Origin of the sequence: Dyadobacter sp. 3J3 (genome assembly GCF_009801115.1) — a bacterium.
Classification (GTDB): domain Bacteria; phylum Bacteroidota; class Bacteroidia; order Cytophagales; family Spirosomataceae; genus Dyadobacter.
This window is the reverse complement of sequence record NZ_VTOL01000015.1, coordinates 1-57,671: the sequence shown is the minus strand read 5'-3', so window position 1 is coordinate 57,671 and position 57,671 is coordinate 1. Positions and strand designations below refer to the sequence as shown.

Below are 57,671 nucleotides of genomic sequence, written 5' to 3'. Positions count from 1 at the left end.
GCATCCGGAACCGCTTATTCAGCCGCCTTACTGATTCTGGATGAATATTTACAAAAAAAAGAAGGCGTTAAATTTATTAAACCCAAAAGCATTGAAGACTACACCAGCCGGGTGCGAAAATACGATAAGAAGCTTTTGAGACTGCTGGTTAACGTTTACGATGAGCTGCATATAATTGGGTATTATCACGGAACCAAATCGGTTGATACCATTCAGGCAGGTCTAAGTAATGTAACTAAAATGCTTGCCTATATCTGAATTTAAATTTAAACGCAGAGGTACAGGAGTTGACCGCAGAGTTAAATGAGTTTAACTTTGACTATGCGTAACACTGCGTTTGTTTACCTAATTTTACCATTCCCCTAACGACATGGGAAATGTGAAATTAATTTTCTTCTCTATGAAATACCCTTTTGCTGCCTTGGTCGGACAGGAAAAATTAAAACGTGCATTGTTACTATGTGCTATTAACCCGTCGATTGGAGGTTTATTGATCAGAGGAGAAAAAGGCACGGCAAAGAGTACTGCCGCCAGAGGATTGGCTGAAATCATGCCTTTAATTCCTAAAAACGAAATATTTCAACTAACTATTCAAGAGAACGAGTCGCAGGATATTTGTGGAGAATGTCCTGTTGATATAGAAGAAATTCCGGTCCCTTTTGTTAACCTTCCCCTCGGTGCTACCGAAGATCGTGTTTTAGGAAGTCTTGATCTGGAAGGAATTTTGTCAGAAAAAAAGAAAAGGTTACAGCCGGGTTTACTAGCAAATGCGCACCGCGGGATTTTATATATTGATGAAGCAAATCTACTTCCGGATCATCTGGTGGATGTTTTATTGGATGTAGCAGCGATGGGAGTCAATACAATCCAGCGCGATGGACTTTCTGAAAGTCATCCGGCGAAGTTTACGTTGATCGGAACCATGAACCCGGAAGAAGGAAATCTTCGTCCGCAATTTTTGGATAGGTTCGGTTTGATGGTTGATGTCGAAGCGCCACGTGATGTAGCAGAACGCACAGAGGTAGTAAGAAGACGAATTCATTTTGAAAATAATCCGGAAGCTTTTGCTACGCAATGGGCTTCTGGTCAGAAAGAATTGCAGGATAAAGTCAGAGCTGCCCAGCAATTATTACCAACTGTTATTTTGCCTGATGGCTTGCTGACTTTGATCAGCCAGCTTTGCACGGAATTAAATGTAACCAGTTTGCGGGCTGATATTGTGATGTACAAAACAGCGATCACTTTGGCGGCTTTAGATAAACGAACTATGGTTACCGCCGACGACGTGCGTCAGGCCGCGGAATTAGCGCTTATGCACAGACAGCGAAAAAAACCTTTCGAAGGAAATAGCAAAGGTGATAACCGATTGGATGAATTGATGCAACAGGAAAAACCTGAGCAAAAAGATCAGCCACAACAACAAGATCAACCTCAATCAGAAGTGGAGGAAAAGCAAGAAATCGAGAGTGCATTACCTGAGGAAAAAAATTCAAATAATCAGGGATTACCTTCCCCAAAACAAGAACAAATATTTGGTATAACACCTCAAAAAGAAGCGTCTAACTTTAAAGTTGACTTAAATCCTGTTTCCCATCAAATGCCGGAAGGCCGGAGAAGTCATGCCATTCATACCAATCGCGGGTCGGAACTGAGAGCAATTCCTGATCAGTCTCCAACCGATATTTCGATGATGGCAACGGTGCAATCTGCCTTGATTCGCGATCAGGATGATTTTCAGATAACACGGAATGATCTGCATCAAAAAGTCAGAAAAGGGAAAACCGGAAATTTAATTCTGTTTGTTGTAGACGCGTCGGGATCTATGGCAGCCAGCAGTCGGATGGAAGCGGTGAAAGGAAGTGTTCTGAGTTTGCTTACTGATGCGTATCAAAGAAGAGATATGGTGGGTGTAATTTCCTTCCGTGGTGTGGAAGCTCAACTGCTTTTGGAGCCAACTTACAGCGTTGAGCAGGCTGAACAAGCTATGCAAAATTTGCCAACCGGCGGAAGAACACCATTGCCTCACGCACTGCAACTGGCCATGCAGGTGATCAATAAATTAAATCCGGATAAAGATTTAAAACCGCTTTTGGTCATTCTCAGCGATGGGAAAGCCAATGTGCCGCTTCCGGGCGGGGGCGATGCATGGCAACAAACCTTGCAATTATCAGGTCAATTGTTTCAATCCAATATTCCTGCTTTGGTGCTCGATACTGAAAACGATTATCTTCGTTTTGGAAGAGCAGCAGAAATGGCAAAAGCGATGGGCGCTGAATGTTTATCGCTTGAAGAGCTTTCTTCGGAGAATATTACGGTTACTATTTCCGGGCGAATTTCTTAATCCTTTCACGCAAAGCAAAAAAGATAAAACGCAAAGTGCGCTAAGATTCTTTGCGATCTTTGCCCTTTTCTTATTTGTTTTGCGTGAAAGAAATCTACTTAAATGTCAAATCCCCGCATCCTCACAAAACCTATCATGTTCGTCGGCACGGCCTCGGATGTTGGCAAAAGCGTTATTTGTGCCGGTTTTTGCAGGATTTTTAAGCAGGATGGTTATCATCCGGCGCCGTTCAAAGCACAGAATATGTCTTTAAACAGTTACGTCACACCGGAAGGTTTGGAGCTCGGAAGAGCGCAGGCTGTGCAGGCCGAAGCAGCAGGAATTCCTTGTCATACCGATATGAATCCGGTTTTGTTAAAACCTACAAATGACCAATCTTCACAGGTAATTTTAAATGGAAAACCGGTTGGAAATCAATCGGCTTTTGAATATTTCAAAACAAACGACAGAGCCGAATTATTTTTATCGGTTACACAGGCATACGACAGATTATCTGACCGATATTCGCCAATTGTCATGGAAGGTGCGGGTAGTATTTCTGAGCTAAATTTAAAAAAACGGGATATTACAAATCTGCGGATGGCCCTTCATGCCGGAGCAGCCACTTATCTAATCGGAGATATCGATCGGGGAGGTATTTTTGGAAGTGTTTACGGAACCATCGCTTTGCTGACACCAGAAGAAAAACAGTGTATCAAAGGCATAATCGTGAACAAATTCCGCGGTGATGCGAGACTTTTTGAAGACGGCAAAAAGATGCTGGAAGATTTAACCGGCGTTCCGGTCGTTGGTGTTTTGCCATTTTTCAAAGATATCCACATCGAAGAAGAAGATTCGGTTTCACTTAAAAATAAATTCAATACGACAACCGAAGGAAAGATAAATATTGCGGTCATTTTACTGAAACGACTATCGAATTTCACCGATTTTGACCGTTTGGAAAAAGATCCGTGCGTACATTTATTCTATACCTCGCAACCGCAAGAAATTGCAAAAGCCGATATCATTATCATTCCCGGAAGCAAAAATACCCTTGATGATTTATTGACGATCAAGAATAACGGTGCCGCCGCGGCGATTGTGAAAGCACATAAAAATGGCAAAAAAGTCATTGGGATATGCGGCGGTTATCAAATGATGGGCGAGCTGATTGAAGATCCTGATCATGTGGAAGGTTCTCTGGAATCTATGCCTGGCCTTGGTCTGCTTCCTGTGAAAACAATTTTAAAGCCTGTAAAAACAACATTACAGCAACAGTTTAGCTACCGAAAAAATCCGGAAGTTTGTCTCGGCTATGAAATTCATATGGGCGAAACAAACGCTGATTTCGATTCGCCGGTTACCATTTTATCAAACGGAAAACCAGATGGTTATTTTTTAAATGAAATGTGTTGGGGAAGTTATCTGCATGGAATTTTGGATAATGCGGTAGTGATCGAAGATTTATTAGCTGACTTTTCAACAGAAAAATCAGCCGAAACTTTCAACTATCAGCAATTTAAAGAATTACAATACGACCGGCTGGCAGATCATATCCGTACGCATGTGGATATGGAAATGATTTATAAAAGTCTGGAATAAATAGAAAATCTATGTTACAAGGCCACGGTGACGATTCGTACCGTTATGTCCAAAAAATTATCGCAGATTTCAGTACCAACGTTTGGTTTGGCGGAGAGCCTGCGGGTTTGAAAGACTATATTTTTGAGCAATGGTCAGCGATTAACCGTTATCCGGAGGTAATGGCTGAAAGTTTGAGTGAACTGGCGGCATCTCATCATCACTTAAATCCTGATCAGGTTTTGATAAACAGCGGTACAACCGAAAGTATTTACCTGATCGCACAGGCTTTCTCAGGAAAAAAAACGACAATCGTAACGCCTGCTTTTTCTGAATATGAAGACGCATGTAAACTATATCATCACGATCTAACCTTTTTGCCATGGTCTAAAATCCAGGAATTCCCTACATTATCAACAGATCAGGTTTTCATCTGCAATCCCAATAATCCTACCGGAGCAGTATTTCCTCAACTTGAAAATTGGGTTCAGCAAAATCCTGAAACACTTTTTATTGTTGATGAAGCTTTTATTGATTTCACAGTCCAAGACAGTTCTTCCATTCCTCTAATTAACCAGTATCGAAACCTTTTGGTCATGCATTCGCTAACCAAAGCTTATGCAATTCCGGGATTAAGACTTGGTTATGTGGTCGCTTCGGAAGATTTAATTTTGAAATTGAAAAGTATCAAACAACCGTGGACAGTGAATACAATGGCGCTGCAAGCCGGGAAATTCATTTTTGAAAATTATCATCAAATTCAAATTCCTTTACAGGATTTGTTATCAGAAAAGGAAAGATTTAGCCAAAGACTTGGTCAGAATTCATCATTGAAAATTAATCGAAGTGCCACGCATTTTTTCCTAGCAGAAACACTGAAAGACGATGCCTCAAAACTGAAACAATTTTTGATTAAAAAACACGGACTTCTGATTCGTGATGCCAGCAATTTCAGAGATTTAACAAAACAACATTTCCGTATAGCAACGCTATCGCCCGAAAAAAATAATCTATTAATTGAAGCCCTCGACGAATGGAGAAATTATTAATAATCGCTCCGTTGATTTTCGGCTATATCCTCGATTTAATTGTCGGTGATCCTGATAACTGGCCACATCCCATTCGTGTTTTTGGAAATGCCATTGCAACTGGCGACAAACTTTTAAACAAAAATTCATCGCGATTTTTGAAAGGAATGTTGCTTGCAATCGGTCTATGCCTAATAACGTTTTTCTTTTTTTATTTTTCAAATCAAATACTTTTAAATATTAATTCGTGGCTTTTCATCGCAATAAACAGCATTTGGGTCTGGTATGGATTAGCAAACAACGCGTTGATCACGGAAGGCCGGAATGTGTTTCTGGTTTTAGAAAAAGAAGGTTTGGAAGCTGGCAGAAAACAATTATCACGCATCGTCAGCCGGGATACCTCACGATTAAGCGCACAGCAAATCCGGATAGCAGTTTTTGAAACCATGTCGGAAAACCTCAGCGACGGTGTGATTGCGCCACTATTCTTCTACGCGCTCGGCGGCGTTCCGGCGATGATGGTTTATAAAATGATCAATACACTGGATTCTATGATTGGTTACCGGAGTGATAAATATGAACAGTTTGGAAAATTTTCCGCACGATTGGATGACGTTGCGAACTTCATCCCTGCACGTATTACCGCTTTGCTGATGGTCATTGTAACAGGAAACTATCGGAGTTTACAATTTGTCTTTAAATACGGAAACCAGCATAAAAGTCCAAATTCGGGTTACCCGGAATCCGCTTTGGCAGGCATTATGGATTGTCGTTTTGGCGGTCCGAATGTGTATCATGGAAAGTTGGTAAATAAACCCTTTATTGGAGAAAACGACCGGATAATTGAGCCGGAAGAGATTAGGAAAATAGTATGGATTAACCATAAAACTTGTTTTGTAATGATTTTGATGATCGTTGTTTTTTATTCTCTGACTGCTTAGTTATTCTTTCATTTGTAAATGCCAGGTTAGAATTATTTCAAAAATCAAAAACCCGACGCAAATCTTAGTAGTTTTGCACGCATCAGGGTAGTAATCCGGTTTTGCAAAAAATCCGGATACTTTAAAAGGGAATACCGGTGAAAGTCCGGAACAGTCTCCGCTGCTGTAAGTTCACAAAAACATTCATGACAAAAAGCCACTGGGGGCAATGATTGAATTTTGAATGATAGACTGAGTGAATAATGAACACTTGCAAAACATTCTCTCATTCCAACATTCTTTCATTCAAAATTAACTCCGGGAAGGCGTCATAGAAATGGAACGAGTCAGAAGACCTGCCTTTTCACTTAACACGCAAAGCTTTCGGAAGAAAGGCTTGCAGCACAAATGACACAAAAACAGAAAACCTCCGTTCAGGAAGTTCGCTATCACTATGCGTGGCTTTCCAATTTTAGTAAAACTGCTGGTTTCGCAGCTTTATTTTTCACAGCAGTACTTTTTTTTACAGGCTGCGGCACCTCCTCAAACCTAACTGAAAGCGCAGAAACGGCTTCTTCCGGGAAAGATTATTTTTCCGAAAAAATCCAGATTCATCATGCCAAAGGCTTCACGATTGAATACCATGAAAACTATAAGGTAATCAATGTATTAAGTCCATTCGAAAAAAGCACGGATACGGCCAAATATGTACTACTTCAACGAGGCACTAAAAAACCTAAAGGATATCCAAACAGTCAGTTTATTGAAATTCCAATCCGGAGTCTGGTCGCGATGTCGTCCATGCATGTCGGTTTAGTCGGGCTTTTAGGTGAAGAAAAAATTGTAACCGGACTTGGCAATCTGAAATACGTTTCCAATCCCGGGATTATCAAACAAATCGAGGCAGGCAAAATCGCCGAAGTAGGAAAAGATCAGGGATTGAATGAAGAAAAACTGATTACGATGCATCCTGATCTGATCATGACAACGGGCAGTCCGGTTTCTAAAATGGAACGTTATACCACTTTGAACGCGGCAGGAATTCCTGTTTTGATTAATTCTGAATGGGTGGAAACAACACCTCTGGGTCGTGCGGAATGGGTTAAACTTTTAGCCGCCCTGCTAAACCGTGAAGATTTTGTCAATAAGAAATTTGCCAAAATGGAGGAGGAATACAAACGTCTTGCGGTTTTATCTCAAAAAGTAAAATCCAAACCGAGTATCATCACCGGTATGAATTCCAAAGACTCCTGGTTTGTTCCAAATGGGAATAGTTATATGGCTCAGTTTTTCCGCGATTCTGGCGCCGATTATCATTGGAATAATACCAAAGCAACGGGTAGTTTAGCTTTGAATTTTGAAGCCGTTTACCCGATTGCGCTGACTGCTGATTATTGGTTGAATGTCGGGATCAGTAATTACGACAACAAAAAAGAAATTCTGGCGAAGGATCCGCGTTATACCGATTTCAAAGCCTATAAATCAGGACAGATTTACAGTTACAACAAACGTGTCAATAGTCGCGGCTCGAATGATTATTGGGAATCGGGCGCTGTAAATCCGCAAATTGTTTTGGCAGATCTGATCAAGATCCTGCATCCGGAATTGTTGCCGGAGCATGAGTTGGTTTATTATAAGCAGGTGAATTAGGCTGTCGGTTTTCGGCTATCAGCTTTCGGCTAAGCTCACTCCAACTTTTTGTGTGCTTCAAATACTTCTTTATGCAACTATCTTCTCAATCTTCTGGAAATTCACGGCGACTGATTATTATTGGTTTGTCGGTTTTGGCTGTGCTTTTCTTTTTGCTTGATATTATGCTCGGGTCAGTCAGCATTCCATTTTCAGAAGTTGGGAAAATCGTCCTTTTTGGTGAATCCGATACCACCGCATGGCTATTTATTATCGAAAAAATACGACTACCAAAAGCAATAACCGCTATCCTTGTAGGTTGCGGATTATCTGTCAGCGGACTGCAAATGCAGACATTATTTCGTAATCCATTGGCCGGCCCATCAGAATTGGGCATAACTGCCGGAGCTGGTTTGGGCGTTGCAGCCGTGATGTTAACAAGTGGCAGTACGGCCAGTATTTATGCAATCCGGCAGCTGGGTGTTTCCGGTAGCTGGCTGATTGTGGTCATGGCTTCACTAGGTGCCGCACTGGTTTTGTCTATGGTTTTGCTCATTGCCGGACGGATTAAGGATAATGTCATTTTATTGATCGTCGGAGTCATGGTCGGGACAATCACTGTTTCCATAATCAGTATCTGGCAATATTTCAGTCAACCGGAACAGTTGCAGGAATATATTCTCTGGACCTTTGGCTCGCTGGGCGGGATTGTTCAATATCATTTATACGTACTTTCCGGTGTTGTCATTCTCGGTTTGCTCATCGCTTTTGCTTCCTCCAAAGCATTAAACGCCATGTTATTGGGAGAAAATTATGCGCGAAGTATGGGTCTGACCGTTGGAAAAACACGTTTCATTATCATGGCCAGTACCAGTTTACTCACAGGAAGTATTACTGCTTTTTGCGGCCCGATTGGGTTTGTTGGTATTGCCATTCCACATATCACCCGTGCACTTTTGGGAACCTCCGATCACCGGATTTTAATTCCGTGCTGCTGTCTGGTTGGAACAGTCCTGATGCTTGTTTGCGATATTATTTCTCAGATGCCGGGAACACAGACCGTTTTGCCTATCAATGTTGTAACCTCGTTATTGGGTGCGCCAGTGGTGATTTGGGTTATCGTTAGTCGAAATAATTTACGTTCTTCTTTCTCATGAGCGAAAAGCCAATTTTAACAGCCAGAAATTTGTCCATCGGCTACAAAGCTGGAAAAAAGCTCCCCCGAATCGTTTCAGAATCGCTGAATCTGGATTTGTTTCCAGGACAACTTGTATGTTTATTAGGTCCGAATGGCGCTGGAAAATCCACGCTTATGCGGACACTTTCGGGTTTACAGCCCATGCTTTCGGGAGAAATTCTGATTGATCATGAATCATTAACAAATCTAAAACCCGCTGATCTTGCGCAAAAATTAAGTCTTGTTCTAACAGAACGTATTGATACAGGAAACCTGACTGTAAGCGAACTTGTCGCATTGGGACGAACGCCTTACACAGGTTGGCTGGGATCGTTATCTGATTTGGATCAAGAAAAAATAGACTGGTCGATGGATGCAACTGATACAAAACAATATGCCAATCGCCGTATGAATGAGCTGAGCGATGGTGAGCGGCAAAAAGTGATGCTCGCAAGGGCATTGTCGCAGGATACCAGATTAATTTTATTGGACGAGCCAACTGCACATCTAGACTTACCAAACCGTGTTGAAATGATGCGATTACTGCACAATCTCGCCCGGCAAACCAATAAGGCAATTTTACTTTCTACGCACGAACTGGATCTCGCGCTGCAAGCGGCGGATAAACTTTGGCTTATGCATCCGGATGGAGAACTCGTTTCCGGTGTACCGGAAGATCTGGTTTTGAACGGAAGTTTTGAAGCGGCTTTTATCAAAAATGGCTTCCATTTTGACCGGAATACCGGCACGTTCACCATTCACAAAGAAGCTTCATCAACCCCTATTTATTTAGCAGGAAAAACCAATCTCGTTTTCTGGACAAAACGTGCGTTGCAACGCGAAGATTTTGTGGTAAGTAACGATCCCGATTTACAGCATAAAATCGAAATAACAGAAAATGAAGTAAATCCTGTCTGGGAATTTCACGACGGATTAACCATAAAAAAACATAACAGTATCAGCGAATTACTTACTGATTTACAAAAGATTAAAAATAATTTTCCAAATCGAATTTAAATGAAAATATATACCAAAAAGGGCGATAAAGGCACGACAGGATTATTTGGTGGAAGTCGCGTTTCAAAAGATGACGTTCGGATTGAATGTATCGGAACATTGGATGAAGCAAACTCTACGATCGGATTGCTTCGTGTTAAACTGGGAAATGATCACGAATGGCAGCCCAATCTTCATAAGATTCAGAAAGATTTAATGGATATGATGTCCCATCTGGCACGTCCTTCGGATGCTAAAAAAGAAAACAAAAATCCGATGCCGGAAGACGGCGCTGAGTTTTGTGAAAACTGGATTGATACACTTGAATCAGAAATGACCTCACCGTCTGACTATTTTTTGCTTCCTGGCGGAAATGAAATATCAGCCTTATGCCACATGGCACGTACGCAAATGCGAAGGGGCGAACGACGCCTTGTTTCTTTAATAAAAACAGATATCGTTCACGAAGCGATTCCTGCTTATATCAACCGTTTATCTGACTTATTTTTCACTTTGGCAAGAGCTGAAATGGACAAAGCGGGAGTCGCTGAGGAGAAATGGCAGTTGTTTTTATACAAACGATTTAAAGCACCGGAAGAAAAATGATCATTTACATCACCGGAGGAGCACGCAGTGGAAAAAGCCGTTTTGCACAGGAAAAAGCTTTGCAGCTCAGCAAATCTCCGGTGTATGTAGCGACGGCACATATCTGGGACGACAATTTTGCTGAACGCGTTCAATTACACAAAAATGAACGCGGACCGGAATGGACAACCTACGAATCGGAGACGAATATTCATAAACTGCCTATCGAAAATCAGGTAGTTGTGATTGACTGCGTAACGCTTTGGTTAACCAATTTATTCGTCGCTTTTGATAATGATATCGACAAATCGCTGACTGCATTTAAAGAAGAAATTGATGCGATTGCAAAACTTTCCGGCACTTTCATTGTCATCTCAAACGAAATTGGAATGGGTGTTCATGCGGAAACAGAAATCGGGAGAAAGTTTACGGATTTGCAGGGTTGGGCAAATCAATATGTGGCTGGCAAGGCCGACGAAGCCATCTTCATGGTATCCGGCTTAGCACTAAATTTAAAAGGGTAGGTTACACAGAGGGCCACAGAGTTAAGGGGAGGAGCACAAAGGTTTTTGCTAACATATAATATTCTCTGTGCCCCTCTTTTTAACTCTGTGGTTCCGCGCGGCGCCCGCTCTGTGTAACCTAAAAATTCAGAACTATGACTTTACAAGAACAGATACAGCATAAGATAAATAATAAAACAAAACCTCTCGGATCACTTGGGAGACTTGAAGAAGCGGCTTTGCAAATTGCTTTGATTCAGGAAACTTTGACACCGGAATTGGTAAGGCCGCATATCGTTGTTTTTGCGGCGAGCCATGGAATTGCCAATGAGGGCGTGAGTGCCTATCCTTCCGAAGTAACTTTTCAGATGGTTTTGAATTTCCTGAATGGCGGTGCAGCAATTAACGTTTTCACCAAACAAAATAACATAGATCTCACCTTGGTTGATGCCGGTGTTGACCATGATTTTGAACCTGATGAAAAACTGATTGATGCCAAAATTAATCACGGCACTAAAAGTTTTTTGAATCAATCTGCTATGACAAAAGAAGAATGTCAACAGGCGATAGAAAAGGGAAAAGAAATTGTAAAAAACATTGCCGCAACAGGCTGCAACGTGATTGGTTTTGGAGAAATGGGTATTGGAAATACTTCCTCTGCGGCGGTGATCATGAGCAAATTACTTAATATCACGATTGAAGACTGCGTTGGAAAAGGGACGGGCGTAAATCCTGATCAATATCAAAACAAGATTAACATTCTTCAAAAAGCAATTTTAAATCATGCAGAAGTTTCATCGGATCCAATGCAGGTTTTACAAACATTTGGCGGTTTTGAAATTGCGATGATGTGTGGGGCTTTTCTTTCAGCGGCAGAAGAGAAAATGGTTTTGATGGTGGATGGCTTTATCGCTTCCGCAGCATTTTTGTGCGCTTTCAAACTAAATTCTGCTATCAAAGATTTCGCTATTTTCTGTCACCAGTCAGAAGAAAAAGGCCATCAACTTTTGCTTGAAAAATTGAATGTCAAACCTTTATTAAACCTGGATATGCGACTGGGTGAAGGAACGGGCTGCGCTGTGGCATTTCCTTTGTTAAAAAGTGCAGTAACATTTTTGAACGAAATGGCCAGCTTCGAAAGCGCAGGAGTGTCTGATAAATGAATTTTGTTGTAATTTCTGAGGTTACACAGAGAACCACGGAGTTCAAAAAGAGGTACACAGAGTTTTTTTGAGATTAAGATAAACTCTGTGTACCTCCCCTTACCTCTGTGGTTCTCCGTGTAACCTACCAAAAAATTATGAAGAAAGTTAAGTATATCATTGCAGCAGTTATCGCCCTTGTAATCGCCTATATCATTTACGACTCCACTTCTCAACCTACCGTCAATGATCTGAAAGGAAATTTTAAGGAAGTTGCACTATATCGTAATCCCAACAACACAGGCCCGATTTTGCGGATTTATGCGGTTACCGTTCAAGGTGAACCTTGGGAGGAAATGCAGAAATATGGCGATTTGATGCCGTATACCAAATATGGAGATACCAAAGTTTTCTTCTTTCAGGAAGGGAAGCCTGCACCAACCTCAATCAAATTGGAGGAACCAAATTTTGATCCTCATTTTCAACAAAACTGTATCGCCAAATATGAAAAAGACGCGAATGGACAAGTTTCTCTGAGCAAAAAACCTTTTAATCCATAAGACGAAACCTATCTTTGTGAAAACGTTTCTGACTAAAATCAATTTCTAAAATGGCTGCATTAGACATCGTAAAGCAATACTATAACGCATTCAACGAGAAAAACTTTGAGGGCATGCTTGCCCTTCTTCATCCGGAAGTTCGCCACGAACCGAATCAGGGTGAAGCCAGAGTTGGTATTGAAAAGTTTACGGAATTCATGAAAATGATGGATGATTCGTACGAAGAAACATTGACCGATATCGTATTTTTCTCAGAACCAACCGACAAAAGAGTTTCTGCCGAGTTTATCGTAAACGGAATTTATAAAAAGGCTGACGAAGGCTTCCCGGAAGCATACGGACAAAAATACGTTATACCTGCCGCTGCATTTCTGGAAGTAACTGATGAAAAAATCAGCAGGGTAACGACTTACTATAATCTGGAACATTGGATAAAACTGGTTTCTTAGGCCGTCAGCTTTCGGCAGTCGGCTGTCAGATTTTGGATAATAAATAGGTTTTATCCATACCATATCCTGTAAACCAAGAAACTCAAAACTGGCCAAAAACTGATTGCCGATAGCTGACAGCCGAAAGCCTAAAACATATGTCTCTCACTTTTATAACCAAACAAGGCTCTTCCATTGCATCTGTTTTTCATGATCTGGCGCAGTTACGGATAGCGGTTTTTCGGGATTTCCCTTATTTGTATGAGGGCACAGAGGAGTATGAAAAAGAGTATCTGAAAATTTATTCTAAATGCGATAGTTCGTTTCTCTTTGCCATCTACGACGAAGAAAAAATGGTTGGTGCCACGACCTGTATCCCTTTGCAGTACGAAACAGAGGATATTCGGGCTCCTTTTGTAGAGGCCGGTTATGATGTAGGAAGTATTTTTTATTTCGGTGAAAGTATCTTGCTAAGTCAGTACCGTGGTTTGGGACTTGGACATCGGTTTTTTGATGCGAGAGAAGAATATGCGGCAAGTTTTGGTACATTCAATACAACTTGTTTTTGTTCCGTTGAAAGAATAAATCATCCTGCCGAACCAGCTAATTTTCGTCCCAATGATGCTTTTTGGATTAAAAGAGGGTACAAAAAAGTACCGGATTTGAAAGCAACGATGGCATGGCCGGATATCGGCGAGAAAATTTCAACCCCAAAAACAATGATATTTTGGATGAGGGAAAGTCGCTTGTGATTGGCTTTTACAGTTAGCTATTAGCAAAAATGGCAAGGTGCAGCGCACTAAAACATTTGTAGAAAAGAGCACCAATTCAAAAGACAAGGTGCAGAGCACTGTAATATTTGTAGCAAAAGAAAATCCATCCACAAGCAAAAGGTGCAGCGCACCGCAATAATTCCCATATGATCATCGCTTCCGCCAATTACCCGATTACCGAACACGCGACGTTTGATGCCTGGCGCGTTCACATTGAACAATGGGTTTTGGATGCCGTCAATCAAAATGCCGGACTGCTGCTTTTCCCGGAATATGGCGCGATGGAATTGGTCAGTATTTTTTCGAGTGAAATCCGAAACGATATCCGCCGCCAGGTCATTGAGCTCGATTCTCTGAAAGATAAATTCTGCTATGTCTTTTCAGAACTGGCTAAAAAATATAACGTCATCATAGTTGCCCCGAGTATTCCGGTGATCGAGGATGAAAGAAATGTAAACCGTGTTTATGTTTTTTCTTCCAAAGGATTGGCCGGTTATCAGGACAAATTTTTCATGACCCGTTTTGAAAATGAAGAATGGGGAATTCAAAGCGGTGTCAAAAACCTGACACTTTTTGAAGCTTCCTGGGGTACTTTTGGTATTCAAATCTGCTATGATATTGAGTTTGCACTCGGTTCGCAATTGTTATGTTCAACCGGCGCTTCCCTTATTTTAGCACCGAGTTGTACAGAAACCATTCGCGGCGCTACGCGCGTACATATCGGAGCGCGGGCGCGGGCGATGGAAAATCAGGCCTATACTATTGTTTCACAAACAGTAGGAAACGCACTCTGGTCGCCGGCGGTGGACATAAATTATGGCTTTTCCGCTTTTTACTCCACACCTGATAACGATATGCCGGAAGATGGAATTATTTCAACTTTGGAACCTCAAAAAGAAGGCTGGCTAATTCAGGAGCTTGATTTTGCGAAATTAAAACCTGTTCGTGATAACGGCCAGGTTTTCAATTTTATGGATCATCAGCATTTGCACATTGGTTTTAAAAATGAAGAGATAAATATCATCCGTAAATCAATATAAATTCCCGGCACTGTATCCAAATGTATGAAGCAGGAACTACGGCTTTTTTTTACGGCACTCCAGTTTTACACCAGACTACCCGTTCCCGCCTGGGTTGGTTATAATCCGGATGATATGAATAAAGCGACGCGGTATCTTCCGCTTATTGGCTGGATTGTCGGATTAAGTTCTGGTATTTTTTTGCTGCTTGGATCTTATCTGACCGACATTTCTACCGGCATCATTCTTTCCATGATTTCGTCCATTTTATTAACCGGCTCTTTCCATGAAGATGGATTTGCCGACGCCTGTGATGGTTTTGGGGGTGGTTGGACCAAGGAAAAAATTCTTGAAATTATGAAAGACAGCCGCCTTGGAACCTACGCCGTTGTCGGGCTTATTCTGTTGCTGGGGTTAAAATTTTCTTTGATAAAAGCTATCATTCCATACATTCAAAATCAACCTTTTCTTGTTTTACTGACGCTGATAAGTGCTCATGCTTTAAGCCGGTTCATGGCTGTGACGATGATTTTCACGCATACATACGTCCGGTTTACCGAAGACAGCAAATCAAAACCTGTTGCAGAAGTTGGAAGCAAAAACACACTTTTCATCGCCGCTATTTTTGCATTAATTCCACTTCTTCTTTTGTGTTTTCTTTTAAATCAACCGGTATTTGTGTTGGTCATTCCTCTCCTATATCTGATCAAAATATTGCTGGCCCGTTACTTCACAAAATGGATCGGTGGGTATACCGGCGATTGTCTGGGTGCAACACAACAGGTTTGTGAAATCGGTTTTTACTTCATCACCGCAATTTTATGGAAATTTATTTAGTCAGGCATACCACACCTTCCCTTTCGCCCGGACTTATTTATGGTCGGCTGGATGTTGCTTTGGAAGATACTTTCTCCGCGGAATTTGAAACTATAAAGACAAAACTTCCCGAAAATCCGGATGCCATTTATTCCAGTCCTTCCACACGTTGTACTGTATTAGCACAAAAACTTAATCCCGTTTTTACAATAGATGACCGACTTACCGAGCTGAATTTTGGCGATTGGGAAGGCGCGACATGGGATACGGTTAATGAATCTGATCTTCAAATCTGGATGGATGATTTTGTAAATGTTGTCGTGCCCGGTGGCGAAAGTATGCGACAAATGTCTGTGAGGGTTTTGGCATTCTGGGCTGAATTGATACAAACTAGCCATAAGGAAACGATTATTGTGACGCATGGTGGCGTTATACGGTTAATTCTTGCACATCTTCGAAACATTGAACTGGCCAACGCTTTTGACATTAAAGTGGCTTATGGAGAAGTTGTTAAGATCAACATTCCTGAGATTTCAATTATTAATTAATTACTGATTTCCCAACATTTCCAACTCCGGGTATAACTTTTTAAGGCAAGTATCAAACTCAACATTTACCTTAAACAACGGATATGGATTCTACTATTGATATTTTAGGTGATCAGGAAGAAACGCTGGGAACGGCTGAGGATTTAAGAGAGGAAATTGCGGTAGAAGTTGTGCAGCATGAGGTAGTGGGCAGTCACGTAAAAATTGAATTTGAAACATCAAAAGGACTTTGTACCGGTTATTATTTCGTCAATGAATTGGGGCACGAAGAGCTAAATATGGAGCCGGATTCTGTTATTATTCTCACCAATTTATTTCCTGACTATTATGGTGCCTATATCAATCCACTTAATAGAGATTGGGTGGATATTGACCTTTCGGTAAAGTATGATGGCTGTCCTGAATATAAAATCTATAACCGGCATGTGGTTTTATAAAAAATTCAATATCCTTGCGTTATTCATATCACGTAAAACAATAGAAGCGGATGTTTTTAACCAACTTTGAAGCCATTCAGCAACTGGTTACAAACATCCAGCCCGCTGATTATGGCAGAACGCGTAACTTTCTTGACGGAGATGTGACGAGGCTATCGCCGTACATTTCACGCGGCGTTATTTCTACCAAATACGTTTTCAGAAGTTTATTAAATCGCGGATATAATCCTCTGGAAATTGAAAGATTAATTCAGGAACTGGCCTGGCGGGATTATTGGCAGCAGATCTGGATTGAAAAAGGAAATCTGATTGACGAAGATTTCAAATCTCCGCAAATGGATGTTGAAAATCGTCAAATTCCAAAAGCCATTATCGAAGGCAAAACAGGAATTGAGGTCGTTGATAAAGCAATTTCTGAATTTTATGAAACCGGATATCTGCACAATCATCTCCGACTATATATTGCCAGTATCACGTGTAATGTTGCGAAAAGTCATTGGAAACTTCCCGCTAAATGGCTGTATTATCATTTGCTAGATGGAGATTGGGCGAGTAATGCGTTAAGCTGGCAATGGGTAGCCGGAACGAACAGCAACAACAAGTATTTTGCGAACCAGGAGAATATCAACAAGTTTTTTTACTCTGACCAAAAAGGTACGTTTCTGGATATTGGGTATGATGCATTTCCGCTTTCACAAATTCCAGAAAGCTTACAGCAACTTGCCACTCCGGCTTTGTTGACTATTTTACCCAATAAACAATCCTTAAAAATAGATTTCCATAAGCCAACATTACTTTATAATTTCTACAATCTGGATCCGCTTTGGAAAAAAGATGTTGATGCCAACCGGATTTTACTACTCGAACCATCTCATTTTGCAAAATATCCGGTTTCCGGAAAAACAATTGATTTCATTTTAGCACTTGGAGAAAATATTGAAAACTTGCAGATTTACACTGGCAATTTTGACGATTTGGTAAAAGAATATCAGCTCAAAAATATCTTGTTCAAAGAACATCCTACAAACAGCCATTACCAGGGAACAGAAGAAAGCCGGGACTGGATGTTTGACGTTAGTGGCTATTATGAGTCATTTTTCAGGTTTTGGAAATTATGCAAAAAGGAAATTTCAACACTGCAAAATCTATAAATTCATGCACCTGACCAAAGAGGACATTCAAATACGGAACGTATCAAACGTTTAAATATCATCAATTCGATTAAATGAAAAAAGAGCATTTGCCCGTAAAAATATGCGTCGTTTGCGGCAGGCCTTTTACCTGGCGAAAAAAATGGGAAAAGGTTTGGGACGAAGTTAAATATTGCAGCGACAAGTGCCGGGGAAATAAAAACAAGCCTCATGCAAGCAATTAACGTTATATTTCCGCACCAGCTTTTTAGAGAAAGTCCGGTTGCTGAAAACGGTTATCCGGTTTATTTGCTGGAAGAATATCTTTTCTTCAAGGAATTTGCTTTTCACAAACAAAAAATCGCTTTTCACAGGGCCACGATGAAATCTTATGCGGCTTATCTCGAATCAAAAAATATTGAAGTTTTTTACATCGAAACTATCGATCCACTTTCCGATATAAGGGAGTTTGTGGCGAGTCTGAAATCAAGGAAAGTTGAAACAATTCATTACATAGATCCCACGGATAACTGGCTTCAGAAACGGCTTGTTTCGTGTGCTGCAAAAGCGGGAATCGAAATGGTATCCTACCCCAACCCATTGTTCCTGAATAGTAAAGAAGATTTGTCGGTATTTTTCAAATTTGAAAAAAAGAAGTTTTTTCAAACTGAATTTTATATTCAGGAGCGAAAAAAACACAAAATTCTGATTAACGAAAAAAATGCACCTTTCGGAGGTTCATGGAGTTATGACGTTGATAACCGAAAAAAATATCCGGCAAAGAAACAGCCGCCGTATATTAATTATCCGGAAACCAATGAATTTTACGAAGAAGCGAAAAACTACGTTACGCAACATTTTAACAACAATCCGGGACATCTGACAAAGTATTCCTTTTATCCCGGAGATCATAAATCCACAGAAAAGTGGTTTCACGAATTTCTTGAAAACCGATTTAAAGAATTCGGTCCCTATGAAGATGCGATTGTGAAAGAAGAAACAGTTTTACATCACAGCATACTTACGCCGATGTTAAATGTTGGACTTATCGCTCCCAGGGAAATTGTCGAAAAAGTCTTAAAATATTCTGAAAAAGAAAATATTCCGCTGAATACAACCGAAGGATTTATCCGGCAAATAATTGGCTGGCGTGAATTTATGCGTGGATATTATGAATGCAAGGGCTCTGTCGCCAGAACCAAAAACTTCTGGAATTTTACCAGAAAAATACCTCAATCTTTCTATGACGGAACAACCGGCATTGAACCTGTTGACCAAACGATCAAAAAAGTATTAGAGCGCGGTTATTGTCACCACATCGAACGTCTGATGGTACTGGGCAATTTTATGCTCTTATGCGAATTTGATCCTGACGAAGTTTATCGGTGGTTTATGGAAATGTTTGTGGATGCTTACGACTGGGTGATGGTGCCCAATGTATACGCCATGAGCCAGTTTGCAGATGGTGGCATGCTTTCTACAAAACCTTACATCAGTGCGAGCAATTACATCATGAAAATGAGCAATTACGAAAAAGGTCCCTGGCAGGAAATCTGGGATGCGCTTTTCTGGCGATTTATGCACATACATCGTGATTTCTTCGAGCGAAATCCGAGGATAGGGATGTTGGTTAAAAGTTATGATAAAATGGAAGCTGAAAAACAGAAAGCGTTATTGAAAACGGCGAATAAATTTTTGAAGTCGCTTGATAAAGCGACGTAGTCGTCACTTTTTGATCAGCTCAGGAATTGGCATCTGGTAACGTATGATTATTTGGAAACGAAGAATTTGGAAATAAATATTTCGTCACTAAAATAAAAAATGCGACAACATTAGCTGTTGTGGTCGTCAGTAAAGTGATGATTACGGTATCTGAAAGATGAAATGAAAACTCAAAAGACTTGGGGCCTTTCAAAAAACCTCCTTCAAACGGATTTAGCAAATAAAAACTACCGACTCCATGGAGCCATACGATGCATACAACTATAAAAAGAAAGGTGGCGACTAATTTGAATATACGGGCTGCATATTTCTTCCGCTCACTGATATCCTGAATTACTCCTTCCAGACGTGCGATCTGAATTTGCAGCGCGACATCTTTTTCCTTGTCCAGATGCCTTACTTCCTGAAGATTCCTAATTTCCTGAAGTAAGGTTTCGGTGGTTACAGAATTCGGTTCACTAAAAAATGTCTCATGTCCAGCGGCTCCCTGAACCATTTGAATTCCGTGTGCTACAATTTGCTCAGGACTCGGTACCGGCGGATTGTTTGATGAGATTTTGCTCAAAGTATTCCTTAATAATTGAGTTAGAAATTACTGTATTTTCTCCTTTTGCATAGGCCTGAGCCCAGGGTGAATTGGCTGCATGTGACCAGTTTGAGAGCGTTATTGCATCAAGATTCTTTGTAATTTCCCAGGTATAATCAATGGTCTCCCTTTCAGTAGAAGACAATAAGTCAGAATTATCAGAATAACCAATATCCTCAGAAACAGGTTTTTCAATAATAGGGCTACTTCCCCATTTTTTATAAAGCTGATATATTGAGGGAATGACCGGACCAAATTTCCATGCAAAAAACGGTTCATTACATAAGATTTCCTGATGCAGGGCTAAATGCAATCCCTGAGCAAAAAAGACCATTTTCTGCAACTTCATTTGTGTAACCGGATCGCCGGCGGAAATTCCCATGTTCACAAATTGTTTTGCTATAATCTCTGCTGATACCATAGTATTAAAAATTTAATACGGCCTTAAATATCAAAGTTCAACGTTTTTAACACGCAAAAAGTATTTCGCAAGCTAAATAGATTAATGAATATTTGAAAGGAAAAGTGCGGGAAAATTCGAGTCTAATGCAATCGTATTTTACTTAGGATTAATTAATTAGCTTTCGGAATGATACTCTTTAACATTGATTTTTATTGCGACGGCATTTGTTATACTTTTAGAATAAACTCATTTTGCAAGAAAAAGCACCTAACGATTTCTCATTAAGTGCTTCAAATAAATGCTTTTTAAATCAGATCAAACTAATAAGTTTGATCCTCTTATTATTACTCAACTATAAATGCTTCCGTGAAGTTAGCAAAAGAGTATTTCGTAACCTTATTTGCAGGATGCGTATCTGAAAGCTCTTTTACTTCTTGATTTATAATTAAATCTTCTGGTTTAAACTTTACGTTGAACAAATCAACCGCTGCATAACCCGCCAAATCCTCACCCTTGGAGCCTACTGATGAGATTTGCTTTTGCATTTCTTTAAGCCATCCCAACTCCTGGTATTTTTGCTTTACAAAAGTAGCCTCAGCTTCATCAATTACGATAGTCTTTTTTATTTCAGCGATCCAATAGCGCTTTTTTGTTGAACCATTGATGGTATATAACCAGATGGGATATGATTTATTTGCCTGACTTGCTTGACCTTTACGAATCGGTTCAAGAAATCCGTAATGATAGCCATCCACGACCTTACTCACGTCAAACAACCACTCTTCCAGTCCGAAGCCAAATTTACCTTCCAGCGTATCATTCGATGAGGCTTTCCCTTTAACACCGGAAGGTTTTGTCCATCCTTCGTCATTCCAGGCCAGCCTTGCAACTTTTTTATTAACGATCGAATCAGGAAATATCAGGGTAATATTTTCTGCGGTGGTAACCTTAAAAAGTACCTGATGCCAATTCTCATTTTTTGTTCCAAGCGGGATCAAGCCAGAGTATAAAGGCTGCTCTGCATCCCACTTTATTTCCAGTCTTCCGTTTTCTGCGTCATCGACATTAGTTACCGTACCAATTACTTTGACATCAACTTCCTGATATCTGTTACGCAAACTGCTAACGGAAAACCGATCATTTACCTTAATTGATTGTAGCGAAGCCAAAATATGTTTATTGTCCCGCTTTTTCAGGTTCAGGTCAGTGGCCCAGTAATTTTGTTGAATAAATTCTTTCAACATGTTTTGGGGACTACCGATGTGACCATGATTGGAAGATCCTACCCAGTATGCAATTGCCATATAATTTATCAGATTAGAAAACGTATTATTTCGAAACATTAAGGCCACAAGGCCGGTGTACACTCTCCAATAGAATCAAAACCATATTAAGATTTCTATTATTTCGAGCTGGTTCATTCAAATTTCAATTGACAAAATTAGTCAATAAGATGATGGAAAATTAAATCTTGACAGCAATACATCAAGATATCCTGCAAAAACATAAAGTTAACGTCATATACGAAAAAAGCACTTAACGATTACTCGTTAAGTGCTTCTGAACCAGGGCTCCCGAAGTTGGGCTCGAACCAACGACCCTCTGATTAACAGTCAGATGCTCTAACCGGCTGAGCTATTCAGGAATTTCAAATCCGATTGTTTATCTGAATTGTGGTGCAAATATAGTTATTCGATAAATATGGCGCAAGTCCCTGACAAAAATATTTTTCAACTTTGAACCTTCGCAAGTATTAACTCCTTGACTTTCTTAGCATCTGCCTTTGAAAAATTATTTATAATTATTTCCGGACGCATCCTTGGTATCACATGAATGGTTGAAAAAAACATACTATTTTCAATTTCAACTCCTGAAATATCGGAATAGAAAACAAAGTTGTCATTGCTTTTGAAAAGTTTTTTCACTGTAAAAGTCACTCCTTTTTCTCCAAATGTTACTTCATCAGGAAAAAATGGATTCATAAGCCCGCTGGCACTAAAACGCTCATTCATATTTTTATGGTTAGATAAGTTTACGCGATTATAAAATTCCTTACAAAGGTACGTATACGACCTTTTTTGTTTCAAAAAATTCTTCTTTAAAATAATCAGACAGCTCATAAGAGCGTGTTTTGATATTCAGTTCAGCCAACTCTTCCGTCAAATCGCCACCTTTCAGATATAAAATACCGTTCCTGAGCGAATGAAATGAGTTTCGGCTAATGTTATTACGAACCCAGCCTACAAACGGCGCCATACGTGTCACAGCCCGGCTCACTACAAACTCATAGGTATCTTCCAGTTTTTCCGCCCTGATCTGCTCGGCTTTTACATTTTTCAGATCCAGTGCGGCGGCTATTTCCTGCACCACTCTTATTTTCTTTCCGATACTATCCACCAGATGAAACTGTGTATCCGGAAACATAATTGCCAACGGAATACCAGGAAAGCCTCCGCCAGTTCCCACGTCCAACACCGACGTCCCGGATTTGAACTGAATCACTTTCGCAATGCCTAATGAATGCAGCACGTGCCGCTCATATAAGGTATCGATATCCTGACGGGAAATTACGTTCACTTTTGAATTCCAGTCCTGGTACAATGCTTCCAGCTGAGTGAATTTTTCACGCTGGATATCTGTAAGGTCAGGGAAATATTTTAATATTAATTCCATGTAGTCCGGGGTTTTCTTCTTGTCATCACAAACAATCCGAAGAAGATATAATAAATAAAAAATGCAAAATCCATCAATGGAAAGCTAAACCACTCAACCGTTTTGTCGAGTTTTCTATTGATGATAAAAAAAAGTATCCACTGGACAAACCAGCGAACACCTACTATAATGCCAAGCTCCTGAAGAAAAAGAATATCCTTATTCATTACCCCAATAGCAAGGGCAACGAAACCTATTATCCACGTGATCATATGTGAAAAAGAAAGAATCCCAAGCATCACTTTATTCCGCTTCCGGTAAAACTGGCTCACAGCCAAATGACGTCTTTTCTGCCTTAACCACGTTGACCAGCTTGTTTTTGGTTTTGAATAAACAAAAGATTCCGGTTCGATAGAAATAGCTGTATTACTGCTTGTTGCAACCTCGTTCAAGAATATGTCATCATCCCCGCCCATGATATGCCGGTGTCTGTAAAAACCTTTATTAGCAAAAAACACTTCGGTTTTATAAAGAATATTTCGCCCGACTCCCATATAGGTCAACCCTGTCAAAGAGAAAGAAAGATACTGAACGGCTGTGTAGAAAGTTTCGCAGCGGATAAACCAGTTCAACAAACCGGAATGTTTTTCATACGGCGAAAACCCAATAATAATATCTTTTTCATCACTGATCTGTGAAGTCATCGACGTAATCCAGTGCAGCGAATCTGGACGACAGTCAGCGTCTGTCATCAATGCCAATGGATATCTGGCCTGTTTCATACCAACCGTCAACGCATATTTTTTAGGTGTGACATGAGAAAACTCGTCGTTGATACGGATATAGCGAATGTGTTTCCAGCTATGAATATTTTCACGCATAAACTCCTCACTTCCATCATCAGAGCGGTCGTCAAGCAGAATCACTTCAAATTCAGGATATTCCTGGGCATCCAGAAGTGGCAGCAGTTCCATCAGGTTTTCTTTCTCATTCAAGGCACAAACCAGGACGGTAACCCCAGGCGGGCGACTTTCATAATTCCTACTCTTTCCGTAAAAGGCGAGTCGCGTGAAAATAAAAAGATAATAAAACAGCTGAATCAGAACAAATGCGCAAAGCACATAAAGTAGAGAATCCGTCACGATACAGGGGGTGTGTAAATTTTTTCCATAAGTAATTTTACAAATATACGGTCATTGTCAGGAATGTTAGATGCCTTCCACCTATTTTTGCAGCATCATCTTGTATATTACCATTAATGAAGTTTACCTTACAAACCCAGGACCAGCATTCAAAAGCACGTGCGGGACTAGTGGAAACAGACCACGGAACAATTCAAACGCCGATTTTCATGCCGGTGGGAACAGCCGGAACTGTGAAAGCAGTACATCAGCGGGAGTTGAAGGAAGATATAAAAGCGCAGATCATATTAGGTAATACCTACCATTTATATCTTCGTCCGGGATTGGACATTATTCACAAAGCTGGCGGACTTCACGGATTCAATGGATGGGACAAACCGATTCTGACCGATAGCGGTGGCTATCAGGTGTACTCACTTGCGGGCACGGGGAGAAAAATCAACGAGCAAGGTGTGGTATTTAAGTCACACATTGACGGCGGGATACACACTTTCACACCAGAAGGCGTGATGGATATACAACGTACAATCGGAGCAGATATTATAATGGCTTTTGATGAATGTACTCCATACCCATGTGATTTCACGTATGCACGCAATTCTATGGAAATGACGCACCGGTGGCTTGGCCGCTGCTGCACCCGTTTCGATGAAACACAACCTTTATACAGTCATAGCCAGACACTTTTTCCAATTGTGCAAGGAAGTGTATATAAAGACCTTAGAAAACAGTCAGCGGAAGTCATTGCTTCCTATGAGCGTGAAGGAAATGCGATAGGCGGACTTTCCGTGGGCGAGCCTGCTGAAATTATGTACGAACTTACAGAAGTTGTTTGCGATATTCTGCCGAAGGACAAACCACGTTACCTCATGGGTGTGGGTACACCGGCCAATATCCTTGAATGCATTGCACTGGGCGTAGATATGTTCGATTGCGTGATGCCTACACGTAATGCGCGCAATGGCATGATTTTTACTACCGAAGGTATAATCAATATCAAGAATGAAAAGTGGAAAGATGACTTGTCACCTCTCGACAAAAATCTTGGTGGTTATGTGAGTACATTCTATTCTAAAGCGTACCTTCGTCACTTGGTGAAATCAGAGGAAATGTTAGGGGCACAAATTGCCAGTGTCCAAAATCTGACCTTTTATTTATGGTTGGTAAACACAGCAAGAGAAAAAATAATAGAAGGAACATTTACCGCCTGGAAGGCTGGAATTGAAAAAAAATTGATGCAACGCCTTTGAAAAATTGGAAAAAGAACATTTCTTTCGAAAAGATTTTGCTTTAATTACAGTTAAATTCCGCTATTTCAGAAATAGGAGTTGATTAAATGACATTGTTAACCTAATTTTGTGCCCACTAGGCATTTTGATTAGTTATCTGGCCACGAAATAATATATTGTTTTTATTATAATTGATTATTAAAGATCAATCCTAGTTAATCTTAATAACGCTAACTTGAATAGTATGAAAAAAGTATCCCAGTTGATTTGTTCGCTTGCCTTGGGGTCTTTGATGGCTTTGCCTTCAATTGCGCAGCCCTTAGAGCAGCCGAATTCTCCGGATTACAATCCAAAAGCTACGTATGACGGCCCTTACAAACTTAACACATGGTCAATCGCGATTCATGGAGGTCCTTCGATGTTCTTCGGTGATTTGAGAGAATACGATTTCTGGCCTGTTAACAAAACTACCACCGACAGCCACAAAGAATCAGGAACTTTTCAAGGAGGCTTAACGATTAACAAACAACTTTCGTATTTGTTTGGAGCTCGTCTTGACGGATCCATCGGTAATTTGCGTGGTATGAAACGTCGTAATTATAACCGTTATTTTGAAGGAAAATATCAGGATGTTTCTCTTTCAGGAACTGTCAACCTTAAAGGTTTATTGATGGGACCAAATAAAATGAAGCGTTGGAAAGTTGATGCTTACGTTGGGTTCGGTCAGGTTTTCTATGATTCCAAAGCATACGATCTTACAGGTGGCGTTAAACTTCGCGAAACAGGTAAGAAAAATGACTGGATCATTCCAACAGGTCTTGCCGTTAACTACGAATTGACTTCACGTCTTGATCTTGGCCTTGATTTCCGTTTGAACTATACAAACTCTGATTATCTTGATGCAACTTGGGGTGGTGACTACGACAGAACACCAAACCTTAATTCTATCAAAGATGCTAAGACATCACACAAAGGAAACTCCGAACTTGATAGCTATGGTTACGGCTCGGTAGTATTGACTTACAAACTTGGCAAGAAACCTCTTAAAGTTAAGAAAGAGGATGGAAAATGGGCTTACAAGCCAGACGAAGGAGGATACTACCACCTACGTTACACAGATCCGAAAGTATTGTTGAGACCTGTTAAGATTCTTACACTTGAAGAAATGGACTCTGTTGCAAAAGCGAACCGTCCAAAAGATATCGATCCAAGATTACTTCTTGATACTGATGGTGATGGTGTTTCTGACTTCTTCGATAAAGAACCAAATTCTCCAGCCGGAAGCATTGTTGATGGTAGCGGTCGTGTTCTTGACTTTGACACTTACGTGAAAAACGCGCTTGCAACTGGTGCTGCATGTAGCGAAATCTTCGCAAATGTTCAGTTCGATACAGACAAAAACACGCTTAAACCTGAATCTCAGGATATGTTGAAAAACGTAGCGATGTTGATGAACAAAAACGGATGTCGTCTGCAATTGGCTGGTCACGCTGACCGTCGTGCAACGGATCGTTACAACATGGCACTTTCCCGCCGTCGTGTAGATGCAGTTAAAAACTACCTGATCAATGAAGCAGGATTGAAAGATGCCAGCAAAGTAATCGTTGATTACTTCGGTTCATTCAAACCAATCGCTGAAAGCTCAACTCGTGATGGTCTATTGAAAAACCGTCGTGTAGAATTGAAACTTCTTCCATAAGGAATAAAAATAATTCAGTAAATAAGAAAGGCTCCCGATGGGAGCCTTTCTTATTTCAAATCACTAGATTTGCATTGGTATAAGATTTTATACCAATGCAAAAACTACACAATCACTTCAAATAAAAACCACTCATATACATTACGCATGGCTCAATACGATTATCTTATAGTTGGTGCAGGACTCTGGGGTTCTGTTTTTGCACATGAAGCTACTAAAAGAGGAAAAAAATGTCTGGTTATAGACAGACGTCCGCACACTGGTGGAAACACTTATTGCGAAAATGTGGAAGGCATTAATGTACACAAATACGGAGCTCACATTTTCCATACAAACGATAAGGATATCTGGGATTACGTTAATTCTTTTGTAGAATTTAACCGCTACACAAATTCCCCTGTCGCGAACTATAATGGAGAACTTTACAATCTTCCATTTAATATGAATACCTTCTACCAGTTGTGGAAGGTGCGCACACCGGCAGAAGCAAAAGCGAAAATTCAGGAACAAGTAAAAGAAGCAGGCATTACAGATCCAAAAAATCTGGAAGAGCAGGCTATTTCTCTGGTTGGCGTTGATATTTATGAAAAACTGATCAAAGGATATACAGAGAAACAATGGGGAAGAAAGGCGACTGAACTTCCTGATTTTATTATCAAAAGATTACCAGTTCGCTTTACGTATGACAATAATTATTTCAACGATAAGTACCAGGGAATTCCAATTGGTGGCTACAACAAGTTGACTGAAGGATTACTGGAAGGCATTGAAGTAAGATTGGATACTGACTTTTTCCAAAATCGAGAGGAATTAAGTGCACTGGCGGAAACAGTAGTTTACACGGGACAGATTGATGAATATTTCGGTTTCAGCCACGGTTCACTTGAATACCGCAGCCTGCGTTTTGATAATCAATTACTGGATCAGGAAAATTATCAAGGAAATGCCGTAATCAACTATACAGACGCTGAAACGCCATTTACAAGAATTATCGAACACAAACATTTTGAATTCGGAACACAGCCTAAAACGGTAATAACGCACGAATATCCGTCAGAATGGACAACCGGCTCAGAACCTTATTATCCTGTAAATGATGATAAAAATACTGAGGTTTTCAGTAAGTATAAAGAATTAGCCAAGAATGAAGTAAAAGTCATTTTCGGCGGCAGACTGGCAGAATATCGTTATTACGATATGCACCAGGTTATTGGATCGGCTTTGAAAAAAGTGCAGGTTCATTTCGGCGAATAATACAAAAATAACACACACTATAATGCCTCCGGGCAACTTAAAAATATGTTTTCACGGATTATATCCTGTGTAGCTTTATGGCTATTGTTCATCGGCTGCACGGCACAAAAAAAGTCGCCTTCATTAATTTCAGAAAAACTTATAACAGCACCTGTACAAAAAAGTACAGGTGCTTATTTGCTTAGGCCTGGCAACAGATTATTGATCCATAATCTAAACTGGTCTTCCCGCTTATTTCCGGAGCCCGACAAAATACAAAATAGCCAGTCTATTTCTGAAAATGGTTATCCGGTTCAGGTAAATGAAGGCGGAGATATTATCATGCCTGAAATTGGAAAATTTCATGTCGCAGGTTTAACAAGATCCCAGCTCACTGATTCATTGGCTTCCCGATATAGTGACATTATCCGGGAACCCATATTTGAAGTAGAAATCACCAATTTACGGGTAAAAGTATTGGGTGCCTGCACCATTCAGGGCCTTGTAACGTTGGATAAAGAGACGCAAACATTAGGCGAAGTTTTGGCAAAAGCCGGCGGAATAAAATACAATGAAGCCGGCAATACGATTCAGATCATTCGTGGAGATGGAAAAGAGCAGAAAATAATCGAATATGATTTTCATCAGTTGGGAAATCCCGAAATAATGAATCTCCCGGTTTCCGACAACGATATCGTCTATATTCCGCCTTCGAAGGAAGGAATCAGATCTGTTAAATTGTCACGAAAACTCGTCATTCTTCAACCTGTCTTGATTGCACTAAATCTCGCGTTACTCATTGTAAATATTACCAGGTAATGATACCCACTATAATTGAAACCGCAAATTCAGGAATTTTAAGCTCGTTAGGCCTGGATCTTCACATGCACGTATTGCCAGGAATCGATGATGGAGCCCAAAATATGCAGGATAGTCTGGCACTTATTGATTCACATTATCAGGCAGGAATTCGAAAAATTATTGCTACACCTCATATCCGGATCGACTTTTTCAAAAACACGCAGGAATCAATTCATAACGCCTGGACAGAATTGACCAACGTTACAAAAGAGCAGTATCCGGATCTGGAAATTCAGTATGCTGCCGAATATTTCGCTGATGACTATTTTTTAACCCTGATCGAAAAAAAAGAAATCCTGCCTATTTCAGGAAATTATGTTTTGGTTGAAACGTCGCTGCGACATGATCAGCCCTATTTTCGTGATATTTTAAAGGAAATGATCTTGCAGGGTTATCAGCCCGTTGTAGCACATCCTGAAAGATATCAGGCCTGGCATAACAAACCCGAACGTTATGCTGAAATTCATGAATTGGGTGTGATTTTTCAAATAAATTTACTTTCGATTGGTGGCGCCTATGGGCCAACAGAACAAATAACAGCGGAAAGGCTTATTCAACAAGGCTGGATTGGAGCATTGGGAAGTGACCTGCACCGCGTAAGTCAGTATAAGTATATAAAAGAGGCAGTCGAAAATCCTTATTTCAAAACTTTAAAGGATACCCGGTTGCTGAATCATACTTTACAATCTGACTAACAGAATGGCGAAAGGGAATGAAAGTGCTTTTTTTGAAGAATTTCTTAATCACTCTGATTCCCTGGATTTTCAAAAGGTTTTCAAAGTGATTCTTAGCCGCTGGTATTGGGTGGCAGGATCACTTTTGTTTTTTGGTATTAGCGGCTTTCTGTTTTTAAAACTTGTCAAACCAAAATATGTTGCGTCGATCAACCTTAAATATCTTGACAAGCAAACGGAACTGGATGAGATCACCAATACAAAACCCACGTACCTGATCAATGACGGGAGCAGTGAATATTTGACAGAAAAATACAATATACAATCCCGTGAAGTTGTTGAAAATGCCTTGACCAAACTTCACCATCCCTTTACCTTTTACCGGTTAAAAGATTTCCGTCGCATTGATATTTACCCCTATAAACCACTGACAATTCGTGTACTTTCATTTGATGAATTGAAGTTTGAAAAAGGAAAATTCTCAATTCATTCATGGTCAGAACTTTCCTATCAAACCGAGGATTACGTTAAAAATTTCAAGCTTGCCAAGGGCACAACTTGTTCGTTACCAGGTTTATCATTCCAAATTGAACAAATAAATAGTACAGAAAACTTCGACATTGAATTTGTTTATAACAATCCGTCCATAATAGCACGCGATTTTATGAAACGGATTGAAGTAACAGAAATTGAGGACAAAATGCCCGTTCTAACCGTTTCGTTCAAACACCATAACAAACCATTCGCCAAAGATTTCCTGGAAAAGCTACTGGAATCTTACCAGCTATATGACCTTCGGCAAAAACAACAATCTTCCGATCTTACACTGCATTTTATTAACGATCAGCTAAAAGTTTACTCGGATGCTTTGAAAGAAGCTGCACATAAATTAGAGATTTTCAAACAAAAAAATGCCGTTTTCGATGTAAGTGCTTCTGCTATCGAAATTTCTGAAAAAACACGCGCTATCGAACTACGAAAAAATGAATCCGAGATCCAAAAAGCATACATACAAACGCTTGAAAAAAATCTTGGAAATACTTTTGAGCAGGTTAATTACCTGTCGGTAGGATTGGATGGAACTACGGATGCAGTATTGGTTGATTTGATTGATCAGTTTAATTTATTGATCTCAAAGAGAAAAGAGCTCTTAATAAAATACAGTATTAATTCGTCAGCCATAAAAAACCTGGATGAGGAACTTGGTAAAACCCGAGGTCAAATACTGGATAATATTTTACTTCAAAAACAGAAAAATGCAGGCACAATTGGAATTCTTGGCCGGAATCTTGCATCGTTACAAAAACAGTTCAGACAAATTCCGGCTCTTGAAAAAAACTTCCTGTACCTTCAAAGCAATTTTGAAGTCAATAAAAATATCTATTCTTTACTGCTGAACAAGGAAATTGAATCTTCCATCGTAAGGGCCGGGATGTTACCTTCATTCCGTATCATTACATTGATGGAAGTAGAGAAAATATTTCCAAAACCTGCTCAGATTATTTCCCTAACATTATTTCTTGGCTTATTAACAGGTATTTCTTCGATCTTTCTCGCACGTTATTTCAACCGGAAATTTGTAGATATTGATCTTGGGAAAGCTTCCGCAAGTATTCATTTATTAGGCTTAATTTACCATTTCCCGCAAAAGCAGGGTAAGGAAAACCGGATCAAGCTAAATACGTTATTATCCGATCAATCCATTTTTTCCGAATCCATCAGCGCGCTTAGAACGCGGTTAAGTTTTTTAAATACAAATCAGATATTACATCCGGAAAAAGGAAAACAAGTTTTGATCACCTCTCAGCAATCCGGCGAAGGCAAAACATTTGTTTCTGTTAATCTTGCCTTGTCTCTTACAAAAATTGGAAAAACGGTTATTGTTATTGGCTGCGATTTACGAAAATCCAGACTGCATCATTTTTTCGAAGATTCAAATGAAAACGGTTTGAGTAATTATTTACAAAAGAAAACACAGTTGAATGATGTTATAAAATCCTCAATCATATCAAATCTGGATTATATCCCGGCCGGTCCTCCCCCATTCAATCCCGCTGAACTTCTGCAAAAGGATTTGTTTAACGATTTACTGACCCATTGCAGAAAAGAATATGATTACATTTTTCTGGATTCCGCTCCCGTCGGACTGGTTTCTGATAATATTCCGCTGCTGCGTGAAAGTCATTTAATACTGTTTATTATAAGATGGCTGTACTCAGATCAAGATGCTTCCCGACTCGCAGAAACGCTGGCGGTGGATTACGAAATTGACAAAATCGAAGTGTTAATCAATGACTTTTATCCTGATAATCTATATAGTTCATTAACAGCATCGCAGGCTTATCCGTATCAATATGGTTACGATTATAAACGAAATACATATTTCAACGAAAAGGGTAAAGGTAAGATTTCCAGATTGACTCAAACATGACACACACTTTATATGAATTATCTGAATTATCAACCGCCCAAAATCGTCGCAGAGATTGGCTGTAATCACATGGGCAATCTTGATATTGCCAAAGAATTAATTGGTTTAGCAAAAGATTGCAAAGCAGATTATGCCAAATTTCAAAAACGAAATCCGAAGGAATTATTAACAAAAGAGCAGTTCATTAAGCCTCATCCCGTTCCATATCAATCCTATGGAGCCACTTATGGCGAACATCGCGAAGCTTTGGAGTTTAATATTGACCAGCATAAAGAACTTAAACAATTCTCCGAAAATCTTGGAATTGGGTATGCCTGTTCGGTTTGGGATTTAACTTCCGCACAAGAAATTGCAGCGCTCAATCCTGATTTCATCAAAGTGCCTGCTGCCAGCAATTGCAATTTCGAAATGCTGCTTTACCTCCGTGATTATTATGATGGAGACATTCATATTTCTGTCGGAATGACTACCTGGGAGGAAATTGAAACAATTGTTACCCTTTTTGAAGAAACAAATCAGGCTCAAAACCGATTAATTCTTTACAGCTGCACTTCGGGATATCCGGTTGATTTCCAGGATATCTGTCTGCTGGAATTACGAAAACTATACTTCCATTTCGAACATAGAATAAAAGAATTCGGCTTTTCAGGCCATCATTTGGGTATTGCAATAGACGTTGCTGCTTATACTTTGGGTGCCAAATGGATTGAACGGCACTTTACCAAAGACCGAACCTGGAAAGGAACGGATCACGCTGCATCTCTGGAAGTGCCAGGCCTGCAAAAACTGGTGAGAGATCTTCATCATACCTGCGTGGCTTTACATTTCAAGTCTGAGGACATACTCGATGTCGAAAAAATCCAGCGCACCAAATTAAAATCACACGCACATTGAAAGAGATTCTGTCTATCATTCCAGCAAGAGGTGGCAGTAAAGGCCTTCCCGGAAAAAATATAAAACTTATGGCCGGTCATCCCTTGATTGCTTACAGTATAAAAGCAGCGTTAGCATCACCGTCCATAACACGTGTGATTGTTTCGACCGATTCCGAAGAAATTGCGGAGGTTGCACGATCTTATGGAGCCGAAGTCCCCTTTATCCGTCCAGCCCACTTTGCTGGTGATTTAAGCAAGGATCTGGAAGTATTCACCCACGCACTGGAATGGCTTGATATCAATGAAAACTACAAGCCGAACTTAGTCGTACAATTTCGTCCGACGTCTCCTGTCCGTTTTATTCATGATATAGAAATTTGTATACACAAAATGCAAAGTTCAGAAGCTGATAGTTTAAGAATTGTTACTCCCGCTTTTCATACTCCATTCAAAATGTGGATTTTAGATGAAGCAAGTATAAAAATGAAACCATTGCTTCAACAAGATATAATCCATGAATCCTACAATCAACCACGCCAGAATTTACCCGAAATATATTGGCAAATCGGAACGCTGGATGTTATTCGGGCTGACGTGATTATTAAACAAAAATCAATGTCGGGTAAAAATATTCTCCCTTATATCATTGAACAGCAGTTCGCTATCGATATTGATGATCTGGCAAGTTTTCAACGTGCCGAGGAAATGATCTTGAAATATGATTGTGTAAAGTTTTAGTCATGATTAAAAAAGATGACCCAATTCTTATTTTTGGCGCTGGTTCTATCGGAGAAAGGCATATTCAAATTCTTCAAAAATCAGGTTATTCTAATATTTGGATTTACCGACAAAGGAATCTTCCTCTGAGGAATATTGATGAAAAAACAATTAATATTTTTACCGATTTAAGCCTAATCGATACACTAAAACCCAAATCTGCGATTATTTGCACACCTACTTTTCAACATACAGAGCAAGCTTTACTTTGTGTGAAAAGAGGAATTCATATCCTGATTGAAAAACCATTATCTCATAATTTGACTGATTACGAGAAACTTACAAACGCTATTACAAAAAATAACGCTTGTGTGCAGATTGCTTATATGCTCCGCTATCATGATTTTTTCCAAACTGTCAAATCGATGGTTCAGAATAAAAAAATGGGGAATCTGATCAATATGCAAACGTATTGGGGAGAATATCTGCCCGACTGGCATCCGTGGGAGGATTATCAACAATCTTACGCAGCAAGAAAAGAGTTTGGTGGAGGCGCCGCACTCACGCTCAGTCATGATATTGATTTGGTAAACTGGCTCGCAGGAAGTACAGTAAATACCTGGCATACTTTGAAAAATTACAATGCTTCACTTCAAATAAACGTGGAATCGGGAGCTGACATTTCAATTGGCTATCAAAATGGAATTACTGCACATTGTCATATGAATTTCCACGAAAGAAATCCCAGACGCTGGTACCGCTTCGTATTTGAAGATGGATCAATTGAAATAGATTATTACAAATCGATCATGACAACTTTTCATCAGGAGAAAACCACGATTCAAACGATTCCGGATTTTGATAGAAACAAGCTTTATGAATCGCAAATAATGAATTTTTTTCAAAAAATTCATGACGGAAATTTTCAAGAGAACTCTTTACGCTCACTCGAAGAATCAAAAGTAATTATCTGTATTTGTCAATAATGAACACATATCACACACACGTTTCTTTGTCCATTGCCGACAAAGTTATTCTTATAACGGGGGCTTATGGCCTAATCGGACAAACGATTGCTTCCGCATTTCTTGCACAAGGCGCCTTCGTAATTCTTGCTGATATTGACGAAAGCAAACAGAATAAGATTGAAAATGAAATTTCCAGAAATTTCCCGGCCAGCCAGTTTCTTTTTCAAAAGCTGGATATTACGGACAAAAAAAGTTGTGAGCAGACAATGACCGCCATTATTCAAAAATTTGGCAGACTGGATGTACTGATTAATAACGCCGGACTTGACGCCAAATTTGACAAGGAATCATCCAAAAAAGTTAATCAAAGCCGCTTTGAAAATTATCCTACCGATTTACTCCAAAAATCAGTTGATATTAATCTGACCGGCACAATACTGATTACCCAATATGCTTGTAAACAAATGATTAAGCAAAAATCAGGAAATATTATCAATGTGGCATCAACCTATTCTGTGGTTTCTCCTAATCAAAATCTGTATGACTTCGGAGATGGAAATCAGAATTACAAACCGATTGATTACGTGGCTTCTAAATCCTTTGTTCCAAATTTTACAAGATACCTGGCCTCATTTTATGCTCGAGAAGGAATTCGCTGCAATGCCGTTGTGCCGCATGGAATTTACAATGATCACGATGAAGCTTTTTTAAAAAACTTTGCTCAATTATCCCCTCTCGGAAGAATGTGTGATCGTGAAGAACTGATTGGGCCATTTACTTTCCTGGCTTCCAATGCTTCAACCTATATGACAGGTTCACTTTTAACGGTCGACGGCGGATGGACGGCGTGGTAAATCAAGTATTAACTGATAATCCAATGAGCGATTCAGAAGAAAAATGGGATTTGGAAATAATCCCTTATACCGGACTTTTCGATATTAACTGGCATGAGCTTTGGCAATATCGTGACCTCATTTTTTTGTTCGTGAGGCGTGATGTTGTGGCTACTTACAAACAGACGATTTTAGGTCCATTATGGTTTTTTATCCAACCCATGCTGACAACACTCATGTATGTTATCATTTTTGGCAATATGGCAAAAATTTCAACAGGCGGTTCTCCAAAAATTTTGTTTTATCTGGGCGGAATCACGATCTGGAATTATTTCCAGGAATGCCTTCTCAAAACGTCTGAAACCTTTATTGCCAACCAGAATCTATTCGGTAAGGTATATTTTCCAAGAATGGTAACGCCCATTTCTATCGTGATTTCCAGTCTGCTTAAATTTTTCATTCAATTCATTCTTTTTCTACTTGTCTGGATTTATTTCCTATTTCAAAAAACAGCCGGTATAAGCCCAAACATTACTATGTTACTTTTTCCTTTTTACATTATTTTGATGTCGGGATTGGGTTTCAGTTTTGGAATATTGATCTCATCCCTGACAACCCGATATAGAGATTTGCGGTTTTTAATCCAGTTTGGAATACAATTACTCATGTATGCAACACCCATTGTGTATCCCCTGGAAATTGCCTCTGAAAAATACAGATGGCTTTTATTGTTAAATCCGATCACCAGCATTGTTGAGGCTTTTCGCTACGCCTTCACCGGCCATGGAAACCTGTCGTATTTCAACCTGATTTACAGCTCTCTATTTATGATAACAAGCTTGTTTTTCAGTATCATAATTTTCAACAGAGTTGAGAAAACTTTTATGGATAAGATATAAATATGACAAAAACGGTCATTCATTTTGAAAATGTTTCGAAGCGCTATCAGCTTGGAGAAATCTCAACCGGAACTATCTCCCGCGATCTTTCCCGATGGTGGGCGCTTACCAGAGGTAAAGCTGATCCCGTCAGTAAAATTGGCGAAGTTTTGAAAAAAAATGTTATTACGGAATTTTGGGCCTTGTCCGATATATCTTTTGAAATAAAACAGGGTGACGTTTTAGGAATAATTGGAGGCAACGGAGCCGGAAAATCCACGCTTCTAAAAATTTTATCCCGGGTCACAAAACCTACAACGGGCAGAATCCGCATCCGAGGCAGAATAGCATCGTTACTTGAAGTTGGAACCGGATTTCATCCGGATCTTACCGGTCGTGAAAATATCTTTTTAAACGGCGCAATTCTTGGTATGCGGAAAAGTGAAATTCAGAATAAACTGGATGAAATTGTCGCCTTTGCCGGTGTTGAACTTTACCTTGATACGCCTGTAAAACGTTATTCATCCGGCATGTACGTCCGGCTTGCTTTTGCTGTCGCTGCACATTTGGAGCCCGAAATCTTGGTCATTGATGAAGTTTTAGCGGTTGGAGATGTAGAATTTCAACGAAAATGTCTTGACAAAATGAAAGATGTCAGCCAAAATGAAGGCAGGACGGTACTTTTTGTAAGTCACAATCTGACATCCGTGAAATCGCTTTGTCCTAAAAGTATTTTTCTGAAAAACGGAAAACTTGAATATCAGGGAGAAACTGATCTGGCCATTAAGCAATACCTTAACAATTTTGCATACAATCAAAGTGAATTTCATTTTGAAAAGATTGAAAACCAGGAAGCATATTTTACCCATTTGAAAATTACAGATAATGAAAATCAGTTAAGTAACCATTTTTCAGTTACCGATTTATGGCAGTTAAAAATTGGTTTTCAAACGCATTATTCAGTTTCAAATCTCGTGGTAGCGGTTGGTCTTTTGACATCCGATAATGTTCTGCTTAGAAATGTTTATTCAACACCTTTTCAAGCAGAAAAAGGAAATTACGAAGCGGTTTTTACAGAGAATAACATCATTTGCAGTCCGGGTACTTATCAGATATTGATCTCACTCTTCATTAACAATCACGTTATCCAAAATATTGGAGAAGGAATTTTTATAACTTTTGAAGATGCCAGACCTCAACATTCACTACTGAATTTGACAAATAAGAGTTTGATTTTAAATCAAATGAACGTAAGAATTTTACCCGTCTAACTGATTTTTATACTTTTAAATTATTCAAATTTCAATTAGTCGTAAAACGAATAAAGTACGTTTCCTGCTTTATGCCATGGAATTGAAGTTCTCTGAATTGATTTTAACCATGGATTAAATCCTGAATTACAAATGCCGGACAACAAAATATGTGACCAAAAATTCTTTTTGAAATCTAACATCTAAGAAACCCGATATCACTTCAAAACTCAACAAGCCAGAAAGTCCACTATTTCTGTAAATGAAAATCTTCTGACTATCAACGTTAATAAATTATTTTTTAACAAAGTCGGATTATCATTTTTCAAAAATTGCAATGAAAATAGGCGTTCTGGCAAATTATCTTGATACACGTAAAGACTTTCGTGATCTGCTTGACTTGCTAAGTCAGGATCACCATATTGTGGCTTTTGTACAGAAGTCTGACGTACAAAAGATGGGAAAACTGTTGCCCGCAGTAACTGTTATTCCAATTCAGGCTTTGACTGGAATTTCAAGAATAATTCAACTGCTCTGGCAGTATACTTATCTTGTTTTTGGTAAACTCCCGGCAAGCGGCTACAATTATTACCTGACCGAGCATATCAAATTATCGAATTCTTCTAACAAAAAATGGGCCCGTATTATACAATCTTCTTTGCTTTCTTTAAGTAAAATTACGCCCCAAATTATAAGTTATGACCAATTTCTTGATTTAGTTTCCGAGCTAAAAAAGTCATTCTTAATCGATACAGACATTGATATGTTTTTATGCTTTACCGAGATTTCCAATGACTTTATTTTTGCCAAAATAATTCAGGAAAATAAACCCGTCTGGACTTATGTATACAGTTGGGATCATGCCTGCAAAATGAAAACTTTTTCAAAACGGACAAATTATCTTGTCTGGAATGAAGGGATAAAAGAGGATCTGATCAAATTGCAGCATATTAAAGCAGAGAAAATCAAAATCTGGGGTGCCACACAATTTGCTCCCATTGAAAAATTTATCAGTCATGAAGCGAATCGCACTGAAAAACTTCCTTATAATTTTCAGTACATATATTTTGGATTTGCGACCGGCTATAATGCCTTGGCTCGTCAGGAGGTGAAATATTGTCATCAAATTGCTACTCATTTAAAAACAATATTGCCGGACTGGAAATTAGTTATCCGTCCATATCCGTTTCAAAAAAACAAAAATATTTATGCGTCACTCACGACTTTGCCCAATGTAATTTTTGAGGAAAGCACTTTGTCCGATGATAAATTCCTGAAAATTAAACACGCCAAAGCTTTCCTGCATTTTGGTACTACAATGGGTTATGAAGCCATTTATTTTGATACTCCGTCTTATTTGCTCGATATCGCTGATCAAAAGAAAGATCCTTTGTTACACGGATTTGTACATCAATATCAAAATGACAAATATCTCAATACTTCCGATTCTCTTGTTATTAAGAGTTATGACGAGCTGATTAATATTTTTGAAAACTTTGCCAGAGGACAGTTCAGACATTGTCCAAATCCAAAAATCCGATCAGATACACCGCTTCATTCTCTGCCTGTTCTTGCAGAAAATCTTATGTCGATAATAGCCATCAACAATACCAATTTATTAGCCCTATGAAACTCATTGCTTCTCCTCTACTACCTATGATTTCTGCGCCGACACTTTCCAGCCGGATATCTCTGCGTATCCTTAACGAAGTTCGTAATATTTTCAGAAAACAACTTCGACAGGAAATGCTAGGTCGGTTGCCTGTTTATGAAATTCAGGGAAATCAGTCTGAAATCCATATGCTCATTTGCAAACGTGATTTTGAAATGGCCATGGTTACAGCCGGACAGCTAAATCATCTTGCACAAACAGGCCATTCCTTCATCTTTCACGACGATGGAACCATGGATGATAAAATGGAAGAAACCATTAATCATCATTTTCCAGGGACATTGGTTGTACGTCGTAATATTGCTGATTTTATAGCAAGTCAGAAATTACTGGCCTATCCCAACATTTTGGAATATCGTAAGAAACATGTATTGGCCATGAAACTGATTGATACCGCAATTTGGGCACAAAATGACCGGATAGGATACCTTGATTCCGATGTACTCTTTTTCCAATATCCCAAAGAATATCTTCTGTCCTTAAAAACCATTTCTGACACTAATTATTTCAACCAGGATATTGCTGATGCTTATATTTCAAGTGCTGCCAACATCAAAAAGGAGCTTGGTTTTGCGCCTGTACCAAGGATTAATGCCGGTTTGTGGACGATGAACAAAAAGGATCTGAACCTACGCCAAATCGAGCTCTGGCTAAAACATCCTTTCTTAAAGAAACAACAAAGTGATTACAGACTGGAACAAACCTTAATGGCTTTGCTGGCACAAGTTTCCGAAACGGATACAGCTTATTTTTCAAAAGAATATGATGTGTCATTTGAAAAAATACCAAAGGAAAGTGTTTGCAAACATTATGTAGGCAGAATCCGGTATGGATATGAGCTTGAAGGAATTAAATATTTGCTTCATCATGAAACTTCCCGAACCGCTCATTGAAAAAAATGTCTTATCAAAAAATACTAATCCTGCCCGATGCCGGGCCTGAAAATCCATTTCAATATGAAATGATCGGGTTTCTAAGAAGTCATGGGTTTGAGATATTTATTGGTAAAAAGAGAAAACTGGGAAGTATTTATGAAGCCGTAAATCAATTCAAACCAGACATTATTTATTTCGATTGGGTTCACAGTTATATCATTGGGAGAACATTTTCGTGGAGTTTGACAAAATCCTTTTTTTTCATTCTTGAAATATTATATCTCCGTTTTCTAATAAAAATTCCTATCATTCATACCCTACATAACACTCAAAATCATTGCGGATTTTGGTTGCCCTGGGAGCGGATTATTTATGCTTTTTTTCTAAGAAAATGCACAAAAATCAGGGTCTATTCAGAAACCGTAAGAGAAGAAATCATTAATAAATTCAGGGTTTTGTCTAGTGTTATTTATGTCATTCAAGACATTCCTTATCATCATTATTACCCCAATGATGTATCAAAAAAAGAAAGCAGGGCCTATTTTAATATCAATGACCATGATTTTGTTTTTCTCTTTTTTGGGAAAATAAAAGAATACAAAGGTCTCGAAGAGCTGATCCGGGCTTTTAAGAAAGTGCAAAAATCCGGGAATTATCTTTTCATTGCGGGAGAATGTCTTGATTCAAAATATCTCTCTAAACTTTTGAAATTAACCAATAATGTTCCAGGAATAATTTGGTATAACCGGTTTATATCAAAAGAAGAAGTTCAATATTTTTTCAATGCAGCGAATGTTATTGTGTTACCTTTTACAAGAATAGATCACTCCGGGAGTATTGATCTGGCGATGTCATTCAAGAAACCGATTATTACCTTAAAAACTGGTGCGACGGAGGATTTATTAAATCATCAGGAATCATTACTATTTCAAAATTCCGGGGAATTAAAAACGTGTATGACTTTGGCTCGTGAAATTGATCTTAAAGAAATTGGGATAAACAATTTCAAAAAAGCAGATTCCGGAAATTATCGTGATTTATTGGAATTGTTTCAAAAGCATAATTCATGATCATGAAAATACTTTTTTGTACCAATACGTTCGAAAATGTTGTCAACGGACCTTCCAAATTTGCTAACTACTTACTCGAAATAAACCGGCTTTACAAACATGTTGAAATCCGTATCCTGACAGAAGATATTTCCATTGACTCTCTTGCCAAATACCAGAACAAAGTTTTTAGGTTAGACTTAAAACTGAATTTCTTTACCAAAATCTGGGGATTCATTTACAGAATGTTCCCGTATTATAACGCCTGTCAAAAACTCAGAGCTGAATATAATTTTGACATTATAGTTTTCAACAATGCGATTACCGGAATCTGGTCTGCTATAAAATTGAACAAACCGGTAATCGGCATGATTAATGACGATACCAGTGCGTCCATTTCCTGGCGCAATTTTGACGGAAGTCGAAAATATTTTCGCCATTCTGTTTTTAAATATCTTGAAAAAATTGCCTCCATTTTTGAAGCAGGAATTATTGTTAATTCTCAATTTTTACATGGATTTCTTTTGAAAATTTATAAACCTGATCCTGGCAATCTTCACATTTTACATAAAGGTGCCAAGATTAAAAATTCTCGTCCTGAGCTATTTCCAGTGCTAAATTCATGTATCAAAATCCTTTTTATTAAATCAGATTTCACCCGTGGAGGTTTGTTTGATTTAATCGATGCCCTGAATTTGTTGAAAGATTTTTCGCTGGAATTGCAAATCGTCGGGCCGAAAATAAATTACAAACAAGAGATTTTGGACAGAAATTTATCAGCAAATGTCACGATAAATCTCATTGGGCCGGTATCGGAAGAAAGTGTAAAAAAATTGATGGAGGAAAATGATTTTCTTATAATCCCGTCGCGTCAGGAAGCCTTTGGTGTTGCAAATTTGGAAGCCTTGGCAATCGGTTTAAGTGTAATCACAAGTAATGTCGGCGGTATCCCGGAAGTAATGAATTTTGGTAAAAACGGATGGATGGTAAGTCCGGGCAATCCCTTGGAATTGGCAAATGCTATTCGACACGCCATTGAAAATCCGGATGAGCGATTAGTGAAACAACAAAATGGATATGATTTTGTTTGTCATAATTTCTCACATGAGCAAGTATTGGATCGTTTTCTGGGAATTCTTGAAAAATACAAACCATGAGAATGATTTTCATTTCTAATAACTGGGCTGATGCGCATCAACAAACCCGTTTGGATGCCCTTGTAAAAATAAATTTGTCGATCCTTTGCCTTGCAGTTTTTAGAAAATATTATGGTGTTGATTCTAACTATACGCCCATTTTTATCGGAAACATGGAACACGCATCTTATAGAAAACGGATTGGTGTTTACATCGGGCTTTTCGGTCAACTTAGAAAAAATGTTATAAACAAAGATTTTCTGTATGTTTTTGGATTTGATTTAATGCTGATCTGTCTGATTTTCAGGCTTGTTTCCGGAAAGAAAATCAAAGTGATTTATGAAGTACCTGATATCAGAGAAATATTTTTCTCTCCGTCCATTTCCGGAAAATTAATACGGTGGATTGAAAAAATAGCGATCCCGAGAATCGATCTGTTAGTTGTTACTTCTCCCGATTTTCTCTCAAATTATTTCATTGGCCTTCGAAAAATATCAATCCAGGATTCATTAATTATTGAAAATAAAATTCACCCACCCAAAATTGAAAACTCTGGCGAATTCATTCCTGAAATCTATGATCAAAATAGAATTATAATAATCGGATATTTTGGTGTTTTAAGATGTCCGGCGTCGCTGGATTTCCTGATCAAACTTTCAAAAAACAAAGGGTTTAAAATTATTTTACGGGGAATATTTATGCCTTTGACGAAGCATTATGAAGAAGCAATTCTTGGCAAAAAACAGATTCGATATCTCGGCTCCTACCAATCTCCAAAGGATCTGAATTCCATTTATTCCTCGGTTGATATCATATGGGCAGTTTATCCTTTTTCCAGCAAAATAATGGGAAATCATATTCTGGCCAGAACAAACCGATTTTATGAAAGTTTGTATTTCAAAAAACCCTTTATAGTACAAAAAGGCACGGCGGATTCTAAAAAAGCAACCCTTTTAGGAAATATAGCTTTGGAAATAAATCTGGAAAATGAAGAAGAAACTATGGAATTCCTGGTTGACAATCTTACGCCAGATCACCTTTTGGAATTAAACAAAAAATTGTTCTCCGTTCCGGAAAGTCATTATCAAATCACCAATGAGTATAACGATCTGGAAATGTGGATACAGCGCAACAGATAGTATCGGGAAAAATTAATAGGAATATTATCCTTCCGGTCATTCTATTTTTCTTTCTAAACATTGGAAATTATTCCTTTCTTAGATATTCTTTGCACGGTACAGAAAATACGTCCGGTTTTTTGAATCTTCTCTCAGGTTGCAGAATAGCACTTCCACTCTGGATTATGCTTTATTCATTTAAGCTTCACTTAAAACTTACTACAAAAATTTTTATACAAAATGCCGATGTCTTTTTTCTGGGTATCAGCTGGCTGTTATCAGGACTTTTGAGCATGGAAATGTCCAGTTACCTGCTGTATGGTGTTTGGACTTTACTTTCAATTTGGGCAATTTTATTATTTATTTCCTATACCGCTGTCATTTCTCAAAGTCTTGCCACTTTTACTCTTAATATTCTTCGGGCAATCTGGTATGGCAACTTTGTCATTCTTATTCTGGACCTTGCCAGTTTGATATTTCTCAAACCTACTGGCGGAATGCTGAATATATTTTTCGCCTCAAATACTTTCTGGGCGTACCCAACGATGGTTATGGGTATTCTGGCATTGATTAAGCTAAGATTTACCCCGGCAGGTTTGGGTAAAAAGTTATATTACAGCGTCATTTTAATTATTTCCGTAGTTGCCATTTATTTTTCCGCTCGTCGAAGTCCCCTATTTTGCCTCATTCTTACAATTCCATTGCTTTATTTACCATTGAAACTGCCCCAGATCATTTTTATAATTTCTCTTTTTATTATTTCCTATTTCTTCATACATCCAACCGACGGCAAGGATTTCCTAGATTCTTTTCCCGATTCCTACATGAAATACCGGATTGAAAGAATGTTCGGGCTGGTGGAAGGACGGAAAGAAACATCTTATTCCGAAAGGCAAAAAATATGGGATATTTATCTTGATGCTTTTTATAAAAAACCGGTTATGGGAGAAGGCCTTGCTGCGGTGAACAGGATTGTAGAAAACAAACAAAATAATGCAGACAAGCTTTCTGCACACAACACCTTTATTGGATTATTAGCAGAAACTGGATTATCAGGCAGCTCATTATTATTGGTTGTTATATTCAGAAGTATAATATTGATGAGAATAATCAGAAATACGGTATGGACAAAAATTTATATTATTCTATTTATTCCAACCTTGTTGATAAACTGGGTGGAATATAATCTTATACCTGGTCAAATATTTTTCCTCTACACAATGATCGTTTGGCTCTTGCCACGCGGTTTGCTTTATCTAAGAATATAATTATTCAATATCCCTAAAAAAAACAAAGACATGAAAAAATTTTCATGCCCTGTTTCACACTATACACACACTATATTTTTATTATTATTATATCACGTCTGGAATGATCGAATAAAATTTACGAAGCACAAAATAACACATTTATGTTATCAGAAAAAAATTTCGTTTATGATTTTATTTATATTAGCCTTAAAACAATCTCCTTTTTTAATAAAAGTAAAACCTAAAACTAAAATACTTAATTATAGATAAAAATATATCTTAGTTTGTTAACTCTTGCACTGCTCAACTCGTGCTTGTTATGGTGAACATCGTTTTTACTACAATAGTTGCACGAAAGCCCTGACTCAAATCGCATCGTTAAAGATTATCTTTTTTCTTAAATCCATTTTAACAACGGTTGGTTTTGTGAAAGAAATGCGTATTGTGATACTTGCAATAACTGCTTCAACTTTTATTATGATTAGTTTTGCTCCCCAAATCGGCGATTATTGTAAATAATCGCCATCGATTAAAATTTTAGCGCTTCCTTTTTTGTTAATGATTGGAAAGCTGCTTATAGACGAGGCTGTTCACTACTAAATTCCAAAAGGGTATGCTTATTTCTCGATGGCATTTAAATTTATCGTTGAGTTCCTTAGTATGAAATTTGATAAAAAAGTAAAAAGTCCCGTGAAACTGCATGAACGTATTAAGTAAAGAACTACCGGCGATACAGTAAAATCATACAATTAAATTGATTAGAATTAAAAATGCGCATTAATCCCGAAACGGTTGACAGGATCAAGCAGTCCGCTGACATTGTGGAAGTGGTAGGGGATTTTGTGGCTTTGAAGAAAAAAGGAGCAAATTATTCGGCTTGCTGTCCTTTTCATAACGAAAAATCGCCATCGTTTAACGTTAATCCTGTCCGCCAAATATTCAAATGTTTTGGATGTGGAGCTGCGGGCGATGCGATCAAGTTTGTTATGGATATTGATGGTATTGGATATGGTGAAGCACTGCGCTATCTGGCCAACAAATATCAGATTGAAATACAGGAAGAGGAAGTTACCGATGAAGAAGCGCTACGCCAAAATGCGCGCGAAAGTCTTTACATTATTTTAAATTTTGCAAAAAACTTTTATATCCAGCAGCTTCACGATACGGATGAAGGACAATCCATCGGCCTCAGTTATTTTCGGGAGCGTGGATTTACAAACGATATCCAAAAGAAATTCGAGCTTGGATATAGTCCTGATACCTGGGATGCTTTTACAAAAGAAGCTTTAAATAAAGGATACACTGCCGATATTCTGGAAAAAGCAGGCTTACTTATTCATAAAGAAGGGAGTAAGACGGCCGGATATGATCGTTTTAGAGGTCGTGTTATTTTTCCGATTCATAACGTAGCCGGGAAAGTAATTGCTTTTGGAGCACGGATTTTAAAAACAGATAAATCAGGAAAAGGCGCTTCTCAACCAAAGTACCTCAATTCGCCGGAAACCGAAGTCTATCATAAAAGTGATATTCTTTACGGTATTTTTCAGGCTAAAAATGCAATCAGGCAACAGGAAGCCTGTTATTTGGTAGAAGGGTATACGGATGTTGTATCGCTGCATCAGGCTGGTATTGAAAATGTTGTAGCCTCTTCGGGAACTTCCCTTACCATTGAGCAAATTCGTTTAATTGGCAGGTTTACACCCAATATTACCATTTTATATGATGGTGACATAGCTGGTATCAAAGCTGCTTTGCGTGGGCTGGATCTGGTTTTGGAGGAAGGTTTAAATGTTAGCATTGTACTTTTTCCTGACGGTGAAGATCCTGATAGTTATGTGCGCCGCGTTGGAGCGGAAGCATTTAAGGAATATTTAAAAAAGGCTTCGAAGGATTTTATAACCTTTAAAACGGAAACATTACTACAAGATGCTGGAAATGACCCTTTCAGACTTGCGGCTGTTATTGGTGAGGTTGTCAACAGCATTATAAAAATTCCGGATGCAATCAAGCGTCAGGTATTTTTTCATCGCACATCAGAAATGATGAAGGTGGATGAGCAAATGCTGATTTCGGAAGGCAATAAATTACTTAGAAAGCTTCACACGCAGCCTAAACCGCAGGAACGAGGTAACCGACCGGCGACACCACAGGGACCTCAGGACATTCCTTTTTCAAGCGATGGGCCACCCGCTGATTTCTTTGAGTCAGAATCATCTGGTTCGGCTTCAACGGAAATAGAGGAATCAAACCAGCGGACAAAACTTTATTATCAGGAAGAAGCATTTATCAGGCTTTTGATTTTGTATGGAGCGCATGAGTTAGAACCAACTATTACTGTCTGTGCGTACGTTTTAGGAGAAATTCAAGGCATTGATTTTAAAGATCCTGTTTTCAGTCATCTCTTAACTTTGTTCCGTGAAAACCATAGTCGCGAAGTTGTTTTACAAACAGATTATTTCCAAAACCATCACGAATCTGAAATCCGCAATCTTACGATTGGCTGGTTAACAAATAAGTATGAACTGAGCACACTTTGGACAGAAAAATTTGAAATATATGTACCGTCCGAAGTAGACATGCTGGATAAAAGTAGTTTTATCAATATTCTTCGTCTTAAAAAGGCTTTTATTGAAGAAAAGATGAAAATTTGCATGGAAGAATTAAAAAAAGCCAAGACAGAAGATCAGGAAAATGAACTCATGAACGAATATATTTTCTACAAAGGAATCAGTATGGCAGCCGCAAAAGAATTAGGAAGTGTTATTGGTTGATGTTAATTTAAAACAGAGATTTCTTTAATACAAAAAAGGCCGGTTCAAATGAACCGGCCTATATATCCTTCTAACAATAAGTTAATTATACGTTGTGATTAACAACACTTCTAACTTTTTCGTTAACGTTATCTGCTACTGAGGTGGCTTTATCTTTTGCCACATTTACATTTTTAAAGAAGCCTTCTTTCAATTTATCAGCTAACACAGAAAGTTCTTCAAGGCTTTTTTCGTAGGTATCCTTAGCTGTTCCACCAAGGTCACCTGCTTTGCTTTTTACAGTATCGCCTAGATCATATGCTTTACTTTTAATCAGCTTACGCGTATCTTTCCCTTTCTTTGGAGCAACTAACAAACCGATTGCAACACCTGCTACCAAAGCACTTAGAGTACCTATCAGAAATTTTTGATTCTTGTTCATAACAAATTCTTATTTGTGTGATGTAAAATAAATAGCTAACCAAATTTATAAAAATACCGTGCCAAAAAAACTTCTTAATCTTCTTTTTAGTCGACCTATCGCATTTTTTCTGATATTTCTATCAGCTTCGTTTCTAACTTCTACAAGCGCATATTCCCAATGGGACATATTGAAAATAAAAACGGTAGTGAATATGCGTGGCGTTCATGCGGTCACACCAACTACTTGTTGGATCGGAGGATCGTCCGGAACTGTTTTACGAACCGTTAATGGCGGAAAAAGCTGGTCTGTTATGAAAGTTCCTGGTGCTGATTCACTTGACTTCCGCGATATTCATGCTTTTGGAAAAGAAACAGCCGTTGCCATGAGCTCAGGGTTAGCAGAAACCGGAAGAGCGAAAATATACAGGACCGAAGATGGCGGAGAAACCTGGAATCTTGTGTACCAATCTACACAAACCGGGGTATTTTTGGATGGTATCGATTTTTGGAATAAAAATCAGGGAATATGCCTTGGCGATCCGCTTAACGGGAAATTATTCATTTTGACAACAGAAGACGGCGGAAAAAGCTGGCAGGAATTGCCCCTTGAAAACCGGCCTGAGGGAATGCCTGGTGAAGCTTCTTTTGCAGCAAGCGGAACATCAATTCTCGCTGTGGGAAAAGACAGAGCTTTTATCGGCACAGGCGGCGGAAAAATAGCACGGGTTTTTCGTTCAGAAGATTTTGGCCGTCACTGGTTAGTAGCAGAAACACCCATGCCGGCCGGACCGACAAGCGGGATTTTCGGACTTCATTTCTGGTCTAAAAAGGATGGAATAGCGGTGGGCGGAGATTATAAAAATACATCTGACACGACACGAAATGTTTTGCTGACAAATGATGGCGGCGTTACCTGGAAATACGGAGCAAGCACCAAACCATTAGGCTTAAAGGAGGGTGTTGCCATTTATCGCAAACACTACGCAACCTGGAACGGCGACACCCAGATCCGTTCTGATGACGTAGCACTGGTCGCAGTCGGTCCATCGGGAAGCAGTTCTTCTGTTACCCAGGGGAAAACATGGATGGCAGTTGGTACTGAACCTTTTCACGCCGTTAGCTTTGCAGGAAATGTTGGCTATGCCGTTGGTGGAAAAGGTTTGATCGGAAAAATTGAAAAAGTTTCGAGGAAGAAGAAAAGGAGGAGATTGATGTTTGCGGAGTGAAAACGATTAATGAATTGGTGGGATACTTTATTTTACATGGAAATTTTGTAATTTTCATGTAAAATAAAAAGTCAGGGCCATGTATAAATCCATAAGCGGAGTATTTGAAAATGGAGTTCTTACACTCAGTGAAACTCCACCAACAACAAATAAGACAAAAGTTGTGGTTTTATTTTTGGAAGAAATGAAAGTTCCTAATAAACGTCAACCCGGCGGACTTACCCGTTTACACCATTTAAAAGAAAAACAAATGTCTTTGCCTGATGATTTTAATGAGCCATTAGATGACTTGAAAGACTATTTGTAATGAAATATCTTATCGACACACAAATCCTCATCTGGTTTCAATTGAATGATAAAAGACTGAGTAATGAAATTTTAAATTTACTGACCGATACGAGCAATTCAATCTTTGTAAGCCTGGTCAGCCTTTATGAAATTGCAATCAAACAAAAAACCGGAAAGTTACCTGAACTTCCTGTATCAATAGAAGATATAGTACTTATAGCAAGTGAGGATGGTTTTGAACTGTTGCCCATCACCCAAATTCACATATCAAATTATATTCAAATACCCTTCTTTGAAATACACAAAGATCCCTTCGACCGGCTTATTCTTTCCGTTGCTTTAACAGAAAAACTCACTATTATTTCAGCAGATGATAAGTTCAAACTGTACACATCACAAATTGAACTTATCACCGCCTGATTAGTTTGTAAACTAAATCCTGTCAATCAGCTCCTTCACTTTTCTCACTTCCCTTCCCATCAAATGATCAGCAATCGCAGCCGCGTGATCACGGCCGTTTTCGATAAATATTTTTTCCGTAAAAACGCCAGCCATTACCGTTCCGCATAAGTATAGGCCCGGAATGTTGGTTTCAAATGTTTCAGGATCGAAAGTAGGTACCTTTGTTTGCGGATCAAGGACAATGCCGCAACGGAATAATAAATGTTCGTCCGGCAAATATCCCACCAAAAGAAAAACAAAATCACCAGGCAACCATTCCAGTTCACCGGTTTCTATGTTTTCAATTTGAATTCGGCCCGGCTCTATTGCTTTGGTAATACAATTAAAACGCGTATGAATTTTACCTTCCTTCACCCGATTTTTAACATCCGGAACAAGCCAGTATTTTACTTTTGTCCGGAAATCTGCTTCTTTATGGACAATCGTCACATGCGCATCATGACGATACAGTTCCAAAGCTGCCTCAACAGAAGAATTGGAACCGCCTACCAAAACGACATTGGTATAGGAATATTTAAATGGTTCATCGTAGTAATGTGAAACATGCGGTAAATTTTCTCCCGGCACATTCAGTTTACGGGGAACGTCAAAATAACCAGTTGCCAGAACTACCGTTTTGGATTGAAAAATCTGCCCGTCAGTTGTGTAAACAAGGAATGTTCCGTCAGCCTGTTTTTCAGTACGCTCGACATCGACGAAAAGCTTGAAATTAAGGTTGAAATATCCAGCAACTTTGCGATAATATTGCAGTGCTTCGTTTCTATTCGCTTTTACCTCAGAAATTGCGAAAGGAATCCCTCCTATTTCTATATTTTCAGCAGTTGAAAAGAAGCGCATCCGGCGGGGATAATTCCTAATCGATTCTGTTAAATTACCCTTTTCCAGAATTAAATGGTCAAGACCGTTTTTGCTTGCTTCAATAGCCATGGCAAGTCCGCAAGGCCCTCCCCCGATAATAATTACGTCGTGGATATGCATGAGTTTAGTTTCTAAATCCTTATTATAATCTAACTCTTTATTTAAACGATTGGTTTCTGAACTTTGTAAATTTGCCGACTGTTAAAAAGACCTGTTGAAATTATTATTTTTTCCATTGACAAACACAATACAAAATTTCTCAAAGCACCTCAATGATTGGGGGAAACGGAAAATTCCGTTTGTCTTCCTCATTGACTTTTTACTGCAAAAGCCGGTTGCCTGGCGTTTGGATGAGATTGATCCGTCAGAAATATTATTTAACTTTAATGGATTCACAAATGATCCCTTAAATAATAAAAACGAATCTTTACCCGATTTTCATTTCAGGAAAAATCCAATTCCTTTTGAAACCTATCAAAATAAATTCAATCACGTTGTTAATAACCTGAAAGCCGGAAATTCCTTTCTTGTTAATCTTTCCCTTCCAACACCAATTGACACAAATCTTGGCTTAAAAGATATTTTTCAACATAGTAAAGCCCCTTATCGTTTTTGGTTAAAAGATCAGTTTGTCTGCTTTTCTCCGGAAATTTTCATCAAAATAAAAGGAAAAAGAATTTCATCTTTTCCGATGAAAGGAACGATCGACGCATCTTTCCCTAATGCTGAAAAAGTAATTCTTTCAGACCCAAAAGAAGCTGCTGAACACGCAACGATTGTCGATTTAATCAGAAATGATATCAGCATTGTGGCTGATAAAGTTTGGGTTGAACAGTATCGTTTTATTGAACAAATTGAAACAAACCAGAAAACCCTTTTGCAGGTAAGCTCAGAAATTGCCGGAATTTTGCCAGATAATTTTGATGGTGAATTTGGAGACCTACTGGTAAAATTACTTCCGGCAGGTTCTATAAGCGGCGCACCAAAACCGAGCACGCTGAAAATCATCAAAGATGCCGAAGGTTATGAAAGAGGCTATTACACAGGCGTAATGGGTTATTTCGACGGAGAAAATTTCGATAGTGCAGTCATGATACGTTACATTGAAAACCAGAACGGAAAACTGGTTTTCAAAAGCGGAGGCGGAATAACTGCCAAAAGCGATGCACACAGTGAATACCAGGAATTAATTGATAAAGTTTATTTACCCTTCGCCCATGTCCCTTCAGTTGTGCTTTGAAACGATTTGTGTTAAAGATCGTCAGCTAATTAATTTATCTTATCACGAAGCGCGTCTGAATAAAACCAGAACAGAGCTGTTTGGTTTTACTGATTCCTGGAATTTATCAGAATTGATTTCGATTCCTGATGATGTTACTGATGCATATTACAAATGCAGATTAGCTTATTCAAAAACAATCGATAACATAAAATGGGAACCCTATAATTTTCGGACGATATCGAAAATCCAACGTGTGCACGACGCTACAATTAATTATTCCTACAAATACGATGATCGAACTTCGTTAAATAAGCTTTATGAAAAGCGAGGTGATGCCGAAGAAATTCTAATCATCAAAAATAGAATGGTTACGGATACGTTATACTGTAATGTTGCTTTTTTGAAAGATGGTCGATGGTTCACACCTGATACGCCTTTGCTGCCAGGAACACAAAGAGCATTTCTTTTAGATTCAGGAATTATTGAAGAAGTCCAAATTCCGGAATCTGGTATTTCTCAGTATAGTCATATCAGATTATTTAATGCGATGGTTAACTGGGACAATTCGACTGTTTTAGAAATCAAAACAATATTCTAATCGTGATAATAGCTGAAAGACATCATTAACTAACATCCTTAATTGATTTACATTTTTGTATATTTGATTATAAAACAACTAAATCAACATGAGAACTAAGTTGTCTTCGTCTAAAACCAGTCTGTTTAAAACACATACTTCACATTCTCCTGAGGAAATTCTGGCTTCGGGAGGTGCTACCGCTTTTGGTAGGAAGACTGGAAAAAGTAATGAAACATTAATTAGCGCGCTTAAAAATGCTGAACCTGCCGAACCCTTTACAGCAGAAGAATGGGACAAATTAATGACCCAGCTTGATGCTACCAAATAATGAATCTTCTATTTGATACAAATATAATTCTTGCAGTTATAAGAGCTTCTGACGGATATGGCATAATCAAGTTTCTTAACCCCGAGAACTTACCTCTATATGTTTCCGTTGTTTCAGAAGCGGAAATTAAATCCATAGCGTTGCAAAACAATTGGGGAAGTAAAAGAAGGGGTTTACTTGATATCTTTTTAGACCAGGTCAATATTGTTGATGTCAGCAATTTTAACGTCGATATTTACACTGAAATTGATGCTTATTCGCAAATAGCTAATCCTGCATTTCAAACTTATCCTTTTGCTACACCAAGAAATATGGGAAAAAATGATCTTTGGATTGCTTCCCTTGCTGCGCTTTTAGGACTTCAGTTGATTACTACTGATTCTGATTTTGACCATTTGAACAATGTCTTTTTTGATATTAGAAAAATTGATCAGAAGGATCTTTTACCCTTTTTTAAAAGTAAATAAACTAGATTTTGCCAATGACCTCCCTTTTTGAGGACGAAATTACCTTATTCGCCGATTTGATTCTTCCTGTCCCTGTGCCCCGGCTCTTTACTTACAGGGTTCCTAGGACAATGGCTGAGATGATTAAAGTAGGAGCTCGGGTAATTGTACAGTTTGGCAAAAAACGTGTAATTACAGCCGTTGTTGCCAATATTCACGCTAATCCTCCCGCCTTATACCAGGCAAAATATATTCTTGAATTACTGGATGATGAACCGATTGTCACGACTAAACAGCTGGAACTTTTCAACTGGATTTCAGAATATTACCTGTGTAATATCGGCGAAGTTTTAAATGTTGCCCTACCAGCCGGACTGAAAATTACAAGTGAGTCACGGATTCAGCACAATCCTGAATTTGATTATGAAGAATTGCTAACGGATCAGGAGCGTTATATTCTGGATGAAATAAAAAAACATGCTACGCTTTCCTATGAAGAAGTGGCCAGGCTGGTGAACCAGACTAATATTACGGCCGTAATAAAATCTTTGGTTGGGAAACGTGCGATTATTCTTTTTGAAGAAGTTAAAGAAAGATATAAGCCAAAAGTTGTCAAGAAAATACGTTTGACCTCTGCATTTGTTTCAGAGAAATCATTGGTTGAATTAACCTCTTCTCTTGATAAAATCCCGAAACAGCAGGATATTTTGATGCGTTATTTAAGCCATGTACCGGTTTATAATCACGAAGAACTAAATCAAAAAGGTCTTGATAAATCAATCTTTTCCCAAGACGATGGTTTATCAGATTCTGCTTTACAAACGCTTATTAAAAAAGGCATTTTCGAACAGTTTGATATCATCGTTTCCCGCTTTGCTGATATTCCGCTTGGTCCGCCAGCGGTTGTCAACTTAACAGAATCACAGCAAACAGCTTTTAAGCAAATTCATGAAGCTTTTTCCGAAAAAGAAGTTGTGCTGTTGCATGGTATTACCGGAAGCGGAAAAACGGAAGTGTATATTGAACTGATCAAACAGGCGATGGAAAGTGGATCGCAGGTTTTGTTTTTGCTGCCCGAAATCGCTTTAACAACACAAATCGTTACCCGTTTACGAAAAGTATTCGGTGATTCCATGGGAATTTATCATTCCAAATTTTCAGATAATGAACGCGTTGAAGTCTGGAAAGGAATTCTGGATGGAAAATTCCAGTTTGTAGTCGGTGTTCGGTCTGCCATCTTTTTGCCTTTTGATAATCTGGGGCTCATTATTGTAGATGAGGAACATGAAACTTCCTACAAACAACACGATCCGGCTCCGCGCTATCATGCCCGTGATGTAGCTGTATTCATGGCCTATATGCATAAGGCAAAAACTTTACTTGGCTCTGCGACACCTTCACTTGAAAGTTACTACCACGCCCGAAATGGTCGTTACGGATTGGTTGAAATAACACAACGATTTGGTAATGCAGCTTTGCCTACTTTTGTTTTAATTGACACGAAAAAAGAAAAAAAGCAGAAAAAGATGAAAAATGAATTTTCATCCGTTTTGCTCGAACATCTTGAATCGAATTTAAACAATAAAGAACAAACGATTTTATTCCAAAATCGCCGCGGTTATTCTCCGTATATGCAATGTGAAGAATGCAGCTGGATTTCCGAATGTGCTAATTGTGATGTAAGTCTCACATACCACATGAAAGCGCGTGAACTTCGATGCCATTATTGCGGACATAAGGAAGAAGTGCCAAGGACATGTCCGGCTTGCGGTTCTCCAAAAGTAAAAACCATTGGATACGGAACGGAAAAAATTGAAGAAGAATTGCATTTGCTATTGCCAACTGCGAGAGTTCAACGAATGGATTTTGATACCACGCGTGCAAAAAACGCTTATCAGCAGATTATCCAGGAATTTGAAGAAGGAGGTACCGATATTTTAGTTGGCACTCAAATGGTTAGCAAAGGCCTGGATTTTGATAATGTAAGTATGGTTGGTATTTTTGATGCCGACAGGATCATTCACTTTCCGGAATTCAGAGCTTCCGAACGTGCTTTTCAGATGCTGACCCAGGTTAGTGGAAGAGCGGGGCGACGAGCTGATAAACCTGGAAAAGTTTTGATCCAAACCGCAAATCCGGCTCAGAAAATTCTGGAAAGAATTATCCAGAATGATTACACGGGCATGTATGATGCGGAAATCGTAGAGCGTGAGCAATACCATTACCCGCCGTTTACCAGGTTAATAAAGATTACAATAAAACATATGGATGAGGCGACTTCGAAACGTGCCGCAGTCGTTTTGGCAGAAAAATTAACAGCCAATTTAGGCGCCAGCCGTGTACTCGGACCGGAGCCTCCGTTGGTTGAAAGAGTAAGAAATCAGTTTTTGTTCGACATTCTCATTAAACTTGAACGAGAAAAGATTAATTTTAAGGCGGCAAAGTCGTTTATACAAGAAAAAGTCATTGATATTCTAACCGATAAAACCATAAAAGGCGTCCACGTCGTGATTGATGTGGATTGTGTTTAGTAAATTCATATAATACTGCAATTAACTCTATGTCTTCCAAGAAAACCAAAATTGTTGCTACCGTAGGCCCAACATCAGAAACAAAAGAAATGCTTCATGCTTTGGCAGTTGCCGGCGTAAATGTTTTTCGTCTAAACTTTTCTCATGGTACGCATGCAGACCACCTGGCCAGGCTTAATACCATTCGCGAAATAAACGAAGAATTCGGATTGAACCTTGCCATTTTACAGGATTTGCAGGGACCAAAAATCCGTATCGGACTTGTAGCTGAAAAAGATGGTGTATTGATCGAGGCTGGAAATAAACTGATTCTTTCCAATACAGAAGTTTTGGGTACTGCTGAAAAAGTAAGTACTCCTTACGACGGCATGTACAATGACGTTAAAATAGGTGACCGTATTTTGATGGATGACGGTAAACTTGAAGTGCTGGTAACAGGAATTGAAGGAAGCGATGTTGTAACAGAGGTTATTTACGGCGGTTTGTTGAAATCTAAAAAAGGTGTAAACCTTCCAAATACACGCGTTTCAATGCCTTCGGTAACTACAAAAGATTACGAAGATCTTGATTTCGGACTGGAACATAATGTGGAATGGGTAGCACTTTCGTTTGTGCGTACTGCTTCTGAAATCATTAAAGTAAAAGAATACATCGCTAACAAAGGCAAATTTGCGCGTTTGATCGCAAAAATCGAAAAGCCGGAAGCAGTAGCAAATATTGACGAAATCATCGAAGCTGCGGATGCAATCATGGTTGCCCGTGGAGATTTGGGTGTTGAATTACCGGCAGAAGAAGTTCCGATGATTCAAAAAATGATCGTTGACAAATGTAACAAAGCTGGTAAGCCGGTTATCGTTGCGACGCAAATGCTGGAAAGCATGATCGAAAGTCCTCGCGGAACACGTGCGGAGATCAGTGACGTTGCGAACTCAGTACTGGATGGTGCTGATGCCGTAATGCTTAGTGCAGAAACAGCTTCCGGAAAATATCCGTTGCTTGCTGTTGAAACGATGAGCCGTACGATTGAAAAAGTAGAGGAAAACTCTCTTGATGTTTATTTCAAACACCATGCGTTTGTAAACGAAAAACCAAGCGAAAACAAACTGAATGACAACGTAGTAATGAGCGCCTGCCGTTTGGCTCGTGATACAAATGCTGCTGCAATTATCGGTGTTACACGTTCAGGATATACTTCTTTCCGTCTTTCTCATCACCGCCCAAAAGCGAGTTTGTTGATTTTCACTTCGGATAAAACTTTGATGAATACATTGGCGCTTTATTGGGGAACAAAAGTATATTTCTACGATAAAGATCAGGATGTTTCAACGGATGATTTGATTGAAGACATCAAACTTTTCCTTATCGAAAAAGGTGAATTGAAGAAAGGTGACGTATTCATTAACACATTGAGTATGCCGGTTTCAAAATCCCGCAAAACGAATGCTGTTAAATTGAGCGTGGTAGAATAAGCTTTAATTTGACATAATACGAAGCAGTGGAATTTGATTCCACTGCTTTTTTGTTTTCACATCGAAAAAATAAATTATTTGAATTTAAAAGCCCGTAATCATAATTCGCTTATTACTAACCTGAGTTCGATTAATAATTGGCAGGAAAAATAGAGTTTAAAATTGGTAAGATTCTACATTCTTTGTATATTTAAGTATCTCACATTCAAATATATAACAGAAATAATCATGAATCTTACCAAG

General features: G+C 38.9%; 57 protein-coding genes, 1 tRNA gene and 1 riboswitch (1 of these 59 running past the window's edge). Of the genes, 49 read left to right on the top strand and 9 right to left on the bottom strand.

What is annotated here, in order from left to right; translation table 11 throughout:
* The 21 genes from FZF08_RS26030 to FZF08_RS25930 form a co-directional block, all read left to right on the top strand.
* Window positions 1-258: the 3' portion of a DUF5618 family protein gene (locus tag FZF08_RS26030; protein ID WP_159475799.1), read on the top strand. The gene continues 138 nt to the left of window position 1, outside the view; 258 of the gene's 396 nt are visible here — the last part of the coding sequence; its start codon lies beyond the left edge, outside the window; it ends in the stop codon at window positions 256-258.
* Between the two features lie 142 nt (window positions 259-400).
* On the top strand, window positions 401-2,341 hold the full coding sequence (locus tag FZF08_RS26025; protein WP_159475796.1) for a magnesium chelatase subunit D family protein: 1,941 nt from the start codon (window positions 401-403) through the stop codon (window positions 2,339-2,341).
* Between the two features lie 102 nt (window positions 2,342-2,443).
* Window positions 2,444-3,922, top strand: a complete 1,479-nt coding sequence (locus tag FZF08_RS26020) for a cobyric acid synthase (protein WP_159475793.1) — start codon at window positions 2,444-2,446, stop codon at window positions 3,920-3,922.
* An 11-nt stretch (window positions 3,923-3,933) separates the two neighbouring features.
* Window positions 3,934-4,950 carry a histidinol-phosphate transaminase gene (locus FZF08_RS26015; RefSeq protein ID WP_159475790.1) on the top strand — a complete coding sequence of 339 codons (1,017 nt, stop codon included), beginning with the start codon at window positions 3,934-3,936 and terminating at the stop codon, window positions 4,948-4,950.
* Window positions 4,935-5,870, top strand: a complete 936-nt coding sequence (gene cbiB, locus FZF08_RS26010; RefSeq protein WP_159475787.1) for an adenosylcobinamide-phosphate synthase CbiB — start codon at window positions 4,935-4,937, stop codon at window positions 5,868-5,870. The genes FZF08_RS26015 and cbiB overlap by 16 nt, the downstream gene beginning before the upstream one ends.
* Window positions 5,871-5,938: 68 nt before the next feature.
* Window positions 5,939-6,228: riboswitch (cobalamin riboswitch) on the top strand.
* Between the two features lie 29 nt (window positions 6,229-6,257).
* Window positions 6,258-7,499: an ABC transporter substrate-binding protein gene (locus FZF08_RS26005; protein ID WP_159475784.1), complete on the top strand. Its 1,242-nt coding sequence runs from the start codon at window positions 6,258-6,260 to the stop codon at window positions 7,497-7,499.
* A 71-nt stretch (window positions 7,500-7,570) separates the two neighbouring features.
* On the top strand, window positions 7,571-8,635 hold the full coding sequence (locus FZF08_RS26000) for an iron ABC transporter permease (RefSeq protein ID WP_159475781.1): 1,065 nt from the start codon (window positions 7,571-7,573) through the stop codon (window positions 8,633-8,635).
* Window positions 8,632-9,672, top strand: coding sequence for an ABC transporter ATP-binding protein (locus FZF08_RS25995; protein WP_159475778.1), 1,041 nt, complete (start codon window positions 8,632-8,634; stop codon window positions 9,670-9,672). Before FZF08_RS26000 ends, FZF08_RS25995 begins: the two co-directional genes overlap by 4 nt.
* Entirely contained in the window at window positions 9,673-10,257 is a 585-nt protein-coding gene (locus FZF08_RS25990) for a cob(I)yrinic acid a,c-diamide adenosyltransferase (protein WP_159475775.1), read from the top strand.
* Window positions 10,254-10,760 (top strand): bifunctional adenosylcobinamide kinase/adenosylcobinamide-phosphate guanylyltransferase, encoded by a 507-nt coding sequence (locus FZF08_RS25985; RefSeq protein WP_159475772.1) that lies wholly within the window; start codon window positions 10,254-10,256, stop codon window positions 10,758-10,760. The genes FZF08_RS25990 and FZF08_RS25985 overlap by 4 nt, the downstream gene beginning before the upstream one ends.
* 134 nt (window positions 10,761-10,894) lie before the next feature.
* A complete protein-coding gene (cobT, locus tag FZF08_RS25980) occupies window positions 10,895-11,902 on the top strand; it encodes a nicotinate-nucleotide--dimethylbenzimidazole phosphoribosyltransferase (protein WP_159475769.1) in 1,008 nt (335 codons plus the stop codon).
* A gap of 137 nt (window positions 11,903-12,039) precedes the next feature.
* Window positions 12,040-12,441 carry a hypothetical protein gene (locus FZF08_RS25975; RefSeq protein ID WP_159475766.1) on the top strand — a complete coding sequence of 134 codons (402 nt, stop codon included), beginning with the start codon at window positions 12,040-12,042 and terminating at the stop codon, window positions 12,439-12,441.
* 50 nt (window positions 12,442-12,491) lie between these two features.
* Window positions 12,492-12,890 carry a nuclear transport factor 2 family protein gene (locus FZF08_RS25970; protein ID WP_159475763.1) on the top strand — a complete coding sequence of 133 codons (399 nt, stop codon included), beginning with the start codon at window positions 12,492-12,494 and terminating at the stop codon, window positions 12,888-12,890.
* A 137-nt stretch (window positions 12,891-13,027) separates the two neighbouring features.
* Window positions 13,028-13,621 (top strand): GNAT family N-acetyltransferase, encoded by a 594-nt coding sequence (locus tag FZF08_RS25965; RefSeq protein ID WP_159475760.1) that lies wholly within the window; start codon window positions 13,028-13,030, stop codon window positions 13,619-13,621.
* A gap of 167 nt (window positions 13,622-13,788) precedes the next feature.
* Window positions 13,789-14,682, top strand: coding sequence for a carbon-nitrogen hydrolase family protein (locus tag FZF08_RS25960; RefSeq protein WP_159475757.1), 894 nt, complete (start codon window positions 13,789-13,791; stop codon window positions 14,680-14,682).
* Between the two features lie 24 nt (window positions 14,683-14,706).
* Window positions 14,707-15,498: an adenosylcobinamide-GDP ribazoletransferase gene (locus tag FZF08_RS25955; protein WP_159475754.1), complete on the top strand. Its 792-nt coding sequence runs from the start codon at window positions 14,707-14,709 to the stop codon at window positions 15,496-15,498.
* Window positions 15,483-16,025, top strand: coding sequence for an alpha-ribazole phosphatase (cobC, locus tag FZF08_RS25950; RefSeq protein WP_159475751.1), 543 nt, complete (start codon window positions 15,483-15,485; stop codon window positions 16,023-16,025). The genes FZF08_RS25955 and cobC overlap by 16 nt, the downstream gene beginning before the upstream one ends.
* An 83-nt stretch (window positions 16,026-16,108) precedes the next feature.
* Complete coding sequence (locus tag FZF08_RS25945) at window positions 16,109-16,462, top strand: hypothetical protein (RefSeq protein ID WP_159475748.1); 354 nt, start codon at window positions 16,109-16,111, stop codon at window positions 16,460-16,462.
* A gap of 50 nt (window positions 16,463-16,512) precedes the next feature.
* Window positions 16,513-17,613 carry an FAD-binding domain-containing protein gene (locus FZF08_RS25940; protein WP_159475745.1) on the top strand — a complete coding sequence of 367 codons (1,101 nt, stop codon included), beginning with the start codon at window positions 16,513-16,515 and terminating at the stop codon, window positions 17,611-17,613.
* Between the two features lie 74 nt (window positions 17,614-17,687).
* A complete protein-coding gene (locus FZF08_RS25935; protein WP_159475742.1) occupies window positions 17,688-17,837 on the top strand; it encodes a DUF2256 domain-containing protein in 150 nt (49 codons plus the stop codon).
* Window positions 17,824-19,314: a cryptochrome/photolyase family protein gene (locus tag FZF08_RS25930; protein ID WP_159475739.1), complete on the top strand. Its 1,491-nt coding sequence runs from the start codon at window positions 17,824-17,826 to the stop codon at window positions 19,312-19,314. Before FZF08_RS25935 ends, FZF08_RS25930 begins: the two co-directional genes overlap by 14 nt.
* Before the next feature lie 19 nt (window positions 19,315-19,333).
* Here FZF08_RS25930 and FZF08_RS25925 read toward each other — a convergent pair whose 3' ends face one another.
* The 7 genes from FZF08_RS25925 to FZF08_RS25895 all read right to left on the bottom strand — a co-directional run bounded on the left by FZF08_RS25925 (window position 19,334) and on the right by FZF08_RS25895 (window position 24,097).
* The gene (locus tag FZF08_RS25925; protein ID WP_159475736.1) at window positions 19,334-19,879 is read right to left on the bottom strand and encodes a hypothetical protein; all 546 of its coding nucleotides are present in this window, start codon (window positions 19,877-19,879) and stop codon (window positions 19,334-19,336) included.
* Window positions 19,836-20,321, bottom strand: coding sequence for a Panacea domain-containing protein (locus FZF08_RS25920; RefSeq protein WP_159475734.1), 486 nt, complete (start codon window positions 20,319-20,321; stop codon window positions 19,836-19,838). The genes FZF08_RS25925 and FZF08_RS25920 overlap by 44 nt, the downstream gene beginning before the upstream one ends.
* Before the next feature lie 326 nt (window positions 20,322-20,647).
* Window positions 20,648-21,607 carry a hypothetical protein gene (locus tag FZF08_RS25915; protein ID WP_159475732.1) on the bottom strand — a complete coding sequence of 320 codons (960 nt, stop codon included), beginning with the start codon at window positions 21,605-21,607 and terminating at the stop codon, window positions 20,648-20,650.
* Window positions 21,608-21,874: 267 nt separating this feature from the next.
* Window positions 21,875-21,948: transfer RNA gene (locus FZF08_RS25910), tRNA-Asn, on the bottom strand.
* 85 nt (window positions 21,949-22,033) lie between these two features.
* Complete coding sequence (locus FZF08_RS25905; RefSeq protein ID WP_159475729.1) at window positions 22,034-22,315, bottom strand: hypothetical protein; 282 nt, start codon at window positions 22,313-22,315, stop codon at window positions 22,034-22,036.
* Between the two features lie 40 nt (window positions 22,316-22,355).
* Window positions 22,356-22,976 carry a 16S rRNA (guanine(527)-N(7))-methyltransferase RsmG gene (gene rsmG / locus FZF08_RS25900; RefSeq protein WP_159475726.1) on the bottom strand — a complete coding sequence of 207 codons (621 nt, stop codon included), beginning with the start codon at window positions 22,974-22,976 and terminating at the stop codon, window positions 22,356-22,358.
* Entirely contained in the window at window positions 22,967-24,097 is a 1,131-nt protein-coding gene (locus FZF08_RS25895; RefSeq protein ID WP_159475723.1) for a glycosyltransferase, read from the bottom strand. Before FZF08_RS25895 ends, rsmG begins: the two co-directional genes overlap by 10 nt.
* Window positions 24,098-24,213: 116 nt before the next feature.
* On the opposite strand from FZF08_RS25895, the gene tgt reads away from it, so the two are divergent.
* The 19 genes from tgt (at window position 24,214) to dnaG (ending at window position 47,616) form a co-directional block, all read left to right on the top strand.
* Window positions 24,214-25,347: a tRNA guanosine(34) transglycosylase Tgt gene (tgt, locus tag FZF08_RS25890; RefSeq protein ID WP_159475720.1), complete on the top strand. Its 1,134-nt coding sequence runs from the start codon at window positions 24,214-24,216 to the stop codon at window positions 25,345-25,347.
* 223 nt (window positions 25,348-25,570) lie between these two features.
* The gene (locus tag FZF08_RS25885) at window positions 25,571-27,025 is read left to right on the top strand and encodes an OmpA family protein (protein WP_159475717.1); all 1,455 of its coding nucleotides are present in this window, start codon (window positions 25,571-25,573) and stop codon (window positions 27,023-27,025) included.
* A 147-nt stretch (window positions 27,026-27,172) separates the two neighbouring features.
* On the top strand, window positions 27,173-28,279 hold the full coding sequence (glf, locus tag FZF08_RS25880) for a UDP-galactopyranose mutase (RefSeq protein ID WP_159475714.1): 1,107 nt from the start codon (window positions 27,173-27,175) through the stop codon (window positions 28,277-28,279).
* A 45-nt stretch (window positions 28,280-28,324) separates the two neighbouring features.
* Window positions 28,325-29,077, top strand: coding sequence for a polysaccharide biosynthesis/export family protein (locus FZF08_RS25875; protein ID WP_159475711.1), 753 nt, complete (start codon window positions 28,325-28,327; stop codon window positions 29,075-29,077).
* Entirely contained in the window at window positions 29,077-29,814 is a 738-nt protein-coding gene (locus FZF08_RS25870) for a tyrosine-protein phosphatase (RefSeq protein WP_159475708.1), read from the top strand. The genes FZF08_RS25875 and FZF08_RS25870 overlap by 1 nt, the downstream gene beginning before the upstream one ends.
* A 4-nt stretch (window positions 29,815-29,818) precedes the next feature.
* Window positions 29,819-32,224, top strand: a complete 2,406-nt coding sequence (locus tag FZF08_RS25865; RefSeq protein WP_159475705.1) for a tyrosine-protein kinase — start codon at window positions 29,819-29,821, stop codon at window positions 32,222-32,224.
* A gap of 12 nt (window positions 32,225-32,236) precedes the next feature.
* Complete coding sequence (locus tag FZF08_RS25860; protein ID WP_159475702.1) at window positions 32,237-33,118, top strand: N-acetylneuraminate synthase family protein; 882 nt, start codon at window positions 32,237-32,239, stop codon at window positions 33,116-33,118.
* Window positions 33,115-33,837, top strand: a complete 723-nt coding sequence (locus FZF08_RS25855; RefSeq protein ID WP_200837166.1) for a cytidylyltransferase domain-containing protein — start codon at window positions 33,115-33,117, stop codon at window positions 33,835-33,837. Before FZF08_RS25860 ends, FZF08_RS25855 begins: the two co-directional genes overlap by 4 nt.
* Before the next feature lie 2 nt (window positions 33,838-33,839).
* Entirely contained in the window at window positions 33,840-34,802 is a 963-nt protein-coding gene (locus FZF08_RS25850; protein WP_159475699.1) for a Gfo/Idh/MocA family protein, read from the top strand.
* A complete protein-coding gene (locus FZF08_RS25845; RefSeq protein WP_159475696.1) occupies window positions 34,802-35,638 on the top strand; it encodes an SDR family oxidoreductase in 837 nt (278 codons plus the stop codon). Before FZF08_RS25850 ends, FZF08_RS25845 begins: the two co-directional genes overlap by 1 nt.
* Before the next feature lie 23 nt (window positions 35,639-35,661).
* On the top strand, window positions 35,662-36,516 hold the full coding sequence (locus tag FZF08_RS25840; RefSeq protein WP_159475693.1) for an ABC transporter permease: 855 nt from the start codon (window positions 35,662-35,664) through the stop codon (window positions 36,514-36,516).
* A 2-nt stretch (window positions 36,517-36,518) separates the two neighbouring features.
* Window positions 36,519-37,766, top strand: coding sequence for a polysaccharide ABC transporter ATP-binding protein (locus FZF08_RS25835; RefSeq protein WP_159475690.1), 1,248 nt, complete (start codon window positions 36,519-36,521; stop codon window positions 37,764-37,766).
* Window positions 37,767-38,082: 316 nt separating this feature from the next.
* Window positions 38,083-39,375: a hypothetical protein gene (locus FZF08_RS25830; RefSeq protein WP_159475687.1), complete on the top strand. Its 1,293-nt coding sequence runs from the start codon at window positions 38,083-38,085 to the stop codon at window positions 39,373-39,375.
* Window positions 39,372-40,310: a hypothetical protein gene (locus FZF08_RS25825; protein WP_159475684.1), complete on the top strand. Its 939-nt coding sequence runs from the start codon at window positions 39,372-39,374 to the stop codon at window positions 40,308-40,310. Before FZF08_RS25830 ends, FZF08_RS25825 begins: the two co-directional genes overlap by 4 nt.
* A 5-nt stretch (window positions 40,311-40,315) precedes the next feature.
* A complete protein-coding gene (locus FZF08_RS25820) occupies window positions 40,316-41,362 on the top strand; it encodes a glycosyltransferase family 4 protein (protein ID WP_159475681.1) in 1,047 nt (348 codons plus the stop codon).
* A 2-nt stretch (window positions 41,363-41,364) separates the two neighbouring features.
* Window positions 41,365-42,498 (top strand): glycosyltransferase family 4 protein, encoded by a 1,134-nt coding sequence (locus FZF08_RS25815; protein WP_159475678.1) that lies wholly within the window; start codon window positions 41,365-41,367, stop codon window positions 42,496-42,498.
* On the top strand, window positions 42,495-43,616 hold the full coding sequence (locus FZF08_RS25810; protein WP_159475675.1) for a hypothetical protein: 1,122 nt from the start codon (window positions 42,495-42,497) through the stop codon (window positions 43,614-43,616). The genes FZF08_RS25815 and FZF08_RS25810 overlap by 4 nt, the downstream gene beginning before the upstream one ends.
* 164 nt (window positions 43,617-43,780) lie before the next feature.
* Complete coding sequence (locus FZF08_RS25805) at window positions 43,781-44,863, top strand: O-antigen ligase (protein ID WP_159475672.1); 1,083 nt, start codon at window positions 43,781-43,783, stop codon at window positions 44,861-44,863.
* Between the two features lie 752 nt (window positions 44,864-45,615).
* A complete protein-coding gene (dnaG, locus tag FZF08_RS25800) occupies window positions 45,616-47,616 on the top strand; it encodes a DNA primase (RefSeq protein WP_159475670.1) in 2,001 nt (666 codons plus the stop codon).
* Window positions 47,617-47,701: 85 nt separating this feature from the next.
* Here dnaG and FZF08_RS25795 read toward each other — a convergent pair whose 3' ends face one another.
* Complete coding sequence (locus FZF08_RS25795; protein ID WP_159475668.1) at window positions 47,702-48,037, bottom strand: YtxH domain-containing protein; 336 nt, start codon at window positions 48,035-48,037, stop codon at window positions 47,702-47,704.
* Between the two features lie 58 nt (window positions 48,038-48,095).
* Here FZF08_RS25795 and FZF08_RS25790 point away from each other — a divergent pair, with 58 nt between their 5' ends.
* The 3 genes from FZF08_RS25790 (at window position 48,096) to FZF08_RS25780 (ending at window position 49,952) form a co-directional block, all read left to right on the top strand.
* Window positions 48,096-49,244, top strand: coding sequence for a YCF48-related protein (locus FZF08_RS25790; RefSeq protein ID WP_229216705.1), 1,149 nt, complete (start codon window positions 48,096-48,098; stop codon window positions 49,242-49,244).
* A gap of 79 nt (window positions 49,245-49,323) precedes the next feature.
* Window positions 49,324-49,551, top strand: coding sequence for a hypothetical protein (locus FZF08_RS25785; RefSeq protein WP_159475666.1), 228 nt, complete (start codon window positions 49,324-49,326; stop codon window positions 49,549-49,551).
* Complete coding sequence (locus FZF08_RS25780) at window positions 49,551-49,952, top strand: type II toxin-antitoxin system VapC family toxin (RefSeq protein WP_159475664.1); 402 nt, start codon at window positions 49,551-49,553, stop codon at window positions 49,950-49,952. Before FZF08_RS25785 ends, FZF08_RS25780 begins: the two co-directional genes overlap by 1 nt.
* A gap of 12 nt (window positions 49,953-49,964) precedes the next feature.
* On the opposite strand, the gene FZF08_RS25775 is transcribed toward FZF08_RS25780, so the two are convergent.
* Window positions 49,965-50,972 carry a YpdA family putative bacillithiol disulfide reductase gene (locus FZF08_RS25775; RefSeq protein ID WP_159475662.1) on the bottom strand — a complete coding sequence of 336 codons (1,008 nt, stop codon included), beginning with the start codon at window positions 50,970-50,972 and terminating at the stop codon, window positions 49,965-49,967.
* 94 nt (window positions 50,973-51,066) lie between these two features.
* On the opposite strand from FZF08_RS25775, the gene FZF08_RS25770 reads away from it, so the two are divergent.
* From FZF08_RS25770 to pyk, 6 genes are all read left to right on the top strand, one after another.
* Complete coding sequence (locus tag FZF08_RS25770) at window positions 51,067-52,092, top strand: aminodeoxychorismate synthase component I (protein ID WP_229216704.1); 1,026 nt, start codon at window positions 51,067-51,069, stop codon at window positions 52,090-52,092.
* Window positions 52,070-52,672 (top strand): aminotransferase class IV, encoded by a 603-nt coding sequence (locus tag FZF08_RS25765; protein ID WP_159475660.1) that lies wholly within the window; start codon window positions 52,070-52,072, stop codon window positions 52,670-52,672. Before FZF08_RS25770 ends, FZF08_RS25765 begins: the two co-directional genes overlap by 23 nt.
* An 88-nt stretch (window positions 52,673-52,760) precedes the next feature.
* Window positions 52,761-52,982 carry a hypothetical protein gene (locus tag FZF08_RS25760; protein ID WP_159475658.1) on the top strand — a complete coding sequence of 74 codons (222 nt, stop codon included), beginning with the start codon at window positions 52,761-52,763 and terminating at the stop codon, window positions 52,980-52,982.
* Entirely contained in the window at window positions 52,982-53,449 is a 468-nt protein-coding gene (locus FZF08_RS25755; protein WP_159475656.1) for a type II toxin-antitoxin system VapC family toxin, read from the top strand. Before FZF08_RS25760 ends, FZF08_RS25755 begins: the two co-directional genes overlap by 1 nt.
* A gap of 14 nt (window positions 53,450-53,463) precedes the next feature.
* Window positions 53,464-55,959: a primosomal protein N' gene (gene priA, locus FZF08_RS25750; protein WP_159475653.1), complete on the top strand. Its 2,496-nt coding sequence runs from the start codon at window positions 53,464-53,466 to the stop codon at window positions 55,957-55,959.
* A 29-nt stretch (window positions 55,960-55,988) separates the two neighbouring features.
* Window positions 55,989-57,428: a pyruvate kinase gene (pyk, locus tag FZF08_RS25745; protein WP_159475650.1), complete on the top strand. Its 1,440-nt coding sequence runs from the start codon at window positions 55,989-55,991 to the stop codon at window positions 57,426-57,428.
* Window positions 57,429-57,671: the final 243 nt, after the last annotated feature.

Excerpts from the sequence above, each read along its gene's own strand:
- FZF08_RS26015 (WP_159475790.1), top strand. The coding sequence starts at position 3,934 with ATGTTACAAGGCCACGGTGACGATTCGTACCGTTATGTCCAAAAAATT.
- FZF08_RS26020 (WP_159475793.1), top strand. The coding sequence starts at position 2,444 with ATGTCAAATCCCCGCATCCTCACAAAACCTATCATGTTCGTCGGCACG.
- FZF08_RS25830 (WP_159475687.1), top strand. The coding sequence starts at position 38,083 with ATGAAAATAGGCGTTCTGGCAAATTATCTTGATACACGTAAAGACTTT.
- FZF08_RS25960 (WP_159475757.1), top strand. The coding sequence starts at position 13,789 with ATGATCATCGCTTCCGCCAATTACCCGATTACCGAACACGCGACGTTT.
- pyk (WP_159475650.1), top strand. The coding sequence starts at position 55,989 with ATGTCTTCCAAGAAAACCAAAATTGTTGCTACCGTAGGCCCAACATCA.
- FZF08_RS26000 (WP_159475781.1), top strand. The coding sequence starts at position 7,571 with ATGCAACTATCTTCTCAATCTTCTGGAAATTCACGGCGACTGATTATT.
- FZF08_RS25785 (WP_159475666.1), top strand. The coding sequence starts at position 49,324 with ATGTATAAATCCATAAGCGGAGTATTTGAAAATGGAGTTCTTACACTC.
- FZF08_RS25840 (WP_159475693.1), top strand. The coding sequence starts at position 35,662 with ATGAGCGATTCAGAAGAAAAATGGGATTTGGAAATAATCCCTTATACC.
- FZF08_RS25765 (WP_159475660.1), top strand. The coding sequence starts at position 52,070 with ATGTCCCTTCAGTTGTGCTTTGAAACGATTTGTGTTAAAGATCGTCAG.
- FZF08_RS25870 (WP_159475708.1), top strand. The coding sequence starts at position 29,077 with ATGATACCCACTATAATTGAAACCGCAAATTCAGGAATTTTAAGCTCG.
- priA (WP_159475653.1), top strand. The coding sequence starts at position 53,464 with ATGACCTCCCTTTTTGAGGACGAAATTACCTTATTCGCCGATTTGATT.
- FZF08_RS25955 (WP_159475754.1), top strand. The coding sequence starts at position 14,707 with ATGAAGCAGGAACTACGGCTTTTTTTTACGGCACTCCAGTTTTACACC.
- tgt (WP_159475720.1), top strand. The coding sequence starts at position 24,214 with ATGAAGTTTACCTTACAAACCCAGGACCAGCATTCAAAAGCACGTGCG.
- FZF08_RS25860 (WP_159475702.1), top strand. The coding sequence starts at position 32,237 with ATGAATTATCTGAATTATCAACCGCCCAAAATCGTCGCAGAGATTGGC.
- FZF08_RS25990 (WP_159475775.1), top strand. The coding sequence starts at position 9,673 with ATGAAAATATATACCAAAAAGGGCGATAAAGGCACGACAGGATTATTT.
- FZF08_RS25915 (WP_159475732.1), bottom strand. The coding sequence starts at position 21,607 with ATGGCAATTGCATACTGGGTAGGATCTTCCAATCATGGTCACATCGGT.
- FZF08_RS25875 (WP_159475711.1), top strand. The coding sequence starts at position 28,325 with ATGTTTTCACGGATTATATCCTGTGTAGCTTTATGGCTATTGTTCATC.
- FZF08_RS25945 (WP_159475748.1), top strand. The coding sequence starts at position 16,109 with ATGGATTCTACTATTGATATTTTAGGTGATCAGGAAGAAACGCTGGGA.
- FZF08_RS25865 (WP_159475705.1), top strand. The coding sequence starts at position 29,819 with ATGGCGAAAGGGAATGAAAGTGCTTTTTTTGAAGAATTTCTTAATCAC.
- FZF08_RS25920 (WP_159475734.1), bottom strand. The coding sequence starts at position 20,321 with ATGGTATCAGCAGAGATTATAGCAAAACAATTTGTGAACATGGGAATT.
- FZF08_RS25825 (WP_159475684.1), top strand. The coding sequence starts at position 39,372 with ATGAAACTCATTGCTTCTCCTCTACTACCTATGATTTCTGCGCCGACA.
- FZF08_RS25815 (WP_159475678.1), top strand. The coding sequence starts at position 41,365 with ATGAAAATACTTTTTTGTACCAATACGTTCGAAAATGTTGTCAACGGA.
- FZF08_RS25775 (WP_159475662.1), bottom strand. The coding sequence starts at position 50,972 with ATGCATATCCACGACGTAATTATTATCGGGGGAGGGCCTTGCGGACTT.
- FZF08_RS25905 (WP_159475729.1), bottom strand. The coding sequence starts at position 22,315 with ATGAATGAGCGTTTTAGTGCCAGCGGGCTTATGAATCCATTTTTTCCT.
- FZF08_RS25835 (WP_159475690.1), top strand. The coding sequence starts at position 36,519 with ATGACAAAAACGGTCATTCATTTTGAAAATGTTTCGAAGCGCTATCAG.
- rsmG (WP_159475726.1), bottom strand. The coding sequence starts at position 22,976 with ATGGAATTAATATTAAAATATTTCCCTGACCTTACAGATATCCAGCGT.
- FZF08_RS25780 (WP_159475664.1), top strand. The coding sequence starts at position 49,551 with ATGAAATATCTTATCGACACACAAATCCTCATCTGGTTTCAATTGAAT.
- FZF08_RS25975 (WP_159475766.1), top strand. The coding sequence starts at position 12,040 with ATGAAGAAAGTTAAGTATATCATTGCAGCAGTTATCGCCCTTGTAATC.
- FZF08_RS25970 (WP_159475763.1), top strand. The coding sequence starts at position 12,492 with ATGGCTGCATTAGACATCGTAAAGCAATACTATAACGCATTCAACGAG.
- FZF08_RS25805 (WP_159475672.1), top strand. The coding sequence starts at position 43,781 with ATGCTTTATTCATTTAAGCTTCACTTAAAACTTACTACAAAAATTTTT.
- FZF08_RS26005 (WP_159475784.1), top strand. The coding sequence starts at position 6,258 with ATGACACAAAAACAGAAAACCTCCGTTCAGGAAGTTCGCTATCACTAT.
- FZF08_RS25820 (WP_159475681.1), top strand. The coding sequence starts at position 40,316 with ATGTCTTATCAAAAAATACTAATCCTGCCCGATGCCGGGCCTGAAAAT.
- FZF08_RS25755 (WP_159475656.1), top strand. The coding sequence starts at position 52,982 with ATGAATCTTCTATTTGATACAAATATAATTCTTGCAGTTATAAGAGCT.
- FZF08_RS25850 (WP_159475699.1), top strand. The coding sequence starts at position 33,840 with ATGATTAAAAAAGATGACCCAATTCTTATTTTTGGCGCTGGTTCTATC.
- cbiB (WP_159475787.1), top strand. The coding sequence starts at position 4,935 with ATGGAGAAATTATTAATAATCGCTCCGTTGATTTTCGGCTATATCCTC.
- FZF08_RS25930 (WP_159475739.1), top strand. The coding sequence starts at position 17,824 with ATGCAAGCAATTAACGTTATATTTCCGCACCAGCTTTTTAGAGAAAGT.
- FZF08_RS25795 (WP_159475668.1), bottom strand. The coding sequence starts at position 48,037 with ATGAACAAGAATCAAAAATTTCTGATAGGTACTCTAAGTGCTTTGGTA.
- glf (WP_159475714.1), top strand. The coding sequence starts at position 27,173 with ATGGCTCAATACGATTATCTTATAGTTGGTGCAGGACTCTGGGGTTCT.
- dnaG (WP_159475670.1), top strand. The coding sequence starts at position 45,616 with ATGCGCATTAATCCCGAAACGGTTGACAGGATCAAGCAGTCCGCTGAC.
- FZF08_RS25845 (WP_159475696.1), top strand. The coding sequence starts at position 34,802 with ATGAACACATATCACACACACGTTTCTTTGTCCATTGCCGACAAAGTT.
- FZF08_RS25965 (WP_159475760.1), top strand. The coding sequence starts at position 13,028 with ATGTCTCTCACTTTTATAACCAAACAAGGCTCTTCCATTGCATCTGTT.
- FZF08_RS25940 (WP_159475745.1), top strand. The coding sequence starts at position 16,513 with ATGTTTTTAACCAACTTTGAAGCCATTCAGCAACTGGTTACAAACATC.
- FZF08_RS25985 (WP_159475772.1), top strand. The coding sequence starts at position 10,254 with ATGATCATTTACATCACCGGAGGAGCACGCAGTGGAAAAAGCCGTTTT.
- FZF08_RS25760 (WP_159475658.1), top strand. The coding sequence starts at position 52,761 with ATGAGAACTAAGTTGTCTTCGTCTAAAACCAGTCTGTTTAAAACACAT.
- FZF08_RS25885 (WP_159475717.1), top strand. The coding sequence starts at position 25,571 with ATGAAAAAAGTATCCCAGTTGATTTGTTCGCTTGCCTTGGGGTCTTTG.
- cobT (WP_159475769.1), top strand. The coding sequence starts at position 10,895 with ATGACTTTACAAGAACAGATACAGCATAAGATAAATAATAAAACAAAA.
- cobC (WP_159475751.1), top strand. The coding sequence starts at position 15,483 with ATGGAAATTTATTTAGTCAGGCATACCACACCTTCCCTTTCGCCCGGA.
- FZF08_RS25995 (WP_159475778.1), top strand. The coding sequence starts at position 8,632 with ATGAGCGAAAAGCCAATTTTAACAGCCAGAAATTTGTCCATCGGCTAC.
- FZF08_RS25935 (WP_159475742.1), top strand. The coding sequence starts at position 17,688 with ATGAAAAAAGAGCATTTGCCCGTAAAAATATGCGTCGTTTGCGGCAGG.
- FZF08_RS25810 (WP_159475675.1), top strand. The coding sequence starts at position 42,495 with ATGAGAATGATTTTCATTTCTAATAACTGGGCTGATGCGCATCAACAA.
- FZF08_RS26025 (WP_159475796.1), top strand. The coding sequence starts at position 401 with ATGAAATACCCTTTTGCTGCCTTGGTCGGACAGGAAAAATTAAAACGT.